The 56,894-nt window shown below is 66.1% G+C and carries 49 protein-coding genes and 1 other RNA gene (2 of these 50 cut by a window edge); 30 read left to right on the forward strand and 20 right to left on the reverse strand.

What is annotated here, in order from left to right:
* Both prfA and ptsP read right to left on the reverse strand, forming a co-directional pair.
* Positions 1–354, reverse strand: partial view of a peptide chain release factor 1 gene (gene prfA / locus VIF40_RS01735; RefSeq protein ID WP_331935795.1) — the 5' portion only. 717 nt of this gene lie to the left of the window's left edge; the window shows 354 of its 1,071 coding nt (coding positions 1–354); it begins with the start codon at positions 352–354; its stop codon lies beyond the left edge, outside the window.
* A 271-nt stretch (positions 355–625) separates the two neighbouring features.
* A complete protein-coding gene (ptsP, locus tag VIF40_RS01740; RefSeq protein ID WP_331935796.1) occupies positions 626–2,893 on the reverse strand; it encodes a phosphoenolpyruvate--protein phosphotransferase in 2,268 nt (755 codons plus the stop codon).
* 297 nt (positions 2,894–3,190) lie between these two features.
* Here ptsP and VIF40_RS01745 point away from each other — a divergent pair, with 297 nt between their 5' ends.
* The 3 genes from VIF40_RS01745 (at position 3,191) to VIF40_RS01755 (ending at position 9,711) form a co-directional block, all read left to right on the forward strand.
* Positions 3,191–6,064: a sensor domain-containing phosphodiesterase gene (locus VIF40_RS01745; RefSeq protein WP_331935797.1), complete on the forward strand. Its 2,874-nt coding sequence runs from the start codon at positions 3,191–3,193 to the stop codon at positions 6,062–6,064.
* A gap of 231 nt (positions 6,065–6,295) precedes the next feature.
* Positions 6,296–8,434 carry an NAD-dependent DNA ligase LigA gene (gene ligA / locus VIF40_RS01750; RefSeq protein ID WP_331935798.1) on the forward strand — a complete coding sequence of 713 codons (2,139 nt, stop codon included), beginning with the start codon at positions 6,296–6,298 and terminating at the stop codon, positions 8,432–8,434.
* A 269-nt stretch (positions 8,435–8,703) separates the two neighbouring features.
* Complete coding sequence (locus tag VIF40_RS01755; protein WP_331935799.1) at positions 8,704–9,711, forward strand: methyltransferase; 1,008 nt, start codon at positions 8,704–8,706, stop codon at positions 9,709–9,711.
* 61 nt (positions 9,712–9,772) lie between these two features.
* Here the strand turns inward: VIF40_RS01755 and VIF40_RS01760 are convergent, their stop codons facing one another.
* The gene (locus tag VIF40_RS01760) at positions 9,773–10,408 is read right to left on the reverse strand and encodes a hypothetical protein (RefSeq protein ID WP_331935800.1); all 636 of its coding nucleotides are present in this window, start codon (positions 10,406–10,408) and stop codon (positions 9,773–9,775) included.
* 152 nt (positions 10,409–10,560) lie between these two features.
* Positions 10,561–11,466, reverse strand: a complete 906-nt coding sequence (locus VIF40_RS01765; RefSeq protein ID WP_331935801.1) for an invasion associated locus B family protein — start codon at positions 11,464–11,466, stop codon at positions 10,561–10,563.
* A 126-nt stretch (positions 11,467–11,592) separates the two neighbouring features.
* Between VIF40_RS01765 and VIF40_RS01770 the strand changes: the two genes are divergently transcribed.
* A complete protein-coding gene (locus VIF40_RS01770; RefSeq protein WP_331935802.1) occupies positions 11,593–12,012 on the forward strand; it encodes a hypothetical protein in 420 nt (139 codons plus the stop codon).
* 2 nt (positions 12,013–12,014) lie between these two features.
* On the opposite strand, the gene VIF40_RS01775 is transcribed toward VIF40_RS01770, so the two are convergent.
* Positions 12,015–13,511: a methyltransferase domain-containing protein gene (locus tag VIF40_RS01775; RefSeq protein WP_331935803.1), complete on the reverse strand. Its 1,497-nt coding sequence runs from the start codon at positions 13,509–13,511 to the stop codon at positions 12,015–12,017.
* A gap of 62 nt (positions 13,512–13,573) precedes the next feature.
* Positions 13,574–14,347, reverse strand: coding sequence for a bifunctional 2-polyprenyl-6-hydroxyphenol methylase/3-demethylubiquinol 3-O-methyltransferase UbiG (ubiG, locus tag VIF40_RS01780; protein ID WP_331935804.1), 774 nt, complete (start codon positions 14,345–14,347; stop codon positions 13,574–13,576).
* A gap of 293 nt (positions 14,348–14,640) precedes the next feature.
* On the opposite strand from ubiG, the gene VIF40_RS01785 reads away from it, so the two are divergent.
* Positions 14,641–15,873 carry an aspartate kinase gene (locus VIF40_RS01785; RefSeq protein ID WP_331935805.1) on the forward strand — a complete coding sequence of 411 codons (1,233 nt, stop codon included), beginning with the start codon at positions 14,641–14,643 and terminating at the stop codon, positions 15,871–15,873.
* A gap of 168 nt (positions 15,874–16,041) precedes the next feature.
* Positions 16,042–16,452 (forward strand): DUF2267 domain-containing protein, encoded by a 411-nt coding sequence (locus VIF40_RS01790; protein WP_331935806.1) that lies wholly within the window; start codon positions 16,042–16,044, stop codon positions 16,450–16,452.
* A 52-nt stretch (positions 16,453–16,504) separates the two neighbouring features.
* Here the strand turns inward: VIF40_RS01790 and murJ are convergent, their stop codons facing one another.
* Both murJ and VIF40_RS01800 read right to left on the reverse strand, forming a co-directional pair.
* Positions 16,505–18,043, reverse strand: coding sequence for a murein biosynthesis integral membrane protein MurJ (murJ, locus tag VIF40_RS01795; protein WP_331935807.1), 1,539 nt, complete (start codon positions 18,041–18,043; stop codon positions 16,505–16,507).
* A 136-nt stretch (positions 18,044–18,179) separates the two neighbouring features.
* Positions 18,180–19,157, reverse strand: a complete 978-nt coding sequence (locus tag VIF40_RS01800; protein WP_331935808.1) for a glycosyltransferase family 2 protein — start codon at positions 19,155–19,157, stop codon at positions 18,180–18,182.
* 89 nt (positions 19,158–19,246) lie between these two features.
* Between VIF40_RS01800 and VIF40_RS01805 the strand changes: the two genes are divergently transcribed.
* Positions 19,247–20,101 carry a ChbG/HpnK family deacetylase gene (locus VIF40_RS01805; protein ID WP_331935809.1) on the forward strand — a complete coding sequence of 285 codons (855 nt, stop codon included), beginning with the start codon at positions 19,247–19,249 and terminating at the stop codon, positions 20,099–20,101.
* A 45-nt stretch (positions 20,102–20,146) separates the two neighbouring features.
* Here the strand turns inward: VIF40_RS01805 and nadC are convergent, their stop codons facing one another.
* From nadC to VIF40_RS01830, 5 genes are all read right to left on the reverse strand, one after another.
* Positions 20,147–21,004 (reverse strand): carboxylating nicotinate-nucleotide diphosphorylase, encoded by an 858-nt coding sequence (gene nadC / locus VIF40_RS01810; protein WP_331935810.1) that lies wholly within the window; start codon positions 21,002–21,004, stop codon positions 20,147–20,149.
* The gene (locus tag VIF40_RS01815; protein ID WP_331935811.1) at positions 21,001–22,527 is read right to left on the reverse strand and encodes an L-aspartate oxidase; all 1,527 of its coding nucleotides are present in this window, start codon (positions 22,525–22,527) and stop codon (positions 21,001–21,003) included. The genes nadC and VIF40_RS01815 overlap by 4 nt, the downstream gene beginning before the upstream one ends.
* Before the next feature lie 214 nt (positions 22,528–22,741).
* Positions 22,742–23,380: a DUF4202 domain-containing protein gene (locus tag VIF40_RS01820; protein ID WP_331935812.1), complete on the reverse strand. Its 639-nt coding sequence runs from the start codon at positions 23,378–23,380 to the stop codon at positions 22,742–22,744.
* A 53-nt stretch (positions 23,381–23,433) separates the two neighbouring features.
* Positions 23,434–24,525 carry a quinolinate synthase NadA gene (gene nadA, locus VIF40_RS01825; RefSeq protein ID WP_331935813.1) on the reverse strand — a complete coding sequence of 364 codons (1,092 nt, stop codon included), beginning with the start codon at positions 24,523–24,525 and terminating at the stop codon, positions 23,434–23,436.
* Between the two features lie 247 nt (positions 24,526–24,772).
* Positions 24,773–25,264 carry an SH3 domain-containing protein gene (locus tag VIF40_RS01830; protein ID WP_331935814.1) on the reverse strand — a complete coding sequence of 164 codons (492 nt, stop codon included), beginning with the start codon at positions 25,262–25,264 and terminating at the stop codon, positions 24,773–24,775.
* Positions 25,265–25,450: 186 nt separating this feature from the next.
* Here VIF40_RS01830 and VIF40_RS01835 point away from each other — a divergent pair, with 186 nt between their 5' ends.
* Together VIF40_RS01835 and VIF40_RS01840 are read left to right on the forward strand one after the other, a co-directional pair.
* The gene (locus tag VIF40_RS01835; RefSeq protein WP_331935815.1) at positions 25,451–26,398 is read left to right on the forward strand and encodes an aspartate carbamoyltransferase catalytic subunit; all 948 of its coding nucleotides are present in this window, start codon (positions 25,451–25,453) and stop codon (positions 26,396–26,398) included.
* Positions 26,399–26,434: 36 nt separating this feature from the next.
* Positions 26,435–26,779, forward strand: coding sequence for a hypothetical protein (locus VIF40_RS01840; protein ID WP_331935816.1), 345 nt, complete (start codon positions 26,435–26,437; stop codon positions 26,777–26,779).
* A 10-nt stretch (positions 26,780–26,789) separates the two neighbouring features.
* Here VIF40_RS01840 and VIF40_RS01845 read toward each other — a convergent pair whose 3' ends face one another.
* From VIF40_RS01845 to VIF40_RS01855, 3 genes are all read right to left on the reverse strand, one after another.
* Complete coding sequence (locus VIF40_RS01845) at positions 26,790–27,260, reverse strand: hypothetical protein (RefSeq protein WP_331935817.1); 471 nt, start codon at positions 27,258–27,260, stop codon at positions 26,790–26,792.
* 67 nt (positions 27,261–27,327) lie between these two features.
* On the reverse strand, positions 27,328–28,317 hold the full coding sequence (cysK, locus tag VIF40_RS01850) for a cysteine synthase A (RefSeq protein ID WP_331935818.1): 990 nt from the start codon (positions 28,315–28,317) through the stop codon (positions 27,328–27,330).
* A gap of 47 nt (positions 28,318–28,364) precedes the next feature.
* Positions 28,365–28,877 carry an Lrp/AsnC family transcriptional regulator gene (locus tag VIF40_RS01855; protein ID WP_331935819.1) on the reverse strand — a complete coding sequence of 171 codons (513 nt, stop codon included), beginning with the start codon at positions 28,875–28,877 and terminating at the stop codon, positions 28,365–28,367.
* 352 nt (positions 28,878–29,229) lie between these two features.
* On the opposite strand from VIF40_RS01855, the gene VIF40_RS01860 reads away from it, so the two are divergent.
* From VIF40_RS01860 to VIF40_RS01915, 12 genes are all read left to right on the forward strand, one after another.
* The gene (locus VIF40_RS01860) at positions 29,230–29,691 is read left to right on the forward strand and encodes an Rrf2 family transcriptional regulator (RefSeq protein WP_331935820.1); all 462 of its coding nucleotides are present in this window, start codon (positions 29,230–29,232) and stop codon (positions 29,689–29,691) included.
* Between the two features lie 250 nt (positions 29,692–29,941).
* Positions 29,942–30,664, forward strand: a complete 723-nt coding sequence (locus VIF40_RS01865; protein WP_331935821.1) for a protein-L-isoaspartate O-methyltransferase — start codon at positions 29,942–29,944, stop codon at positions 30,662–30,664.
* A 127-nt stretch (positions 30,665–30,791) separates the two neighbouring features.
* A complete protein-coding gene (locus VIF40_RS01870; protein ID WP_331935822.1) occupies positions 30,792–32,216 on the forward strand; it encodes a TolC family outer membrane protein in 1,425 nt (474 codons plus the stop codon).
* A 191-nt stretch (positions 32,217–32,407) separates the two neighbouring features.
* Positions 32,408–33,190 carry a DUF2497 domain-containing protein gene (locus VIF40_RS01875; protein ID WP_331935823.1) on the forward strand — a complete coding sequence of 261 codons (783 nt, stop codon included), beginning with the start codon at positions 32,408–32,410 and terminating at the stop codon, positions 33,188–33,190.
* Between the two features lie 82 nt (positions 33,191–33,272).
* Positions 33,273–33,605 (forward strand): FtsB family cell division protein, encoded by a 333-nt coding sequence (locus VIF40_RS01880; RefSeq protein ID WP_331935824.1) that lies wholly within the window; start codon positions 33,273–33,275, stop codon positions 33,603–33,605.
* 151 nt (positions 33,606–33,756) lie between these two features.
* On the forward strand, positions 33,757–34,794 hold the full coding sequence (gene pdhA / locus VIF40_RS01885; RefSeq protein WP_331935825.1) for a pyruvate dehydrogenase (acetyl-transferring) E1 component subunit alpha: 1,038 nt from the start codon (positions 33,757–33,759) through the stop codon (positions 34,792–34,794).
* Positions 34,795–35,020: 226 nt separating this feature from the next.
* Positions 35,021–36,448: a pyruvate dehydrogenase complex E1 component subunit beta gene (locus VIF40_RS01890; protein ID WP_331935826.1), complete on the forward strand. Its 1,428-nt coding sequence runs from the start codon at positions 35,021–35,023 to the stop codon at positions 36,446–36,448.
* A gap of 4 nt (positions 36,449–36,452) precedes the next feature.
* Positions 36,453–37,415: a 2-oxo acid dehydrogenase subunit E2 gene (locus VIF40_RS01895; protein ID WP_331935827.1), complete on the forward strand. Its 963-nt coding sequence runs from the start codon at positions 36,453–36,455 to the stop codon at positions 37,413–37,415.
* Positions 37,416–37,685: 270 nt separating this feature from the next.
* Complete coding sequence (locus tag VIF40_RS01900) at positions 37,686–38,066, forward strand: hypothetical protein (RefSeq protein ID WP_331935828.1); 381 nt, start codon at positions 37,686–37,688, stop codon at positions 38,064–38,066.
* A 117-nt stretch (positions 38,067–38,183) separates the two neighbouring features.
* A complete protein-coding gene (locus VIF40_RS01905; RefSeq protein WP_331935829.1) occupies positions 38,184–38,897 on the forward strand; it encodes a hypothetical protein in 714 nt (237 codons plus the stop codon).
* 120 nt (positions 38,898–39,017) lie between these two features.
* Positions 39,018–41,264 carry a primosomal protein N' gene (locus VIF40_RS01910; RefSeq protein WP_331935830.1) on the forward strand — a complete coding sequence of 749 codons (2,247 nt, stop codon included), beginning with the start codon at positions 39,018–39,020 and terminating at the stop codon, positions 41,262–41,264.
* Between the two features lie 587 nt (positions 41,265–41,851).
* A complete protein-coding gene (locus VIF40_RS01915; RefSeq protein WP_331935831.1) occupies positions 41,852–43,609 on the forward strand; it encodes a hypothetical protein in 1,758 nt (585 codons plus the stop codon).
* A gap of 169 nt (positions 43,610–43,778) precedes the next feature.
* On the opposite strand, the gene VIF40_RS01920 is transcribed toward VIF40_RS01915, so the two are convergent.
* On the reverse strand, positions 43,779–44,450 hold the full coding sequence (locus VIF40_RS01920; protein ID WP_422656639.1) for a hypothetical protein: 672 nt from the start codon (positions 44,448–44,450) through the stop codon (positions 43,779–43,781).
* A gap of 453 nt (positions 44,451–44,903) precedes the next feature.
* Here VIF40_RS01920 and VIF40_RS01925 point away from each other — a divergent pair, with 453 nt between their 5' ends.
* Positions 44,904–45,356 carry a hypothetical protein gene (locus tag VIF40_RS01925; protein WP_331935832.1) on the forward strand — a complete coding sequence of 151 codons (453 nt, stop codon included), beginning with the start codon at positions 44,904–44,906 and terminating at the stop codon, positions 45,354–45,356.
* Between the two features lie 90 nt (positions 45,357–45,446).
* On the opposite strand, the gene VIF40_RS01930 is transcribed toward VIF40_RS01925, so the two are convergent.
* Positions 45,447–45,845: a carboxymuconolactone decarboxylase family protein gene (locus VIF40_RS01930; protein ID WP_331935833.1), complete on the reverse strand. Its 399-nt coding sequence runs from the start codon at positions 45,843–45,845 to the stop codon at positions 45,447–45,449.
* A 130-nt stretch (positions 45,846–45,975) separates the two neighbouring features.
* A complete protein-coding gene (locus VIF40_RS01935; protein ID WP_331935834.1) occupies positions 45,976–46,875 on the reverse strand; it encodes a LysR family transcriptional regulator in 900 nt (299 codons plus the stop codon).
* A 101-nt stretch (positions 46,876–46,976) separates the two neighbouring features.
* On the opposite strand from VIF40_RS01935, the gene VIF40_RS01940 reads away from it, so the two are divergent.
* Positions 46,977–47,903 (forward strand): alpha/beta hydrolase, encoded by a 927-nt coding sequence (locus tag VIF40_RS01940; protein WP_331935835.1) that lies wholly within the window; start codon positions 46,977–46,979, stop codon positions 47,901–47,903.
* Between the two features lie 6 nt (positions 47,904–47,909).
* Here the strand turns inward: VIF40_RS01940 and VIF40_RS01945 are convergent, their stop codons facing one another.
* Positions 47,910–49,127, reverse strand: coding sequence for a beta-ketoacyl-[acyl-carrier-protein] synthase family protein (locus VIF40_RS01945; protein ID WP_331935836.1), 1,218 nt, complete (start codon positions 49,125–49,127; stop codon positions 47,910–47,912).
* A 275-nt stretch (positions 49,128–49,402) separates the two neighbouring features.
* On the opposite strand from VIF40_RS01945, the gene rnpB reads away from it, so the two are divergent.
* The 7 genes from rnpB to mraY form a co-directional block, all read left to right on the forward strand.
* Positions 49,403–49,795: RNase P RNA component class A (gene rnpB / locus VIF40_RS01950), an RNA gene on the forward strand.
* A 419-nt stretch (positions 49,796–50,214) separates the two neighbouring features.
* Complete coding sequence (gene rsmH / locus VIF40_RS01955; RefSeq protein WP_331935837.1) at positions 50,215–51,228, forward strand: 16S rRNA (cytosine(1402)-N(4))-methyltransferase RsmH; 1,014 nt, start codon at positions 50,215–50,217, stop codon at positions 51,226–51,228.
* Positions 51,228–51,614: a cell division protein FtsL gene (gene ftsL, locus VIF40_RS01960; protein WP_331935838.1), complete on the forward strand. Its 387-nt coding sequence runs from the start codon at positions 51,228–51,230 to the stop codon at positions 51,612–51,614. The genes rsmH and ftsL overlap by 1 nt, the downstream gene beginning before the upstream one ends.
* Entirely contained in the window at positions 51,611–53,362 is a 1,752-nt protein-coding gene (locus VIF40_RS01965; RefSeq protein WP_331935839.1) for a penicillin-binding protein 2, read from the forward strand. Before ftsL ends, VIF40_RS01965 begins: the two co-directional genes overlap by 4 nt.
* Complete coding sequence (locus VIF40_RS01970; protein ID WP_331935840.1) at positions 53,362–54,813, forward strand: UDP-N-acetylmuramoyl-L-alanyl-D-glutamate--2,6-diaminopimelate ligase; 1,452 nt, start codon at positions 53,362–53,364, stop codon at positions 54,811–54,813. The genes VIF40_RS01965 and VIF40_RS01970 overlap by 1 nt, the downstream gene beginning before the upstream one ends.
* Positions 54,810–56,228 carry a UDP-N-acetylmuramoylalanyl-D-glutamyl-2,6-diaminopimelate--D-alanyl-D-alanine ligase gene (locus tag VIF40_RS01975; RefSeq protein WP_331935841.1) on the forward strand — a complete coding sequence of 473 codons (1,419 nt, stop codon included), beginning with the start codon at positions 54,810–54,812 and terminating at the stop codon, positions 56,226–56,228. The genes VIF40_RS01970 and VIF40_RS01975 overlap by 4 nt, the downstream gene beginning before the upstream one ends.
* Positions 56,229–56,240: 12 nt before the next feature.
* Positions 56,241–56,894 carry the 5' portion of a phospho-N-acetylmuramoyl-pentapeptide-transferase gene (gene mraY / locus VIF40_RS01980; RefSeq protein ID WP_331935842.1) on the forward strand. Its footprint extends 429 nt past the window's final position, so only the first 654 of its 1,083 coding nucleotides appear in the window; it begins with the start codon at positions 56,241–56,243; its stop codon lies off the right edge, out of view.

Raw genomic sequence — 56,894 nt, forward strand, 5'->3', positions numbered from 1 at the left:
GGTGCCGGCGCGCACCTCGAGAATGACGCCCTTCTCGTCCGCCGCATCCTTGGGCAGCAGCGCGAGCTTCAATTCGCGCTCGGCGTTGGTCAGCGCATCCTGCGCGACATCGCGCTCGCCCTCGAGGAAGGCGCGCATATCGGGATCGAGCGCCGAATCGGCGAGCATCTCGCCGACGCCGGCGATCTCGGCCTGAGTCGCGCGATAGAGCTTGATTCTGGCGACCACATCGTCGAGCGAGGCGAGCTCGCGCGACAGCGCGACGAAGCTCGCGGCGTCCGGCCCGGAGCTGAGCCGGTCGGCGATCTCCTCGTGACGGCGCAGAATGAGGTCGAGCTTGTCTTGGGCGAACATGGGGCTTGCCGAGCGAGAGAGGAACGGAGACGGCGTGGAGCGAAGCGCGAGCTTCGCTAGCGGCCCCGGTCTTTCGTGGCGATTGCCGAAATCGACGCGCTCACCCTATTCCTAAAGGGCAGGGTCGGACCGCGAAGTGGCCCGGGGAGGGGCTCCACGAGGAAGACTCGGCGGAAACACCCGCTCCCGATCGCCTTCGGCGCTCGACCGCCCCCCTCGAGGGGATGGTGGAAGCGCCGTTCCCGGCGAGATTGTTCGAATCGACGCATCGTCAGACCGGAATTTCGCGCGCCGCGGCGAAATCGCGCAGCGGCTCGCGCAGGCTCGGAGCGCCGTCCTCCTTGGCGAGCAGCGCGGCGAGGAACACCTCGATCTCCTCGAGATTGACGGCGAGGATCATCGCCTTCACCGGTCCGACCGAGGAGGGCGACATAGAGAGCGAGCGATAGCCGAGCGCCAGCAGCGCCATCGCCTCGAGCGGGCGGCCGCCCATCTCGCCGCAGAGCGTCACCGTCTTGCCGGCGCGCTTGCCCGCCGCGGCGATGCGCTCCAGCGCGCGCAGGATCGGCGGCGAGAGCGTGTCGTAGCGCTTGGCGACGCGCGTGTTGTCGCGATCCGCCGCATACATGTATTGCATCAGATCATTGGAGCCGACCGACAGGAAGTCGGCGCGCGCGGCGATGGTGTCGAGCTCCCACAGCAGCGAGGGCACCTCCACCATGGCGCCCAGCTGCACATTGGTCGGCGGCGCATGGCCGTGGCGCTGGAGATGCGCGAGCTCGCGATGCGCGATCGCCTTGGCCGCCTCGAATTCCGCGACATTGGCGATCATCGGAAACATGATGCGCACGTCGCGTCCGCCGGCCGCTTTCAGCATGGCGCGGATCTGCATGCGCAGCAGGCCGGGCCGGTCGAGGCCGATACGGATGGCGCGCCAGCCGAGCGCCGGATTCTCCTCCTCGATCGTCGCCATGTAAGGCAGGATCTTGTCGCTGCCGATGTCGAGCGTGCGGAACGTCACCGGGCGGTCCTGCACCGCGTCGAACACCGCTTTGTAGAGCAGGAACTGCTCGTTCATGCGCGGAAAGCGCGGCGCCAGCATGAATTGCAGCTCGGTGCGGAACAGGCCGATCGAGCGCGCGCCGGTCTCGTGCAGATGCGGCACGTCGACGATGAGCCCGGCGTTCATATGCAGCGCGATCTCGACGCCGTCCTTGGTGACGGCGGGAATGTCGCGCAGCTTGGCGTATTGCTCCATGCGGCGGGCGCGCAGCCGCGCCTTCTCGCCATAGGCGGTCTGCACATCCGGCGGCGGACGAATTTGCACGTCGCCGGTCACGCCGTCGACGATGATGGCGTCGCCCGATTCGACGAGATCGGTCACATTGGCGGCGAGGCCGACCGTGGCGATGCCGAGCGCGCGGGCCACGATGCCGACATGGCTCGCCGGGCCGCCCTCCTCGAGCACGAGCCCGCGCAGCCGCGAGCGGTCGTAATCGAGCAGCGCCGCCGGGCCCATGTTGCGGGCGATGAGAATGGCGTTCTCGGGGATCGATTCGCGCTCGGCCACATAGCTCTGGCCGGTGAGCTGATGCAGCAGGCGATTGGCGAGATCGTCGAGATCGTGGAGACGGTCGCGAAGATAGGGGTCGGTCTGGCGTTGCAGCTTGGCGCGGGCGTCGTTCTGCACGCGCTCCACCGCGGCCTCGGCCGTGAGGCCGCTCAGCGCGGCCTCGTGCAGGCGGCGCACCCAGCCGCGATCATTGGCGAAGATGCGCACCGCCTCCAGCACCTCGCGATGCTCGCCGGCGCCCATGCGGTCGCCATGCGCGACCAATTCGTCGATGGAGAGGCGCATCGCCTCTATGGCGGCGTCGAGACGGTGGACCTCGGCGGCGATATCCTCGGCGATGAGCTGCTTCACGACGACGCGCGGCTCGTGCAGCACGGCGTAGCCGAGCCCGACGCCCTCGCACATGGGCGCGCCCTTGATCACCACCGGCCGGTCGAGCGCGAGGCTCTCCGGCGTCTTGGCGATCGAGCGCAGCTCGCCGGAGGCGATCATCTCGGCGACGAGCATCGCCGTCGTCTGCAGCGCCTCGATTTCCTCCTCGGAATAGATGCGCCGCACCCGGTTCTGCACCACCAGCACGCCGAGCGTGTTGCCGCCGCGCAGAATCGGCACGCCGAGGAAGGAGTGATAGATTTCCTCGCCCGTTTCCGGCCGGTAGGAGAAGGAGGGATGCTCCTGCGCCTCGGAGAGGTTGAGCGGCTCCGCGTTTCTGGCGATCAGGCCGACGAGGCCTTCGCCGGCGTGCATTGTGGTCAGATGCACGGCTTCGCGATTGAGGCCTTCCGTGGCGTAGAGCTCGAGCCTCTGGTCGGCGCGCAGCACATAGACCGAGCAGACTTCCGCCACCATATTGGACGCGATGAGCACGACGATCTTGTCGAGCCGCGCCTGCGCGCTGACCGGCTCCGCCATGACCTCGCGAAGCCGGCGGAGCAGCAAGCGGGGTCCGCCGAGAGCGCTACGCATCCAGTGTCCTTAGTTTCGACAGACTGTAGCCGCCAGACCTGGGCTCTGCGAAGCCGCATCTCCCAAATCTAGAGAACTTCTAAAATTCCGCCCTGTTCCTATTGAGCGTATATTGGCGCCGTCCGGCCTCCGCAAGCGCGGCCGCTCGGTCGGGCCCCCGACGCAAGGACCATACCGGCTTGCAGACCGACGACTTAGCCGGTACCAGTCAAAATTCAGACAAGAAGAAATCCGAAAGCCGATCGGTCCGCCCGCGACATTCGGACTTTTCGAGCCTGCGCGCCAGAGACGAGATTCGTGCCTCTATCCAGATATCTGATCGCTCTCCTGTTTCTCGTCCTTTGCGGGCAGCGGGCCCTCGCCATCGAATCCGTGCGCGTGCCGCAGGACGCGGCGGCGATCGACCTCACTCATGCGGTCGAGAAATATTCCTCCGAGGGCGACCGCCTGCAGGTTTCGACCGCCCCGGGCTCCGACGGCATCATCCGACGCATAGAAGTGGGCGCCAAAGAGGCGGGGACCCGCCCCAGCTGGATCGTCTTCGCGCTCACCAACGACACCGACGAGCAGCTGGAGCGGCTGATCGTCGCCCCGCATTTCCGGCTCCAGGGGTCGGGCGTGATCTGGCCCGATCTCGGCGCGACGCGCATTTCGGCGATCACCGCGAGCCAGGGATTTCCGCCGGAACATGAGGATAGCGGGGACGCCGACGTTTTTCGGCTCACCCTCGATCCCGGCACCACCATCACTTACGTGGCCGAGCTGCGCACGCCCAATCTGCCGCAGCTCTATCTGTGGGAGCCGGACTCCTACAAGGACAAGGTCACCAGCCTGACCCTCTATAAAGGCATAGTGATCGGCATCGCCGGCCTGCTGGCGCTGTTCTTGACCATCGTCTTCGTCGTCAAAGGGGCGGTGATCTTCCCGGCGGCGGCGGCGCTCGCCTGGTCGGTGCTGGCCTATGTCTGCATCGATTTTGGCTTTTGGGCCAAGATCTTCGGCGTCGATCCCAATGCCGACCGCATCTGGCGCGCCGGCGCCGAGACGGTTCTGTCGGCGACCCTGGTCGTTTTTCTCTTCGCCTATCTCAACCTCAACCGCTGGCATGTGCGCGCCTGGCACGTCGCGGCGCTGTGGCTGCTGATTCTCGCCGATCCCGTCGTCATCGCCATTTTCGACGCGCCGGTCGCCGCCGGCATAGCGCGCATCTCGCTGGCCACCGTCGCGGCGGTCGGCTTCGTGCTCATCCTCTATTTGGCGACGCATGGCTTCGATCGCGCCATCATGCTGATTCCGACGTGGTTTCTCCTGCTGCTCTGGGTCTGCGCGGCGGGCTTCACCGTTGCTGGCTGGCTGACCAATGATCTGGTCTCGCCGGCTCTGGTCGGCGGCCTGGTGCTCATCGTGATGCTGATCGGCTTCACCGTTATGCAAAATGCCTTCGCGAGCGGCGGCCTCGCCCATGGCGCGATCTCGGACATAGAGCGCAAGGCGCTGGCGATGACCGGCGCGAACGAGATCGTCTTCGATTGGGACGTGCCCGCCGATTACATCTATGTGAGCCCGGAGGTGGAGGAGCAATTGGGCCTCGATCGCGGCGGGCTCGAGGGGGCGGCCTCCTCCTGGCTCGCGCTTCTGCATCCTTTCGAGCACGATCGCTATCGCGCCTGCCTCGACGCGCTGCTCGAGCAGCGGCGGGGGCGCATCAATCAGGAATTCCGGCTGCGCGCCTCGGACGGCCATTATTTCTGCTACCGGCTGCGGGCGCGCCCGGTCATCGGGCAGGACGGCGAGGTGATCCGCGTCGTCGGCACGCTCACCGACATCACCGACGAGCGCAACGCTCGCGAGCGGCTGCTCCATGACGCCGTCCACGACAATCTGACCGGCCTGCCGAATCGGGAGCTGTTCTTCGATCGTCTCGAGGCGGCGCTGGTTTTCGCCGGGCTCGAGGCCGGCGTGCTGCGGCCGACCGTGCTCGCCGTCGACATCGATCGGTTTCGGCAGATCAACGAGCAGGTCGGCGTCGCCACCGGCGATTCGATCCTGCTCACCATCGCCCATCGGCTGACGCGGCTGCTGCAGCCGCAGGACACTCTGGCGCGGCTCGACGGCGACCGTTTCGCCATCATCCTGGTCTCCGAGACCCATGTCGATCATGTGATCACGCTCGCCGATTCGGTGCGCCGCACCCTGGCGACGCCGGTGCGCTTCACCGATCGCGAGATTTCGCTGTCGGTGTCGATCGGCGTGGCGCTGTTCGACAAGGAGCTGCATCCCGACCGCCACGAAATGCTCGAGGATTCCGAGATCGCGCTGCGCCACGCCAAAAAGCTCGGCGGCAATCGCATAGAGGTGTTCCGCCCGGCGATGCGCGCGCAGCGCTCCGACCGGCTGACGCTGGAGGCCGATCTCAGACGCGCGCTCGAGCGCGGGGAAATCAAAGTGTTCTTCCAGCCTGTGGTGCGGCTCGAGGATCGCACCATCGCCGGCTTCGAGGCGCTGCTGCGCTGGGAGCATCCGCGCCTCGGCCAGCTCGATCCGAGCGAATTCGGCCAGGTCGCCGAGCAGACCGGCCTCGTCGTCGACTTCGGCCTGCTGGCGCTGGAGCGCACGGCGCGCGAGCTCGCCGCCTGGCAGCGCGCGCTCGCGGTCGATCCGCCGATCTTCGCCTGCGTGGGCGTCGGCTCGCGCCAATTGCTGCGCCATGATCTGCTGCGCGACGTCAAAAGCGTGCTGATGCGCAACGACATCGTCAAAGGCAGCCTCAAGCTGGAGCTGAGCGAGGGGCTGGTGATGGAAAATCCCGAATACGCCACGCAAATGCTGGGGCGCGTCAAGGAGCTCGGCGCAGGCCTCGCGATGAGCGATTTCGGCTCCGGCTATTCCTCGCTCGCCTATCTGCAGAGCTTTCCGTTCGACACGATCAAGATCGGCCGCTCCTTCACGCGGCAGACCGGCAAGGGCTCGCGCGCGGTGATCTTGCGCTCGCTGATCTCGCTCGCCCATGATCTCGGCATGGATGTCGTCGCCGAGGGCGCGGAGACCGAGTCCGACGCGATCGAGCTCTATCAGCTCGGCTGCGCCTATGCGCAGGGCTACGCCTTCGGCCGGCCGATCAGCCCGGTCGAGGCGCGCCGCTTGGTGGGCGCGGCGCCCGAGGCGGCGTAGGGCAGGGGCGCTGCTCCCTTCTCCCGTTCCGGGAGAAGGTGGCCTCGCGAAGCGAGGTCGGATGAGGGCCGCTGCGAAAATCGAAATCTCGACGGCTTTGCGTCATCGCGCAAATGATCGTAAACGGCGGGAGCGGCGCGAGCCCTCATCCGACCCTCGCTGACGCGAGGGCCACCTTCTCCCGCAGGCGGGAGAAGGAGCGCGCGCTGGTTTTTAAGTTCGGAAGTCATCATGAGCGCTGATGATGGTCGCCCCTCGGGCAAACGCGCCGAGAGAAAGCCCACGCCGATCGACGATCTCTCGCCGCGGCGGGCGAAGCTCGAATATTCGCGGCTCGCGGAAGAGCTCGCCGAACATGACCGCCGCTATTATCAGGACGACTCCCCCGCGGTCAGCGACGCAGAATATGACGCGCTGCGCCAGCGCTACGAGGCTTTGGAAAAAGGCTTTCCCGACCTCGCTTCCGACGCCTCGCTGACGCGCAAGGTCGGCGCCGCGCCGACGGAGAAATTCGCGAAAATAAAGCATGTCGTGCCGATGCTCTCGCTCGGCAATGTTTTCGCCGACGAGGAGGTCCACGACTTCGTCGCGCGGGTGCGGCGCTTCCTGGGCTTCTCGGATGCGGCGCCGCTCTTCTTCACGGCGGAGCCGAAAATCGACGGCCTCTCCTGCTCGCTGCGCTATGAGAAAGGCGCGCTCGTCTATGCCGCGACGCGCGGCGACGGCTATGAGGGCGAGGACATCACCGCCAATATTCGCACGCTCGAGGAAATTCCGCAGCGCCTGCGCGGCGAGACCTGGCCGGATGTGCTGGAGGCGCGCGGCGAGGTCTATATGCGGCGCGAGGATTTCTTCGCGCTCAATGAGCGGCAGGCGGCGGCGAACAAGCCGCTGTTCGCCAATCCGCGCAATTCCGCCGCCGGCTCGCTGCGCCAGCTCGACCCGAATGTGACCGCGAGCCGGCCGCTGCGCTTCTTCGCCTACAGCTGGGGCGAGGTGAGCGTCATGCCCGCCGACACGCAATTTGCCATGGTGCAGGCGCTGGCGAGCTTTGGCCTGCCGACCAATCCGCTGACCAAAATTTGCGTCGGCGCCGATGAGATGCTGGCGCATTTCCGTGACATCGAAGCGCGCCGCGCCACGCTCGGCTATGACATAGACGGCGTCGTCTACAAGGTGGACGATATCGGCCTGCAAATTCGCTTAGGGTTCGTCTCGCGCGCGCCGCGCTGGGCGGTGGCGCATAAATTCCCCGCCGAGCAGGCCACGACGATCGTGCGCGGAATCGATGTGAATGTCGGCCGCACCGGCGCGCTGACGCCGATCGCGCGGCTGGAGCCGGTGACCGTCGGCGGCGTCGTCGTCTCCAACGCCACGCTGCACAATGAGGACGAGATCGCGCGCAAGGACATTCGCGTCGGCGACACGGTCGTCGTGCAGCGCGCCGGCGACGTCATTCCGCAGATCGTCGCTGTGGTCGCCGACAAGCCGCGGGGCGAGAGGCCTTACGCGTTTCCGCATGTTTGCCCGGCCTGCGGCTCGGCCGCCGTGCGCGAGATCGACGAGAAGACCGGCGAGGCCGATGTCGTGCGCCGTTGCACCGGCTCGCTCGTCTGCCCGGCGCAGGCGATCGAGCGGCTGAAGCATTTCGCCTCGCGCAACGCCATGGACATAGAGGGGCTCGGCGACAAGCAGATCGAGACTTTCTTCGAGGAAGGCCTCATTCGCACGGCCTCCGAAATTTTCACGCTCGCCGAACGAAACCGAAAGAGCCTGACCAAGCTCGAGAATCGCGAGGGCTATGGCGAGACTTCGGTGCGCAATCTCTTCGCGGCGATCGACGCGCGGCGCAGCGTGCCGATCAATCGTTTCCTCTTCGCGCTCGGCATGCGGCATGTCGGCGAGACCAACGCCAAGCGCCTCGCGCGGCATTTTAACGATTTCGCCAGCCTGCGCGAGACTTCGCGTCTCGCCGCGCCGGGGAGCGAGGAGCGTGAGCGCATCGAATCGATCGAAGGCATCGGCGGCGTCGTCGCCGAGGCGCTCTATGATTTCTTCGCCGAGACGCGCAATGAGGTCGAGATCGACGCGCTTTTGCAACATGTGACGCTGGAGCCGCTGCCGCAGGTCGAGAGCGCCTCGCCCGTCGCCGGCAAGACGGTGGTCTTCACCGGCGCGCTGGAACGGTTGACGCGCGAGGAGGCGAAGGCCCAGGCCGAGCGCTTCGGCGCGAAAATATCGGGCTCGGTGTCGAAGAAGACCGATCTCGTCGTGGCGGGGCCGGGGGCGGGCTCCAAGCTCGCCAAGGCCGAGGAGCTCGGCGTCGAGGTCATCAGCGAGGAGGAATGGTTTTCTCGAACGGGGCAATAGGGTCGAAGTCGACCAGCGCTGCGCGAAATGGTAAGACGAGTCCCTCATTTCGAATGTTGAGCGCTCCCTTCTCCCACTTGTGGGAGAAGGTGGCCTCGCGAAGCGAGGTCGGATGAGGGACCGGCCCGCCCCGCGCGATCTCAGAGAGATTTTTCGAAGCGCCGCGAATCGCCGCCGCCGCCCTCATCCGATCCGGCTTCGCCGGGCCACCTTCTCCCGCAAGCGGGAGAAGGAGAGGCGTGCGCAGATTGCTGTTTGAGAGGACAAAGATGAGCCAGCTCTCCCCGGAAAAAATCCTCGGTCTCGGATTCGCCTTTTGGAATTCGAAAGTCCTGCTCTCGGCCGTCGAGCTCGGCCTCTTCACCGCTCTGGCGGAAGGCCCGGCGGATGCGGAAACATTGCGCGGCCGCCTCGGCCTGCATGAGCGCTCGGCGCGCGACTTCTTCGACGCACTGGTCGCGCTCGGAATGCTCGAGCGCGACGATGGCCTCTATCGCAACACGGCCGAGACCGACCTCTTCCTCGACCGCGCCAAGCCGAGCTATGTCGGGCAAATATTGGAAATGTCCAATCTGCGCTTGTTCTCGAGCTGGAACCGTCTCACCGATGCGTTGCGCACGGGCGCAGCGCAGAGCGAGAACGCCGCCGACGGCGATTTTTTCGGCGCTCTCTATGCCGATCCGCAAAAGCTGCGCGGCTTCCTCACCGCGATGAGCAGCATCAGCGCCGGGCCGGCGCAAGCCATCGCCGCGAAATTCCCCTGGAAGGACTATGCGAGCTTCGTCGATGTCGGCTGCGCGCAGGGCATGGTCCCCGTCACAGTCGCGCGCGCGCATCCGCATCTTTCCGGCGGCGGTTTCGATCTGCCGCAGGTGCAGCCGGTGTTCGACGATTTCGTCGCGCAGAACGGCCTATCGGATCGTCTGCGCTTCTATCCGGGCGATTTCTTCAAGGATGCGTTGCCCAAGGTCGACGTCATCGTCATGGGGCATATTCTTCACGATTGGAATCTCGAGGAGAAGCGCCTGCTGCTCGCCAAGGCCTATGACGCGCTGCCGAAGGGTGGGGCGCTCATCGTCTATGAGGCGCTCATCGACGACGAGCGCAAGACCAACGCCTTCGGCCTGCTGATGAGCCTCAATATGCTGATCGAGACTCCCGGCGGCTTCGATTACACAGGCGCGGATTGCCAGGGCTGGATGCACGAGGCCGGGTTTTTCGAGACGCGCGTCGAGCATTTGCTCGGGCCGGATTCGATGGTCATCGGCGTGAAGTGAGCTTTGCGAAGTGTCGCGAAGCAATCCAGAGCCGCAAGACGGTCCTGGCGACGCCGCCTCGTCAATAAGCGAGATATTCTGGGTTGAAGATGTAGACAAGGCCAGAATATCGCTCATCGACCCAGGCGTAGGGTTGATGGACGCCAGCCTGTCCACGACACAGTATCTCGACGAGCCACCCATTCTGGCTCAGCAATCCAGAGCGTGAGTCGACGGTGTCGGACGTCGAAAACAGATCGAAAATATTTCTAATTTCATCGAGATCGCAGTGCATGAAAAAGAAGCTGCTTTGATCTAATAGCAGTCGCGGTATCGCATTCGAGGTTAGGTTATCGACCTCGATAAATCCGCTGAACAAAATTTCATGCGCTCGGCTACGCATAACCTCTTCAGAGCGAACGCCATTCGGTAGGGCAATGCCTGCATCCGCAAGACGTCTCCAAAGTTTTTTGGATCGGGTAATGCGGTTGTCCTCCAACCACCCACTATGCGCAAAAAGCACGTGACGCCCGTTGGGGTGTGTCGCCGCTACTCGTGGCGCCATGATGTCCAGTATCTCTGCAGTTACAATTTCTTTGTCCGACCAGCTGTTGTCGACGTATCCGACTGCGCTCAAGCAACAAGGAAGCTTGTCCGCTATAAAGAATCCGTTGTCCTTCCGAAGATCCGGAACGCTCACAAATCGCTTGGCGGCCATAACGACGACCTTGTAGAACTAAGTTGAATTTAGGTTTCGCGTCGAGCCTAAAGCCGCGACAACCCATTATCTATGGCGTTCGTCTCAATCGATCGATAGTGCCGCGTCGATCGTCGCGCCGGGATGCCGGGGCCCGCGCCCCGCGCCTGCCGCTACGGGCATTCCTTCTGCACGCGGCCGAGTGCGTCTGACAGGCCCTTCAGCGAATAGGTGTCGGTCGTCACATTGCCTTTGGCGGAGGGCGCCTTGATGACGAGCTTCGTGCCGCTCCTCAGCGCCTCGACGAATTCCTTCTCCTTCGCCGGATTCTTCACCCAGGCGTTGGCGCCTTTGGTGACGAGCTCGAAATTGTCGCCGTCGATATCCGCGCTGGCCGCGCCGCCGTCCTTGGCCGTGAAGCCGAGGATGATCGCCACCTCGTTGCGCACGCCCTCGGCCGGCCGCGTCGAGATGAAGACATAGGCTTTGTCGCGTTGCAGCTTCGCCGGCTGGCGGTCCTTCGGCTCGGCGAGCGTATAGCAGGTCTTGTCCTTGCCCTGGCCATGCGCGGTCATGGCGTTCCAATCGCCATAGGAGCCGACGGCGGTCGGCGTCTTGGCGACGGACTTCTCCTTCTCGGCGGACTTGTCCTTGCCGGTCGTATCCTTGCCGGTCTTGACGTCCTTGGCCCGGGCGTCCTTGGCAAGCTTGTCCTTGCCGCCTTTATCCTTGGACGCCTTGCCATTCGTGTCCTTGCCGTTCTTGTCCTTGGCGGCCTTTTGCTCCGGCTCGCCGGAATCCTCCGCATCCGCGGGCTTTTTGGCTTCGGCGGATTTCTTCGCCTCTGCGGTCTTTTTCGCATCCGCCGGCTTCTTCGAAGCCTCGGGCTTCTTCGCTTCGCCGGGCTTGGCGGCCTCTGTCTTCTTCGCCTCCGGCTTGGCGGGCTTCTTCTTGTCGACCTTGGCGTCGGCGGCCGTATCCTCGGCCGCCGGCTTTTCTTTCGCGAGCGCCGGCGGCGCTGCGACAGTGAGGCCGAGACCGGCGGCGAGAAGGAGGGGAAGGAAAGATGGGCGAATCATAAGGCCGAGTTTATCGTCCGAGCCTGTGGCGAACCAGTGGCGGAGACGCGTCCGATGGTCGCCGCGGTGGAATGTTTCCTGCTTGGCGCGGGCGCGCGACATTCGCGCGCGAGACGGAACGTTCCCATGGCCAGACGGCACATTCTCTATATCGAGCGCGGCAAATTGCCAGACCGCGCCGCGCATCAAAAGGCGATCGACGCGACCAAGATCGGCGTCGCGCTCGATCACGACTACGCTCCTTTCGCCGTCGAGGGCTATTTGCCCTGCACCTTCGACGGCGAGGACGCCGGCTTCGACATCCGCTTCTCGGAGCGCGACGCCTCCGCCGCTTTGTCGCCGGAGCTGGCCGCGGCGATCGGCGGCCGCGATGTGCAGCTCGCCGTCAAATGGTCGAGCGATCCCCGCGAGAAGATCGCGGCGCTGGCCTTCAGCGCCGCGCTCGCCACGGATTTCGACGCGATCGCCCATGATCCAGACAAGGACAAGATCATCGCCGCCGACGCGCTGGCGAAGCAGGCGAAGGCGGCGCTCGACGAACTATAGTTTCAACGCCGCCGCAGCAGGACCAGCCGGCCGTCGACCGGCCGGTTGGCCTCGATGCGGATCGTCGTCGCCTGCGAGACGAGCGGGACGAAGTCCTTTTCCCACAGTTTTTCGACATAGGCCGGGCTATGCGCGAAGCGCCCCGATGGAGCCAGCGCATAATCGACTCCGGCGCCGGTCTCGAAGCTGAAAGCGAACACGCCGCCAGGGACGAGGCGGGAGGCCGCGCCTTCGAACAGGGTCGAGAGGTCGCCGAGATAGATGAGCATGTCGAGCGCGACGATCAGATCGAAGGGCTCGCCGGAGCCCGCCAGGAAGTCCTCGGCGTCCTGCTCGACCAGCTGCGCATAGAGCTGACGCTCGCGCGCCTTGTCCAGCATGCGGGGGGAGAGATCGACTCCGACGACCGCCTCGCCGAAGGAGGCGAGCATTCTCGCCGCGAGCCCCGTGCCGCATCCGAGGTCGAGGATGCGCGGGAAGGCGCGTCCGGTCTCGGCCAGCAGCGGCTGCAATGTCTCGGGCAGGCGGTAGTCCAGCGTCCCGACCAGATGTCGGTCGAAGTCCGGCGCATATTTGTCGAAGCTGGCGGTGATGTAGGCGCGCGACGCGCGCTCATGCGGTAGTCCGCGCAGCGCGTCGAGATGGAAGGGGATGATCGCATCGCCCGGCGCCGCGAGCAGCAGCGCCTCGCCGAGGCGAATCGCCGCATCCTTGTGGCCGAAGCCGCAGAGCGCCAGGAAGACGGTGTTGCCGATGCGTTCGTCGCTCTCCGCATGAACGCCGGCGGCGCCTCGATAGGCGGCGAAGGCCTCGTCGGGCGTGGCGTCGATGCTGGTTTCGACGCAGAGGGCGAGCGCGAATTTGCGGATGATCGGCGCTTCCTCGGGCAATGCCGCGGCGGCGCGCTCGAAGGCGGCGCGCGCGGCTGCGAATTCGCCGATCAGATAGAGCGTCTGGCCGTAGCAGGCTTCGATCGCGGGCGTGCGGACGCCACGTTCCAGGGCGGCGCGCAACAATGCGACGGCCTCGTCATAGCGCCGGCTCTCGAGGCAGATGAGGCCGAGCCCGGTCGCCGCCTCGGCGGAGGCGGGGTCTAGGTCGAGCGCCGCGCGATAGGCGTGCTCGGCGGTGGCGATTTCGTCGATCTCGTTGCAGAGGCTGGCGACGGTGAGCCAGATTTGGATCCGATTCGGATCGCGTTCGATCGAGGCGATGAAGCAGGCGAGCGCGTCGGCCTTGCGGCCGTCGAGCCAGAGCACGGCGCCGAGATCGGCGAGAAGGGCGGCGTCATCCGGCGCCAGCGAGGAGGCCGTCGTCAGAGCGGCGACCGCGCCGGTCACATCGCCCTCCTGCCACAGACCCAATCCGAGATAGCGCAACGCTTTGACCGGGGATTCGCCTGCGTCGATCATTTCGGCGAAATGCGGAAAGCGCGCGCGCCAAACCGCGAGCGTGTCGACGAGGTCCGGCGGCGATGGAGGCGAAATGTGCAGACTCATGCGGCTATGCTCCCGAAACAAACGGGACATAATCTGCCGCGTGGAGCTGACGTCAGGCTTGCCTAGCCGTCTTTCTTCGCCGCCATCATATAATTCACATCGGTGTCGTGGCTCTTGCGCCAGCTGCGGGTGAGCGGCTGGAAGCTCATGCCGGCGCGGTCGATCTCGCGCAGCCCGGCGCGGCGCAGCCAGGCGGACAATTCCTCGGGACGCACGAATTTGTCATGGTCATGCGTGCCGCGCGGCACCCAGCCCAGCACATATTCGGCGCCGAGAATCGCCAGCGCATAGCTCTTCAGCGTGCGGTCGATGGTGGCGAGGAACAGCATTCCGCCAGGCTCGACGAGCGCGCCGAGCGTGGCGACGAAGGCGCTCTGTCCCTCGACATGCTCGATCACCTCCATGGCGACGACGATGTCGAAACGCGCGCCTTCCTCGGCGAGCGCCTCGGCTGTGCTGTTGCGATAGGCGATGTCGAGGCCGGAGCGCTCGGCATGGCGGCGGGCGACTTCTATATTATTGGGGGCGGGATCGACGGCCGTGACCTTTGCGCCCAGCTCGGCCAGCGATTCGCTCAAAATGCCGCCGCCGCAGCCAATGTCGACGAGCCGCAGCCCTTCGAGCGGCTGCGAATCATGGCGGTCGCGCGGCGCGCCGTCGCGGCGGAAATGCCGGCAGACGAGATCGCGGATGTAATGGACCCGGACCGGATTGATCTCGTGCAATATGCCCATCTTGCCCGAGGCGTCCCACCAGAGCTCGCCGAGCCGGTCGAAACGGTCGACATCCTGCGGGTCGACGCTGGCGGAATGGGGGCGGTCATGATGCTGCGGCACGCTTGTCCTCTTTTGTTCGGCCTCGGCGGCCGCTCTCGCGTTCTGGAACTCTCCCTCGTGCTTCGAGACGGCTCCTTGGGAGCCTCCTCGGCATGAGGGAGAGGATTGCTCCCTTCACCTGCGGCGCTCCTCATGCCGAGGAGTCCGCGTAGCGGGCGTCTCGAAGCACGCGGAAGCCCGCCGCGGCGTTGACACCGGCGGCGGGGGCGTCACATATACGCCCGCTTTTGGTCGGATGCGAGCGGCCATCCGGCTCGCCCGAGCCGGGCCCGTGTTTCCAATCTAGGTCGGTCATGGCTCGTCTGGTGATGAAATTCGGCGGCACCTCGGTCGCCAATGTGGAGCGCATCCGCAATGTCGCGCTCCATGTGAAGCGCGAGGTGGAGGCGGGCTACAAGGTCGCCGTCGTGGTCTCGGCCATGTCGGGCAAGACCAATGAGCTGGTCGCCTGGTGCAAGGACGCCTCCGCTCTGCACGACCAGCGCGAATATGATTCCGTCGTCGCCTCCGGCGAGCAGGTGACCGCCGGGCTGCTGGCCATAGCGCTGCAGAATATCGGCCTCGCGGCGCGCTCCTGGCTCGGCTGGCAAATTCCGATCCTGACCTCCGACGCCCATGGCTCGGCGCGCATACAGTCGATCGACGGCTCCGCTCTGCTGGCCGGCTTCGAGCGCGGCGAGGTCGCCGTCATCGCCGGCTTCCAGGGAATCCATCAGCCGAGCGGGCGCATCACCACGCTCGGCCGCGGCGGCTCCGACACCAGCGCCGTCGCCGTCGCCGCGGCGATAGAGGCGGATCGCTGCGACATTTATACGGATGTCGACGGCGTCTACACCACCGATCCCCGCGTCGTGCCCAGGGCGCGGCGCATGGAGCGCATCGCCTTCGAGGAGATGCTGGAGATGGCCTCGCTCGGCGCCAAGGTGCTGCAGGTGCGCTCGGTCGAGGTGGCCATGGTGCATGGCGTCCGCACCTTCGTCCGCTCGTCCTTCGACGATCCGGCCCGTCCCAACAGCGGCACGCTGATCTGCAAAGAGGAGGATATCGTGGAAGCCCAGGTCGTGACAGGCATCGCCTTCTCGCGCGACGAGGCGCAGATCACGCTTCGCCGCGTCGCCGACAAGCCGGGCGTCGCGGCGGCCGTCTTCGTGCCGCTGGCCGAGGCCGGCGTCAATGTCGACATGATCGTTCAGGTCGCCTCGGACGATGCTTCGACCGACATGACCTTTACCGTGCCTGCCGCCGAATATGAGCGCTGCGTGGCCATATTGGAGCAGGCCAGATCCTCGATCGGCTACGCCGGGCTGACGGGCGCCAAGGATGTCGCCAAGGTCTCGGCGATCGGCATCGGCATGCGCAGCCACGCCGGCGTCGCCGCCCGCGCCTTCAAGGCGCTCGCCGACAAGGGCGTGAATATTCGCGCCATCACGACGTCGGAGATCAAATTCTCGGTGCTGATCGACGCCGCCTATACGGAGCTCGCGGTGCGCACGCTGCACTCGCTCTACGGCCTGGACGCCGAGTGAGGCCGAGCGTCGATCGAACGGGATCGTTCGATCGGAATTCGCTTCAGAGAAGCAAAGCGAGAGCGCCATCCGCTCCACCTCGGAGCGGATGGCGCTCTCGCCAGCGCGAATTTGTCGCAATCGCCGCATAATTGTCGAGACAGAGCTGTTTTCGAGAGGAGCAGAGCCATGGAAGAATTGATCGCCCGCATCACCGCCGCGCTGGGCGTCGAGCCCGAGACGGCGCGCCTCGCCATCGGCCATGTGCTCGGCTTTTTTCGCAAGGAGTTCCCGGACGGCCCGGTCGCCGAGCTCGTCGCCAAGCTGCCCGGCGCCGATGAGGCGATCGCCGCCGCCGAGGCCGCTCCGGCCGCGGATGGCGGTCTGCTCGGCGGTCTTCTGGGTGGGCTCGGCGGCCTCGTCGGCGGCTCCAAGGGCGATCTGATGGCGCTCGCCGGACGTCTGTCCGGCGTCGGCCTCTCGATCGACCAGAGCCAGGCGCTGGCCAAGGAGTTCTTCGCCCATGCCGAAGGCGTCGTCGGCAAGGAGAAGCTGAAGGAAATCACCGACGCAGTGCCGGGCCTCTCGCAGTTTCTGTGAGACGGCATTCGTGACAGAAGCGAGCCTGAAGGCTCGCTTCTCGCCGTGCGGATCAGCGTCTTGCGCGCCGCAGCTCCGAGAGGCGCAGGCCGAAGGCGCGCAGACAGAGGGCGAGGACGCCTCCATAGACGAGCGCCCCCGCCGCGCCCAGCGCGAGCAGGGCGACGATGTCGCTGAAGCGCCCGAGCCGCGCGCCGAGCGCCATCGCTGGCCCATAGCCGTAGATCGCCGTCGCCAGCAGCGGAACGCTGGCGCAGAGGCTCGCGATGGAGACGCGCAGAAACGTCTCGTCGAAGCGCATCGCGCCGCGATGCAGCGCGAGGCCGATCAATGCCGCGAGATTGATCCAGAGGCCGACGGAGGTCGCGGTGGCGAGGCCCGGCGCGCCCATCGGCTCGTAGAGCGCGATCTTCAGACCGACATTCACGAGGACGGCGCCGAGCGCGACATACATGGGCGTCTTGGTGTCGCCATGCGCCTGGAAGCTCGCGCGCGCCGAGGCGATCAGCACCAGCGCCATCAGCCCGCCGCCATAGGCCGTGAGCACATCCGCCGCGGCGACGGCGTCGGCTCTCGTGAAAGCGCCGCGCTCGAAGACGCCGCTCATGATGAGCTCGGGGATCGTCACGAAGGCGATGAAGAAAGGCGCGGCCAGCGCGATCGTCAGCGCCATCACGCGATTTTGCGCCGCATGGGCGCCGTCCTCGTCGCCGGCGGCGATGCGGCGGCTCATTTCCGGCAGCAGCACAGTGCCGGCGGCGAGGCCGATGACGCCATTGGGCAGCTGATAGATGCGATCGGCGTAAGTGATCGAGGAGACGCCGCCATCGGGAAGCATGGAGGCGATGATCGTATCGGCGAAAATGGCGATCTGCCCGCTGGCCGAGCCGATCACCGCCGGCCCCAGCATCAGGAAGAATTCGCGCACGCGCGTCCAATGCGGCCGCGCCAGCCCTTCCATCACGCCGATCATGCGGGCGTTGGCCATCAGCAGGGCGAGCTGCAAGACGCCGGAGATGGTCACGCCCCAGGCGGCGGCATAGGCCGCGCTGGGAAAGAGGAATGCGACGGCGAGCGCCGCAATCATCGTGAGATTGAGCAGATTGGGCGCGAAGGCCGGCGCCGCAAATCGGCCATTGGCGTTCAGCGTGCCTTGATGAAGCGTCACCAGAGTCATGCAGAGCAGATAGGGAAAGGTGATGCGCGTCAGCGAAACGGTGAGCTCGAATTTCTCCGGCCGATCGTCGAACCCCGGCGCGAGCAACGCCACGAATTGCGGCATGAAGGCGTAGGCGAGAATGAGCAGCACGATCTGCGAGGCGAGCAGAAGCGTGAACACCTCGCTCGAGAATTCTTTCGCCGAGTCTTTTCCCTGCTGCTCGAGCGCCTTGGAATAGCAGGGGACGTAAGCGGCGTTGAAGGCGCCTTCGCCGAAAATGGCGCGGAAATGATTGGGCAGCTTGAAGGCGACGAAGAAAGCGTCCGCCGCGAGCCCGGCGCCGAGAATGCCGGACAGCATCACATCGCGCAGAAAGCCGGTGATGCGCGAGAGCAGCGTGAAGCCGCCGACGGAGAGGAGATTGCGAATCATGGAGCGACCACATCCCCCCTCAGGCCGCGTCTCGACGCACGAGGGGCTCCAGAAGGCGGAACCGTGAGACGCGGCGTGCTTCGAGACGCGCCTTTCAGGCGCTCCTCAGCATGAGGGGGGCTCTGGAATCGATTGGTCATTTGAGCGGCCTCGCCGCTTCATCCGCCACACCCACCCGCTCGGCGACGAGATAGAGCGGGCGTCCTTTCACCTCGCCGAAAATGAGCGCGATATACTCGCCGAGCACGCCCAGCGAAAATAATTGCATCCCGCCGAGAAAGGCGATGGAGACGATCAGCGAGGCGTAGCCCGGCACATCCACGCCATAGAACACCGTGCGCCAGAAATAATAGGCCGCCATGGCGAGAGCGAAGGTCGAGACGATGATCCCGATCACGGCCCACACCTTCAGCGGCACGGACGAAAAGGACATCAGCCCGTCGAGCGCGAAGCGGATGAGCTTGGCGTAGTTGAATTTGGAGCGGCCGGAGGCGCGCTCCTCCACCTCGAAGGGCACGCCGATCGACTTGAAGCCGATCCAGGCGAACAAGCCTTTGGAGAAGCGGGCCCGCTCGCGCATGCGCGACAGCGCGTCGATCGCCTGGCGGTCGAGCAGGCGGAAATCGCCGGCGCCGCGCGGCAGCGGCGTCTCGCCGAAGCGATCGAACAGGCCATAGAAGAGATTGGCGAAAAGCGTGCGCAGCGGGGGCTCGCCGGCGCGGTCGCGACGCACGCCATAGACGTTTTTGAAGCCCTCGCGCCATTTGGCGACGAATGCGGCGATCGTCTCTGGCGGATGCTGGAGATCGGCGTCCATCAGCACCACGGCCGCGCCGCGCGAATGGTCGAGCGCGGCGGCTATGGCGATCTCCTTGCCGAAATTGCGGCTGAAGGAGACGGCTTTCACCCGCGCATCCTCCGCATGCAATTCGCGCAGCCCTTGCAGGGTCGCGTCCGAGGAGCCGTCGTCGACGAAGACGATCTCGAAGGAGGCCGCGGCCTGCTCGAGCACCGGCTTCAGCCTGGCGACGAGGGGGCGAAGATTGGCCGCCTCATTGAAGACCGGAATGGCTACGGATATCTCCGGAGGCGGATTTTCGACTTTATCGTCCATCGCTCGCCTTATAGGTTCGAACCGGGCAAGACCTAGGCGGGCGCGCGAAAATGCGCAAGCGCGCCAGCGCGGCGGGGAGGTAGGAAGAAATGGCGGCGCAACGTTCGATCGCGCTCTGCGCGGACGATTATGGGCTCTCTATGGGCGTCAGTCTCGGCATTCTCGAGGCGCTGGACGCCGGGCGCCTCTCGGCGGTCTCGGCGCTGACCAATGCGGAGCGCTGGCCGGCGATGGGCAGGGAGCTGGCGCGCCGCGGCCACGACGCCGATATCGGCGTCCATTTCAATCTGACGCTCGGGCGGCCGCTCACCAACATGCCGAAATTCGCGCCGGGCGGCGTGTTTCCGGCGCTGCGCCAGGTGATTCGCGCCGCCATGCGCGGCAAGCTGCCGATGGACGAGATTCGCGCCGAGGTCGATCGTCAGATCGACCGTTTCTATGCGGTGATGGGCCGCGCGCCGGATCATCTCGACGGGCATCAGCATGTCCATGCGCTGCCCGGCGTGCGCACCGCTCTCTTCGACGCGCTGGAGAAGCGCGGGCTGCAGGGCGAGAAGCTGTGGCTGCGCGACGCCGGCGACAGAATGCATCGCATCATCATTCGCGGCTCGGACGTCCGCAAGGCCTTGGCCGTCCGCGCCATCGGCCGCGGCTATCGCAACGAGGCGACGGCGCGGGGCTTCCTCTTGAACGAGGGCTTCGCCGGTTTCTCCGCCTTCGATCCGGCGAGCGACTACGCGGCGCAATTCGAATCCTATCTGCGCGCGCCGGGGGAGCGCCATCTCGTAATGTGCCATCCCGGCCGCGTCGACGAGGATTTGCGCGCGCAGGACCCGGTGACGGTGACGCGCGAGCAGGAGCTCGCCTTTCTGCTGTCGCCGCGCTTCGAGGAGGTGATGGTCAACCGCAGCGCCGCGCTCGGCCGGCTGAGACGCGAGGCGTGATCCCTTCGTGTCTTCGTGGTTCGTTTCACGACGAAGACGCGAAGGTCAGCCGATCTCTATGTCGAGCCCGAGATCGAGCGTGCGCGCGGAATGCGTGAGCGCGCCGACCGAGATGAGGTCGACGCCCGTCTCCGCGACTGCGGCGATCGTCTCCAGCGTGACGCCGCCGGATGCTTCGGCGAGCATTTTTCCGCCGATCAGCGCGACCGCGGCGCGCAGCAGGTCGGGCGTCATATTGTCGAGCAGCACGATATCCGCGCCTTCCGCGAGCGCCTCCTCGAGCTGCTCCAGCGTATCGACCTCGATCTCGATCTTGGTCATATGGCTGGCGAAGGCTTTGGCGGCGCGCAGCGCCGGCGTGACGCCGCCGGCGACGGCGATGTGATTGTCCTTGATCAGCAGCGCATCGTCGAGGCCGAATCGGTGATTGGCGCCGCCGCCGCAGCGCACCGCATATTTCTCGAATGCGCGCAGCAGCGGCGTCGTCTTGCGCGTGTCGCAGACCTTGGCCTCGGTATGCGCGATTTTTTCCGCATAGCGCGCGGTGAGCGAGGCGACGCCACAGAGCCGGCCGAGAAAATTCAGAGCGACGCGCTCGGCCGAGAGAATCGCGCGCGCCGGGCCTTCGATATGGGCGAGGACATCGCCCTTGCCGATGCGCGCGCCATCCAGAATCGCGGGCGTGAAGACGACGGCGGGATCGACGAGGCGAAAGGCGCAGGCCGCCACGCCGAGGCCCGCGACGATTCCCTCTTCGCGCGCGGCGATGACGGCGCGGGCGCGGGCGGTCTCGGGGATCGTCGCCTGCGTGGTGATGTCGCCGGCGCGGCCGAAATCCTCGGCGAGCGCAGCGCGCACGATATCCTCGACGAGCGGGGCGGGAAGCGTCCAGGGGGCGGTCATGTCAGCGCCTCCTCGGCGATGGCGCGCGCTTGCGCCTCGGTCATATAGGAGCGATGCGCGAGAGCGTCCTCCACCTGCGGAAAATCGGAGCGGAAATGCGCGCCGCGGCTCTCGCGCCGCGCCAGCGCCGCGCTCGTCACCAGCAGCGCGGTCAGCGCCATATTGCGCAATTGCGCATGGGTCGTCGCCGCCTCTATGCGCAGGATCGCCCGCGCCGCGCGCGTGAGCCCGATCGCATCACGGATGACGCCGACATCGCGCGCCATCACATCGCGCAATTCGTCGACGAGGCCCTGGTCGGGCGCGCCCGCTTGATCGAGCGTCGGGGCGGGGGCGGGCGCTGTCTCGAGGCTCTGCGCGCCTATGTCGCTCGCGATGCGCGCCGCGAACACCACCGCCTCGAGCAGCGAGTTCGAGGCGAGGCGATTGGCGCCATGCACGCCGGTCGAGGCGACTTCCCCCGCGGCCCAGAGACCCGCGAGCGACGTCCGTCCGCGCATATCGGCAGCGACGCCGCCCATGTGATAATGCGCGGCGGGCGCGATCGGAATCGGCTCGGCGACGGGATCGACGCCGCCGGCCATGCAGCTCGCATAGACGGTCGGAAAGCGCGTCGGAAACTCGGCGCCGACCGCCGCGCGCGAATCGAGAAAAGCGCCGCCTCCCGCCGCGATGGAGGCGAAGACGCCGCGTGCGACGATATCGCGCGGCGCGAGCTCGGCGGCCGGGTCGATTTCCGCCATGAAACGATGGCCGGAACGATCGACGATGATCGCGCCTTCGCCGCGCAGCGATTCGGTCGCCAGCGGCGCCGGATCGACGCCTATGTCGATCGCCGTCGGGTGGAATTGCACGAATTCCGCGTCGGCGATGACGGCGCCGGCGCGCGCCGCCATTGCGAGGCCGATTCCGCGCGCCTCCTTCGGATTGGTGGTGACGCGATAGAGATGGCCGATCCCGCCCGTCGCCAGCACTGTGGCGGGCGAGAAAAAATCGCGCAGAAGGCCGTCGCGTCCCTTTGCGCGAAGGCCGATGACGCGGCCGTCGCGGGTCAGCAATTCCTGCGCGGAAAAGCCTTCGAAGAGCGTGATCGACGGCGTCGCGCGGACGGCGGCGACGAGCGTCTCCATGATCGCGCGGCCGGCCGTGTCGCCCTTCACGCGCACGATGCGCCGCTCGGAATGGGCGGCCTCGCGCGAGGGCGTCAGCTTCCCATTCGCGTGATCGAAGGGCACGCCATAGGAGAGCAGATCGTCTATGCGCGCGCGGGCTTCGCGCGCCATGCCGAGCGCGATCTCCGCATCGACGATGCCGGCGCCGGCTTTCAGCGTGTCCTCGGCGTGGCGCTCCGGCGAATCCGTGTCGAGCACGGCCGCGGCGACGCCGCCCTGCGCCCAGAAGGAGGCGGCGCCTTCGTCGATGGAGCCCGGCGTCAGCACGGCGACGCGCCGCGGCGCGAGCTTCAATGCGCAGAACAGGCCGGCGAGGCCGCCGCCGACGATGAGGATCGGAGCCTGTGTCACCGTGAAAGCTCCCGAGCGAGCGCTGCGCGCCTTCCCTCACTCTCCCCCGCGTCGCAAACCGGGTGTTCCCGGTTTGCGCAGAGAAGACCGAAGTCGGCGACAGCCGACTTCGGATAGGAGAGGGGGCGGCGGGTCCTTCGCGAAATGTCGATGACGCGCGAATTCTGCTCCCTCTCCCGCGTAGCGGGGGAGGGTCGGGGAGGGGGCGCGCCGGTCATTGATCGACCGCGACGGCGGCGAGCTTGGCGAGCGCCTCGCTCTCCTTGGCGATCGCCGCCGCCACTAGCGCAAGCGTGCGTTCCGGCAAGGGCAGGGCGAGCGCCGCGCCATGGCCCTTGGGCGACATTTTGCAGAACGTCTTGCCGAGGATGTCGACGATCTTGTCGTCGTCGTAGTCTTTGTATTTCTCGTGGAAGTCGTCGAAATAATGCTCGAGGAAGACGATCGCCGCGACATTCTCCAGCGCCTGGGAGTCGCGGTCCTTCTTCAGCTTTTCCTTGCGGATGATCGCGCCGACGTGCGCGATCGCCGCTTCGTCGTAGCCTTGCGCGCGCATCAGCTCGCCGACGAGGCGGGCGTGATGGATGCGGCATTCCTTGCGCCAGTCATTGTAGCCGTGGCGGCCGAGCGGGAAAGTCTCGCGCGGAATATCCCAGCGGCGCAAATGCTGCGCGCGCGTCGCGATCTTCAGCAACTCGGAGGCGTCTGGATAGAGGGCGGAAAGCCGCGCCGTCATATGTTCGGCATAGACGATCTCGAAAGCGCGCTCGGCGCCGTCGATCGTCACCTTGCGCGGATCGTCGGCATTGGCGGCGTCGATCGTCGCGATCAGAGCCTCGTATCGAGCCGTCATGGCCGCGCTCCTTGGAAAATTCCTTCTCCCGCAGGCGGGAGAAGGTGAGGCGTTCACCCCAGATCGATCATCCGCTGCACGGCGATGCGCGCTCGCGCGGCGATCAGCGGGTCGACCGTCACCTCCTCGCGGATATGCACCAGCGCGTCGAGGATCTTGGGCAGAGTGATGCGCTTCATATGCGGGCAGAAATTGCAGGGGCGGATGAACTCGGTGCCCGTCGTCTCCGCGGCGACATTGTCGGCCATGGAGCATTCGGTCACCAGCAGCACGCGCGCCGGCTTCTTCGTGCGCACATAGTCGATCATCGCCGCCGTCGAGCCGGCGAAATCGGACATTTCCACCACTTCGCGCGGACATTCGGGATGGGCGATGATCTTCACGCCCGGATGATCGGCGCGATAGGTCTCGAGCTCTTCCGCGGTGAAGCGCTCATGCACCTCGCAGGCGCCGCGCCAGGCGATGATCTTCACTTTGGTCTGCGCCGCGACATTCTCGGCGAGATAGCGATCCGGCAGCATGATGACGCGGTCGGAGCAAAGGCTCTCCACCACTTTCAGCGCATTGGAGGAAGTGCAGCAAATATCGACCTCCGCCTTCACCTCCGCCGAGGTGTTGACATAGGCGACGATCGGCACGCCCGGATATTCGGCGCGCAGCGCGCGAACGTCGGCCGCGGTGATGGAGGCGGCGAGCGAGCAGCCGGCCTCGAGATCGGGCGTCAGCACGACCTTCTCGGGGCTCAGAATCTTGGAGGTCTCGGCCATGAAATGCACGCCGCCCTGCACGATGATCTCGGCGTCGGAGGAGGCGGCGAGCTTGGCGAGCTGCAGGCTGTCGCCGACGAAATCGGCGACGCAATGATAGATTTCCGGCGTCTGGTAATTATGGGCGAGGATGACGGCGTTGCGTTCCCGCTTCAGCTCGTTGATCGCCTTCACATAAGGCGCATGGAACGCCCATTCGATCGCCGGCATGACCTTCGCCACGCGCTCATAGAGATGGGCGGTCGCGGTCTCGACCTCCTTGTTCCAGGCGAGATTGGGCATGGGCAGCACCGGAAAGAGCTGCGCGGCGCCGTCGAGCGCGCCCAAAGCCGGAGCGGGCGCTCGCTCTTTGTCGGCGGTCTGGAACGGGATGGCCATTTGGCTTGCTCCGAACTCACTTATGCTCAATTCGAGCATAAGAGGGCCAATCAACAACTCCACCGGGAGCCCCCGACAGAGAACGGTTTTCAGCTTAGAAGCGATGTGACGTTTCGGCAACCCTCGTCGAACCGTCGACCCGAGACATATGCTCTCGATGAGTATATGTCAAATGCGCCTATATGAAAAAAGAGCCCGAGCCGCTTCCCGCGGTCTCGGGCTCTTCGCTATCCACGAATGATTTCGGCTATCGAGCGAAGACGGCGCCCTTCCGCTTCAGATAATTGCGGTCCACATAGCCGGACTTGCCCTCGAAGGTGACCTTGCACCAGCTGGTCATCCAGCCCTTTTGGCAATCGGAGGACACGACCTTGCGGCCGGGCGGGATTTTGGCGACGACCTTCCAGCTCTCGCCGGGGCCGGATCGCACGGCGGTGGCGGCGCGCGTCACCAGCGGCGCGACGATGACATTCTTCATCGTCGGCTCCAGCGTGTTTGCGGCGACGAAGCCGCGTTTGCCCTTATAGTGGATCTGGCACCAATCGTGTTTCCAGCCCGGCCCGCAATTGTCGAGCTGGATTTTGGCGCCGGCGGGGATCTGGGCGATGACCGGCCAGCGCGCGCCGGGGCCGGACCGCATATTGGAGAAATCCGTGGCGACGGTGGAAGCCGCCATGGCCGAGGCGGCGCTGAGGGAGAGGGCCGCCGCGAGGAGCGGCGAGCCGAGCCGGAGGTGCATGGCGATCTCCTGTTTCGCGAAGAATAGCGGGAAAGGGCGTTCTCTATGTCGGGCAGATTCGAGAACTCTTTTTCATCCCCTTTGGTTCCGCCGTCGCTTTCGAGCATTCGTCTCGAGGATTTCTCAACCATGACGGCGGGCCTCGCCCACTGGCCAGCGCGCGAGAAACTGTTATAGACGGCGGCCATGCCGCCAAAATCGCATCCCGTCTTTCCGCATCGCCATCTGCTCGGCATAGAGGGGCTGTCGCGCATCGACATTGTCACTCTGCTCGACATGGCCGAGGAGGCGATCGAGGTCTCCCGCCAGGTGGAGAAGAAGCGCGCCACTCTGCGCGGCCGCACCCAGGTCAATCTCTTCTACGAATCCTCGACCCGCACCCAGGCCTCTTTCGAGATCGCCGGCAAAAGGCTCGGCGCCGATGTGATGAACATGTCGGTCGCCAATTCCTCGGAGAAGAAGGGCGAGACGCTGCTCGACACGGCGATGACGCTGAATGCGATGCGCCCGGATATCCTCGTCGTGCGCCACGCCCGCGCCGGGGCCGTTCATCTGCTGGCCCGTAAGGTCGATTGCGCCGTCGTCAACGCCGGCGACGGGGCCCATGAGCATCCGACGCAGGCGCTGCTCGACGCGCTGACGATCCGCCGCCACAAGGGCCGGATCGAGGGGCTCACCGTGGCGATTTGCGGCGATGTGCTGCATTCGCGCGTCGCGCGGTCCAACATTATTCTTCTGAGCGCGCTGGGCGCGCGGCTGCGCGCGGTCGGCCCCTCGACGCTCGCGCCCGATTCGCTCGCGCGGCTCGGCGTCGAAGTGTTCCACGACATGCGCTCGGGGCTCGCCGGCGCGGACATAGTGATGATGCTGCGGCTTCAGCGCGAGCGCATGAACGGCGCCTTCGTGCCCAGCTCCCGGGAATATTTCCATTTCTTCGGTCTCGACGAGGAAAAGCTCGCCTTTGCTGCGCCCGATGCGCTGGTCATGCATCCGGGCCCGATGAATCGCGGCGTCGAGATCGACTCGAGCGTGGCCGATGGAAGCCGCTCGCTCATTCGAGATCAGGTGGAAATGGGCGTCGCCGTGCGCATGGCGGTGCTGGAGGCGCTCGCGCAGCACCTGCCGAATGTGTAGAATGCGCTTCTTTCGTCGATCGCAGAGAGGCGCCGCATGGTCTTTGTCGTTCGTCTGATCACACTGTTTTCCGAAAGCCTCTTGCAGCAGTTCGTCAATGGCGTCGGCATAGTCGCTTTGATGGTCGCGCTCACTGTCGGCTTTTTTCGCCTGTCCTGGTGGAAGAGCGTGCTGATTCTCACCTTCATCTTCGGCTTCGGCGTCGAATATCTCTTCGAAGGGTGGATCAAATTCTCCGACAAGGCGCAGAGCGCCAGCGAGCGCTGGCCCTGGATGCTGCTGATCTATTTCTTTATCGTCTTCGTCGGCTATTGGAGCGGCCGCTTCGGCCGTCGCCATTTGGAGCGCCGCGGCAAGGCCGCTCCGCCGCATGTGAGGTGAAGGGCGCAGTTTACGGCTTTCGCACGCGAATTCGTAGCTCCGCCTTTCCTTCGATCAGCCTTTGCGGGTCGAAAGAGCCGGTGGCGACGGCCACGTATGCGTGGCGCTGCTCGACGATATTGCTCAAGCCCGCGAACGGGCTGAACAGGTCGGAGGCGACGACGATGTCGTCGATCGAAACATCGGTCCGGTGGAGCTTGTGGTCGATCGAAAACTTCTCGATCCGCGACAGCTCGTCGCGCGAAAAATAGAAGTCGACCATCGTCCGCGACGTGTCGATCGTCGGAGGAATTCCCGTTGTGTCGGGGTGCAACTGCTGGATATTTAAGAATTCGACTTTTTCATAACGCAGGAGGGTCGTGTCCTCGACCACGCCGGGCGCCGCGCCTTTCGGCTCGTCGAGCGCGGCGTGAAGAACGACCGGGATCGCGCATAAGGCGGCGAAGCATGTGATTGCGCGACGGCGAGCGGCGTTCGGCATGTTCGAAGCTCCTCGACCTCGAAGCGGCGCGCGACCCGGAGCGATGTCCGAATCGCGCGCGCCGGGATCAGACGCCTTCGAACAGCGCGGTCGAGAGATAGCGCTCGGCGAAATCGGGAATGATCAGCACGATATTCTTGCCGGCGGCCTCGGGACGCGCGGCGATCTCCAGCGCGGCAGCGACGGCGGCGCCCGACGAGATGCCGACCGGAATGCCCTCGAATTTGGCGAGCTGGCGCGCGGTGTCGAAGGCCGTCTGATTGCCGATGGTGATGATCTCGTCGATGATCGTGCGGTCGAGGATCGGCGGCACGAAGCCCGGGCCGATGCCTTGAATCTTGTGCGGTCCCGGCGGACGGCCGGAGAGCACCGCGGAATCCTCGGGCTCGACGGCGACGACCTTGAGGCCGGGGCGGCGCGGCTTCAGCGCCTGGCCGACGCCGGTGATGGTGCCGCCTGTGCCGACGCCGGAGACGAAATAATCGACCTCGCCATTGGTGTCGTTCCAGATCTCCTCGGCCGTGGTCAGCCGATGAATCTCCGGATTGGCCGGATTTTCGAACTGCTGCGGAATGACCGCGTCGGGATTTTCGGCCGCGAGCTCGACGGCCTTGGCCACGGCGCCCTTCATGCCCTGCGCGGCCGGCGTCAGCACCAGCTCGGCGCCGAGCACGGCGAGAATGCGCCGCCGCTCGATCGACATGGATTCGGGCATCACCAGCACGAGGCGATAGCCGCGCGCGGCGGCGACGAAGGCGAGCGCAATGCCCGTGTTGCCGGAGGTCGGCTCGATGAGCAGATTGCGGCCCGGCGCGATGCGGCCGCTCTTCTCGAGCGAATCGATGAGATTGACGCCGATGCGATCCTTGACGCTGGCCAGCGGATTGAAGAATTCGAGCTTGCCCAGCAGATTGCCTTTGACGCCCTTCTCCTTGGCGAGACGGTCGAAACGCACGATGGGCGTGTCGGCGATGGTCTGGGTGATCGAATCATAGATGCGGCCGCGTCCCGGCTTTTCCGATCGGACGAAAATCGGCGCTGCTACTGCCTCTGACATGGGTTGCTCCTCGAATAGTGTTTGTCGCTTACGCGCTTGCTCTGACTTTAGCCTGCCACGGCTTCTTCGGCCACCCGGCGCGCACGGGGAAAGGCGATCTGCGGCGCGGTTTCCAGCGGCAGCGCCGTGGTCGCCTTGATCCGCTCCATGGCGAAGCGCGACACGACATTGCGCAAAGGCGCGACCGCGATCAGCCGCTTGTAGAAATCGTCGAAGGCGACCATGTCGGACACGACCACCCGCAGCATGTAATCGACGTCGCCCGCCATGCGATAGAACTCCACCACCTCCGGCATGGCGGCGACGGCGCGGGTGAAACGGTCGAGCCAGGCGTCGGAGTGCTCGCCGGCGACAATGGAGACATAGACGCTCAAGCCCAGGCCGAGCTTCTCGGGGGAGAGCAGGGCGACCCGCCCCTGCAGCACGCCGCTCGCCTCGAGCCGCTGAATGCGTTTCCAGCAGGGCGTCTGCGACAGCCCGACCTGCGCCGCTATGTCGGCGATCGAGAGGGAGGCGTCCTCCTGGAGAATCGAAAGAATATGCCGATCGATGGCGTCCATTGGCTCGTCCGTGGCGTTCGAGAATGATTTTTCTATAGTCCACAAAAATACTATAACATGTCAAGGTAAGAAGCGCCGCCCGAGCCGGATCGCCGCGACCGTGAGCGCACAGTGTCGAATCCGTTGAAACACGACCGCTGCGTGGGGCGCGGATGGCGTTGCGCCCTCGCCTCTGTTTTTTCGATGGGTTTTATAGGCTGGAGAAGAAACTCACCTTTCGACTCGGCGCGGACGGACGACGTCGGCCGAGTGGACAATCGGCGCGAAATGGCGCCATTTTGCTGTAGAACCCGGTCGCTGGAGAAGAATTCACCACAGCGCCGGCGAGGCGGATTCGAGGAGACGCCGCTCCATGTTGACGAAAAAAGCGAAATACGGATTGAAGGCGATGGTCTATCTGGCGCGCTTCGAGCCGGGGCGGACAGCGCTCGTCACCGATATCGCCACGACGAATCAGATTCCTAAGAAATTTCTCGACGCGATCCTCGGCGAGCTGCGCAACGCCGGCTTCGTCCACTCCAAGAAGGGCAAGGGCGGCGGCTATACGCTCGCCCGCTCGCCGCAGGATATTCGCGTCGGCGCCGTCATAAGAACGCTCGACGGGCCGCTGGCGCCGATTCAATGCGCGAGCCGCACCGTCTATCGCCGCTGCGACGATTGCGAGGACGAGGCCCGCTGCACCGTGCGGCTGCTGATGCTCGAGGCGCGCGACGCCATCGCCAATGTGCTCGACAATCGCACGCTCGCCCAGATGCGCGCGCTCGGCGAGGACGATCCCACGGGGGCGCTGATTTCCGAGCTCGAGCGGAGTTGAGGGCCGGAGGGAATTGAGGAATTGAAGGGAGGACGCGCGCCCGCCATGGACATGGGCGCGGCGCGAACCTATAAAGCGCACGGCCGAGCTCCTGCAGCCCGGCGAAACGAAAGCGTTCGGCGAGAGGAGCCGGCCCGTCCGAACGCCTTCTTTGGAATTTTGGCGTCTTTCAAGAGGCGGGGCGCCCGCGGCGGACCGGCGGCCGTCGTCGAGACCCCCCACGAGAGGCCGGCGCGACGCCGGAAGGTCGATGGCCGAAGCTGCCCAGCTCAAAGCAGAGACGAGTTCGCAACCCGGTTCGGCGACCGCCGTGCTGCGCCAGACGATGGTCGAGCGGCAGTTGCGCACTTTCGATGTGACGGACCTGCCGCTGCTGCGGCGCTTCCTCACCGTGCCGCGCGAGATTTTCCTGCCGCAGGACATCGCCCCGCTCGCCTATTCCGATCTCGCCTTGACGCTCGATGACGAGCGCGGCCGCCCGGCGCGTTCGCTGCTGCCGCCGCTGGTTCTCGCCCGCCTGCTGCAGGAGGCCGGCATACGTGAGACTGATCGCGTGCTCGACATCGCCGGCGGCACTTTCTACTCCTCGGCGCTGCTCTCGCCGCTGGCGCAGGAGATCGTCGCGCTCGAGGACGATGCGCGTCTCGCGGCGACGGCCCGCTCTTATCTCCAATTCATCGGGGCGAAGAATGTCCGCATCGAGACGGGGCCGCTGGCGGCCGGCGTTCCCGGCGCGGCGCCGTTCGACGTCATCATCATCCAGGGCGCTGTCGAGGCTGGCCTCGACCGTCTCTTCGAGCAGCTCACCCCCGATGGCCGGCTGCTCGCCATCGCCAAGTCGGAGCCGGACGCCGGCTGGGCGGTCACCCGTTTCGATCGCTCCGGCGGAGCGCCGGCCGGCGCGCGGGCGCTGTTCGACGCCTCCGCTCCTGTCGTGAAGGGCTTTGAAAAAGCGCCGGGCTTCGTGTTCTGAAGCCTTCGACCCAAAGTCTTGGATTCGCCCGGTTTCGAGCGTCGTGTTCCGTGAGTAGGCCGAACGGCTCGCCCCGCGTTCCTGTCGAGCGTCGGGCGCGCTGTGTTCCAGAGCGGGTCTTTGTGGAATGCGTATCGTCGAATTGCGTCCGTCGTCCTGGCTCGGGCTATGGCTTTTGGCCATGGGTCTCGCCTATCCGCCGGCGGCCGGGGCGGAGACTCTGAAAGAGGCGCTGGCGCGCGCCTATCACGGCAATCCCGACATTAATCAGCAGCGCGCCAATGTGCGCGCCAAGGACGAGGATGCGCCCAAGGCCGCCGCCGGAATGCGTCCCAAGGCGAGCATTTCGGCGAGCGCCGGCCCGCAGAACTCCAACATCAAGATCCCGGCCGGCCGCAGTCAGCTGACCGGGCAGCGCACCTATATGTACGACGAATATGTCGGCCATCCGCGCGGCGCGACGCTGAGCCTCTCGCAAACGCTCTATGACGGCGGCCGCACCGGCAATTCGGTGCGGCAGGCCGAGGCGGGCGTCCACGCCGCGCGCGAGGGGATGCGGCTCACCGAGCAGGCGACGCTGCAGAATGGCGCGACCGCCTATATGAATGTGCTGCGCGACACGGCGGTGCTCGATCTGCGCAGGAACAATGTCGCCGTGCTCGAGCAGCAGCTCGAGCGCACGCGCGACCGTTTCGCCGTCGGCGAGGTGACGCGCACCGATGTCGCCCAGGCCGAATCGACTCTCGCCCAGGCGCACACCGAGCTCTATGGCGCTCAGGGCCAGCTGAGGACCAGCGTCGCCAATTATCGGCAGATCATCGGCGCCGAGGCGAAGAATCTGAAGCCGGCGCAATCGGTCGAGACGCTGCTGCCGAGGTCGCTCGATCAAGCGATCGCCGTCGCCATTGTCGAGCATCCCGGCGTCGTCGCCGCTCAGCATCAGGTCGATGTCGCCGCGCTCGCGGTGAAAGTGGCGGAAGGCGCGCTTCTGCCGACCGTGTCGGTCGCCGCGCAGCTCTCGCAGCAATATGATTCGTTTCTCGGCTCGCCCGCGACGCGGCAGTTTTCGGCCGGCGCGAGCGGACGCCTCGATGTGCCGCTCTATCAAGGCGGCGCCGAATACGCCTCCATCCGACAGGCCAAGGAGCAATTGGGCCAGGCGCGTTTCAACGCCGATCTGCAGCGCGACAGCGTGCGCGCCAGCGTGGTGTCGAGCTACGCCCAGCTCGACACGGCGCGCGCCTCGCTCGTCTCCGGCCAAGCCGCTGTCAAAGCGGCGGAAATCGCGCTGCGCGGCGTACGCGAGGAGGCGCAGGTCGGCCAGCGCACGACGCTCGATGTGCTGAATGCGCAATATGCGCTGCTCAACGCCCGCGTCGCGCTGATCATCGCGCAGCGCGACCGCGTCGTCGCTTCTTATGCGGCGCTCGGCTCGATCGGCCGCCTCTCGGCCGAGAGCTTGAGCCTCGACGTCGTCGCTTATGATCCGTCGGCGCATTTCGAGCAGGTGAGAGGCCTGTGGCTCGGCGTCGACACGCCCGCCCAGCGGTGAGCGGCGCGCCGCAAGGCGGGGTTGTGTAAAAAAATCGTGTGCAAACTCCCGTACGCGCAATCCCCATGGTTTTACCGAAAGGCGGAATCATCGGATGATGCGAATCGACGCTCGACCCGAGCGGAAGAGAAGAGCGAGCGGCGACGATATCGCGAGAAGGCGTCGCCGCGAGACGGGAAGCAGCACATCTCATGAGCGCAGTGAACGCTTCGATCAATGCGCCGGCGCTCGACGCCGAGCGCCGGTCGCACGAGCCGTCGATGGAGGAAATCCTCGCATCGATCCGCCGCATTATCGCCGACGATGACGCCTTGCCGGCCGCAAGGCGCGAGAAGGAGAAGCGCCCGGCCGAGCCGCCGCAGCGCGAGGAGGCGCCGCCTGCGCCCGTTGCGTCTGCGCCCGTTGCACGAGCGCCGATCGTCGCCCGGCCGGTCGCGCCTGCGCCGGTCGCGGCGGCTCCCGCTCCCATCCCTGCGGTCGAGCCGGCGAAACCCGCCGATTTCTGGCTGCGGCCGAGCGCGGCTCCCGAGCCGGCGGCGCGCGCGCCCGATTCGGCGGATCAGACCCGCTGGTCCGAGGACACCGCCGAGGAGGTCGTGGACGAAAAGCTCGACGAGCCGGTCGCCGCGTCGGAGGAGATCTACGTCCAGGACGTCGAGGACGAGGTCGTCGACGATGAGGAGTCGGCGATGGCGAGCCTCGCCGAGTCGAGCTCGATCGAGCCGCGCCCGATCGAGCCGGCCAATGACAGCGAGCCCACGCCGCTCGTCTCGACGGATGCGGCCATGTCGATCGGCGCGCATTTCCAGGCTCTGGCGGCCAGCATCGTTATCAGCGAGGCCGATCTCATCGAGCGCTACGCGCAGGACATGTTGCGGCCCATGCTCAAGCAATGGCTCGACGACAATCTCCCGCCGCTGGTCGAGCGGCTGGTGCGCGCAGAGATCGAGCGGGTGGCGCGCGGGCGGCGCTGACCGCTCCGTTCGGCCCCGCGCCGAAACGGCCAGACCGAGGCCGTTAACGGCGCTTATACTCTGTTCGGCGCAATGTGGCGGCATGTTCGCTCGTCACGTTTTGCGCTCCTTCGTGATCCCCCTGCTGCTCTACGGAGCGGCGGGGCTCGTGGCGGCTTATTTTGTCTGGCATGGCGTCAATGGCCAGCGCGGGCTCAAGGCCGGCGTCGAATATGAGCAGCGCATCGCCGAATTGCGCGCCGAGCTCGGCGGCCTGAAGGCCGAGCGCACGCAATGGGAACGCAAGCTGGCGCTGGTGCGTGGCGACGTCGTCGACGCCGATATTCTCGACGAGGAGGCGCGCATGGTGCTCGGCCGCGCCCATCGCAACGACATCGTCATCCTCACGCCGCCTCCGCCGCCAGCGCGCCGCTGAGGACGGCGTCGCGAGACCGCTCGTTTTCGTCGCGCTCTCGAGCTATTCTGCCGAAGGCGGAGCGCTCGTCGCGATGCGGGCAGGGGACGAGGGCTCGCTCATCGCCTCATACGCTCCCAGATAGAGTCAGAGACGACGAGGATGGGCGGCCATGCCGGCAGCGGACAAAAACGCGAAATTCGCCGATGTCGCCGGCGCGGCCGAAGGCGCGCAGGCCGAGGGCGGGATTCTGGCCTTCTCGCGTGAGCAGGAGCTCGCCGCTTATCGGGCGATGCTGCTGATCAGGCGTTTCGAGGAGAAGGCCGGCCAAATGTATGGCATGGGCCTCATCGGCGGCTTCTGCCATCTCTACATCGGCCAGGAGGCGGTCGTCGTCGGCGCGCGAATGTCGGCGAAATCCACAGATCAATTCATCACGGGCTATCGCGACCACGGCCATATGCTGGCCTGCGGCATGGAGCCCAGGCATGTGATGGCGGAGCTCACCGGGCGTCGGGGCGGCTATTCCAAAGGGAAGGGCGGCTCCATGCATATGTTCTCGCGCGAGAAAAACTTTTATGGCGGCCATGGCATCGTCGGCGCGCCCGTTCCGCTCGGCGTCGGCCTCGCTTTCGCCGATCTCTATCGCGGCGACGGCTCCGTCTCGCTGACCTTCTTCGGCGACGGCGCCGCCAATCAGGGCCAGGTCTACGAGAGCTTCAACATGGCGGAGCTCTGGAAGCTGCCCATCGTCTTCATCGTCGAGAACAATCGCTACGCCATGGGCACATCGGTCGCGCGCTCCTCGGCGCAGGCGAATTTTTCGATGCGCGGCACGGCTTTCAACATTCCCGGCCGGCAGATCGACGGCATGGACGTGCGCGCCGTCGCCGCCGCCGTTCACGAGGCGCTCGACTGGTGCCGCTCGGGCAAGGGACCGTTTCTGATCGAGGCGCAGACCTATCGCTATCGCGGGCATTCGATGTCCGATCCGGCCAAATATCGCTCCAAGGAAGAAGTGCAGCGCGTGCGCGAGGAGCATGATCCGATCGAGCAGGTGCGCGCCCGACTGCTGGCCGGCGGGACGACAGAGGACGAGCTGAAGCAGGTCGACGCCGCCGTTCGCCGCATCGTCTCCGAGGCCGCCGATTTCGCGACCAATGATCCAGAGCCCGATCCGAGCGAATTGTGGACGGATGTGGTTCTATGAGGGAAGGGCGGGCTCATCGCGCTCTTCCCCTTCTCCCGCGCGCGGGAGAAGGTGGCCAGGCGCAGCCGGGTCGGATGAGGGTCCGCGGTTTTTCGGCTTGTTCGAGACATACGTTTAGAGACGGTTGCAGCGGCAATAGCCCTCATCCGACCTCGCTTCGCGAGGCAACCTTCTCCCACGAGTGGGAGAAGGAAGAGCGCGCCCTTATCACCCGGCGGATAAATCCATGACCGTGAATGTCCTCATGCCCGCGCTATCGCCGACGATGGAGCAGGGCAAGCTCGCCAAATGGCTGAAGAACGAAGGCGACAAGGTCAAGGCCGGCGACATCATCGCCGAGATCGAGACCGATAAGGCGACGATGGAGGTGGAGGCGGTGGACGAGGGCGTGCTCGCGCGCATCCTCGTGCCGGGCGGCGCCGAGAATGTCGCCGTCAACACGCCGATCGCCATCATCGCGGAAGAGGGCGAGGAGGTCGGCCCCGTCGAGGCCGCCGCGCCGACTTCGGCTCCCGCCACAGCGCCGGATATTCCGGCTTCCGCTCCGCCAGAGGCGGCCGCGGCGGCGAGCGCGCCCGTTGCGCCGGAAAAGCCCACGGCGGTTCCCGCGGCTCCGGCGCCCAAAGCTCAGTCGGTGGCGGTCGCAGCGCCGGAAATTCCCGCCGACACGACGCTCATCCCGATGACCATGCGCGAGGCGTTGCGCGACGCCATGGCCGAGGAAATGCGCCGCGACCCGAATGTCTTCGTCATCGGCGAGGAGGTCGCCGAATATCAGGGCGCCTATAAGGTCACGCAGGGCCTGCTGCAGGAGTTCGGCCCGCGCCGCGTCGTCGACACGCCGATCACCGAATATGGCTTCGCCGGCCTCGCCGTCGGCGCCGCCTTCGCGGGGCTGCGGCCGATCTGCGAGTTCATGACCTTCAATTTCGCCATGCAGGCGATCGACCACATCGTCAATTCCGCGGCCAAGACGCTCTATATGTCCGGCGGCCAGATCAATTGCCCCATCGTCTTTCGCGGCCCGAATGGCGCCGCCGCCCGCGTCGCCGCGCAGCACAGCCAGGATTATGCGGCCTGGTTCTCGCAGGTTCCGGGGCTGAAAGTGGTCGCGCCCTCCAACGCCTCGGACGCCAAAGGGCTGCTCAAGAGCGCCATTCGCGATCCGAACCCCGTCGTGTTCCTCGAGAATGAGATTCTCTACGGCAAGCAATGGGACACGCCCATCCTCGAGGATTTCCTCATCCCGATCGGCAAGGCGCGCATCGCACGGGCCGGGACGCATGTGACGCTCGTCTCCTTCTCGATCGGCGTCTCGCATTGTCTCGCGGCGGCCGATGCGCTCGCCAAGGAAGGGATCGAGGCCGAGGTCGTCGATCTGCGCACGCTGCGGCCGATGGATGTTCCCGCGATCATCGAATCGGTGCGGAAGACCGGCCGCTGCGTGGCGGTGGAGGAAGGCTGGCCGCAATGCGGCATAGGCGCGGAGATCGCCGCGCGCGTGCAGGAGGAGGCCTTCGATTATCTCGACGCGCCTGTGCTGCGCGTCACCGGCAAGGACGTGCCCATGCCCTACGCCGCCAATCTCGAGAAGCTGGCTCTGCCTTCCGTCGCCGATGTGATCGCGGCGGCGAAGGCCGTTCTCTATAGGTGATGTCATGGCGCTCTCTGGAGAAGAACGGCTCGCGCCCGGCGGAGCCGACGGCCGCATCTTCGCTTCGCCGCTCGCGCGACGGCTCGCCAAGGAAGGCGGGCTCGATCTCGTCGCGATGAAGGGCTCCGGCCCGCATGGCCGAATCGTCGAGCGCGATGTGAAGGCGGCGCTGGCCGCCGGCCCTCGTCCCGTGGCGTCCGGGCCGCTGCTCGAAGCGCCGGCCGGCATGTCGGACGCGGTCGTGCGTCAACTGTTCGCGCCCGGCTCCTTCAGCGAAATCCCGCATGATTCGATGCGCAAGGCGATCGCGCGGCGCATGACCGAGGCGGTGCGCAGCATTCCGCATTTCACTCTGCAGACGGATTGCGAGATCGACGCGCTGCTGCGGCTGCGCGAGGATTACAACAGCGCGGCGCCGCTCGGCGCCGATGGAAAGCCCGAGTGGAAGGTCTCGGTCAACGACATCATCGTCAAGGCGATGGCGCTGGCGTTGCAGACGGTTCCGGACGCCAATGTCACCTTCACACAGACGGCGATGCTGAAGCACAAATCGTCGGATGTCGGGGTCGCCGTCTCCATTCCGGGCGGGCTGGTGACGCCCATCGTGCGCAACGCCGAGACCAAGAGCTTTCGCGCGATCGCCACAGAGCTGAAGGACCTCGCGCGGCGCGCCCGCGAGCGCAAGTTGAAGCCCAATGAATACGAGGGCGGCTCGACCGCCGTCTCCAATCTCGGAATGTTCGGCGTCAAGACTTTCGCCGCGGTGATCAATCCGCCGCATGCGACGATCCTCGCCGTCGGCGCCGGCGAGGAGCGCGTCGTCGCGAAGAATGGCGCGCCCGCCGTCGCGACGATCATGAGCGTGACGCTCTCCGTCGATCATCGCGCCGTCGATGGCGCGCTCGGCGCGACCCTGCTCGCGGAATTCAAACGGCTGATCGAGCACCCCGCCGTCATGCTGGCGTGAGAGGGCCGCTGGCGCATCGGCCGGCGGGATTGTCCGATTGTTCGACATAAATCACTATTACGTAACGTAAGCCTCACGCGAATCTTTCACGGAAGTTACGCGAGGGTCACATTACCTTGGCGTTACGTCGAAATTCATTCGAATTGCCAAAAAATCCCGGCAGATACGCGCGTCTGTCAGGATGGTGACAGGGTCTTTCCCTATGATTGCGAACGCTCGATCGGCGGCGATGGTCGGATCACGGCGATATTATTCAGAGGAGATTTCGAGATGGACAATGTCTCGCGCGGCGCCCAGGGCGGCTGGCGCGATCTGTCGCAATATCTTCCGGTCCGGGCGAGGATGCGTCCGCCTCTGCGCCGCAAGGCGCAATCGCTCGTTCATCGTGGCGATCTCGCGCCCGACTGCGTCGTGACCTCGATTTTCGAAATGGGCGAAGCGGTGATGTGCGTCACGCAATTCACCTTCGGCGGCGAGGCGCGCCAGACGCTGATCGCGCCGCTGACGCAGCTCGCTTTCGATCGTGGCGGACCGCTTTCGAAAGAGATCGATCTTCTGCGCGCGCGCAATGGGATGCGAGACCCTGCGGCGGCTCGGCGTCAAGCGCCGACGCCGCGCGCCTCCGGTCGCCGACCATCGGAGATTTCTTAACGAGCCGTTCATCGACTTGTGCGTCGACACACAGATCGTCGCCGCCCCGTCGCGCAATATCATGGCGTTCGAAACGAGCCATAGAACGCCGAGCGATATTGAGAACGGAGCATTGCGATGACCGAATTTGCCCAGAACGTTTTCGATTTCATCAAGAGCGTGGCCCTGGTGACGGCGCTCGGCGCGCCGAGCGCCGCCGCCGGGGTCTTCGCCTATGAGCGGCCCGACACGATCCTCCAGCTTCTCTCCAAGGTGCAGTCGGTCGAGATCGGCGATTTCAAGCTCGCGCTGGGACAGAAGGCTTTCGAGATCAACGCCGACCTCGGCGGGTCGAAGAGCGGCGACGCCAGGGTCGAGATTATCGAGCGCGCGAGAAACCTGGGGCCGCGGGAAGTCGAGCGATTGCTCCATCTCCTGCCGCTCGACACGGCGAATATGGACAAGCTCGGCGCCGAGGCGATCAAATGCGACTATGACAAAGCCGACGCCAGAACGCGTCTCTATGCCGTCATCGACAAATCGCTCGAAGAAAAGAAGCTGATCGCGATCGAGCTGCGCAATGAATTCAACGAGCAGAAATTGCACCCCGTCTACGGACGTCCGAGCGGCTGCTATCGAGCCGTCCTCACCGCGGCCGGCGCCGATGTGAAGTCGATGATCGTCTCCGAATTGACGCGCTATTTCTCCAGCGAGCTCGATGTGGGCGCGCCGCCGGCCGCCGGGAAGCCGGCGAGCCATAATCCCGCGAGCGACAAATCGGTCAGCGAGAAGCCGAAGACAAAGCTCGCCAGGACGCGCCGCGAGCCGGAGGAGCGGATCGCCGCCCGCTGAGCCGTCCCGGGCCCGTCGGACAGCGGAAACATCCGCCGTCCCGCGAAATCTTCGATCTCGCGCGATTTCCGGGCGCTCGACCGTTTTCGGTCGGGCGCGAAGCGCGCTAAGACAGCGCCTATGAGCGGCAATGCGGACACGAGGGAAGGCGCGCAGATCGTCGAGATCCTGCTGCCGGTGGCCGTCGACATCGCCTATTCCTATTTCGCGCCTCCAGCGCTGCGTCTTTCGCCCGGCGATTGCGTCGAGGTCCCGCTCTCGACGCGCAAATCCTTCGGCGTCGTCTGGTCGGTCGCGCCGGCGGGCGCCGCCGGGCCCGGCAATCTCAAGAGCGTGATCGCGAAATATGACCGGCCGCCGCTCGACGAGACGCTGCGCGGCTTCGTTGATTGGGTGGCGCGCTGGACGCTGGCGCCGCGCGGCATGGCGCTGCGCCTCGCCACCCGCGCCGTGGAGGAGGCCGCGCCCGAGACGCCCCGCGTCGGCTATCGGCTCCAGGGCCCGCCGCCCGAGCGCATGACGCCGGCGCGGGCGCGCGTCATCGCGGCGGCGGAGGGCGGGCTGACATTTTCCAAGGGCGAGCTCGCCCGCATCGCCGGCTGCTCCAATGGCGTCGTGGATGCGCTCGTCGACGCGGGCGCGCTCGAGGCCGTCGCTCTGCCGCCCGAGCCCGTCGCCGCAGCGCTCGATCCCGATCACGCGCCGGCCTCGCTCCATGCCGAGCAGCGCGTGGCGGCCGAGGCGCTGACCAGCGCGGTGGAGCAGGGCGGCTATCGTCCGTTTCTGCTCGAGGGCGTGACCGGCTCCGGCAAGACGGAGGTCTATTTCGAGGCCATCGCCGAGGCGTTGCGCGCCGGCGGCCAGGCGCTGGTGCTGATGCCGGAGATCGCGCTCACCGCGCAATTCCTCGAGCGCTTCGCCGCGCGCTTCGGCGCCAAGCCGGCCGAATGGCATTCCGGCGTCTCCGAGCGCAAGCGCGCGAGATTATGGCGCGGCGTCGCCCTGGGCGAGGTGAAAGTGGTGGCGGGCGCGCGCTCGGCGCTGTTCCTGCCGTTCGAAAATCTGCGGCTCATCGTCGTCGACGAGGAGCATGAGGCCGCCTACAAGCAGGAGGACGGCGTCGCATATCACGCTCGCGACATGGCGGTGGTGCGCGCGAGGCTCGAGGGCGCGACCGTCGTTCTCGCCTCGGCCACGCCCTCCATCGAGACGCGGGTCAATGCGCAGACCGGCCGCTATGCGCATTTGCGGCTCACCGCCCGCGCCAATGCGCGCCCGATGCCGCAGATCGATGCGATCGACATGCGCAACGAAGGGCCGGAGCGCGGACGCTGGATTGCGCCGCGACTGGCCAGAGAGGCGCAGGAGACGATCGCGCGCGGCGAGCAGGCGCTGTTCTTCCTCAATCGGCGCGGCTATGCGCCGCTGACGCTGTGCCGCAGCTGCGGCCATCGCTTTCGCTGCGAGAATTGCGACGCCTGGCTCGTCGAGCATCGCTTTCGCCGCGCGCTGGTCTGCCATCATTGCGGCCATGTCGAGCGCCGCCCGCACATCTGCCCGGAATGCGGGGAGGAGGACTCGCTCACCGCCTGCGGGCCGGGCGTCGAGCGGCTGGCCGAAGAGGCCGCGATCCTGTTTCCGGACGCCCGCGTGCTGGTGCTCTCCTCGGATTTTCCGGGCGGGCAGGAGCGGCTGCGGCGCGAGCTCGCCGAAATCGCGGCCGGCGGTTTCGATATCATCATCGGCACGCAATTGGTGGCCAAGGGCCATAATTTCCCTTTCCTCACGCTGGTCGGCGTGGTGGACGCCGATTCCGGCCTCGGCAGCGGCGACCCCCGCGCCGCCGAGCGCACCTTTCAGCTGCTCGCGCAAGTGACCGGCCGCGCCGGCCGCGGCGACAAGCCGGGTCGCGCGCTGATCCAGAGCTGGCAGGCCGATCATCCGGTCATTCGCGCCATCCTCTCCGGCGAGGCCGAGGCGTTCTACGCGCAAGAAACGCGGCTGCGCGAGCGCGCCGGCCTGCCGCCCTTCGGCCGTCTGGCGGCGCTGATCGTCTCCGCCAAGGACGCCGGCGCCGCCGAGACTCATGCGCGCGCTCTGGCGCGGGCGGCGCATTCGGTTCCCTCGACCGATCGCTATCGCGTCGCGCCGGCCGGCGGCCTGCCGGAGGAGGGCGAGATCACCGTGCTCGGCCCGGCCGAGGCGCCCATCTCGCTCATTCGCGGGCGCTATCGTTTCCGCCTGCTGGTGAAGGCGCCCAAAAGCGCCGATCTGCAGGCCTATCTGCGCGCCATGCTGGCGGCGGCGCCCAAGGAGCGCGGCGGCGTGCGCGTGGCGGTGGATGTCGATCCGCAGAGCTTCTGGTGATGATAGGAAGATAGTCAAGTCGCGCGAAAGCGTCCCGCCGGCTTGCGCGGCGGGCGGGGGGGAAGGGCGTTTCGGGACGCTCCGGCCCCTTTTGGCCGCAGCGCTATTTTTTGCATTGGTTCCGGAGCGTCCCGAAAGGCGGTTGACGTTCTCGTCGACATCCCGAGGCTTGGTCGGACCCGCGAATCCTGGGATTTCTCGATCAAGACGCGATCGAGCCCGACGGCCTGGGATCACGGAGCGGTTCTTGTTTCTCCCTATGGACGGGAGAAGAACGCCGCCCGGCGACGCGCTGCCTGTCCGAGGACGGGGGTCGCCATCCCGGATGGAGCCGCCTCCCGCCCGCGCCCCCTGACCCGAGGAACGCGCCCTTTGTGGGCGGGAGTGGGAGGGGTATAGGAATATTTTCAGGATGTGTCAAGGTGGGGAGAATTTCGGCTTGTGAGCCTGAAGCGGTCATTTGCGGAATCGGGCAATGGGACGAGTGGCGCTCCGCATCGCACTGGAAACGGTCGGTCCACGCTCAGGGCGCCGCCCCTCCTGACGATAATCGAAGTCGAGGCCGGCGTATCCGATTTAACAGATCCTTGTCATGGCGCGGCTATTCATCGCCGGGAGGTCGAAGAGCCGATTTCGAGGCGCGCATGATATTGCTAATTTACTTTGTCATTATTGCCATTCTAGGCGCTCTTGCGGCCCTCATGACAGTTCGCGACGTGGCGGTCATAGTAGCGTTTCTAACGCTCGGGCTCGGCTTTCCGATCATCTTGGCTGCGACCGCGTTCGTCTACGGCGTTTGCGCCTTGCCTGCCGTCGCCGGTCGGCGCTTCGGCTCGGGCTGGGAAGGCGTCGCGCTCTCCGCCGGGATCATGGCGACCGTCGCCATTGTCCCCGGATACGACGCTCAGAGGCGAGCGGAAGAGGCCTCGATACCCTTCAAGCGATTTGATTTTGCGCCCCCGGAGCTAATCGGCGTCACGTCCCTGGAGATTCGTCGCCGCGCCGCCGATTACGATCGGACGTTCATGGATACGGACGCCTGCGGTTACGAATGCCGCGCTCTGCTCACCTATGGTCGGGTCGAGTGGGTGCGGGTCGTCATGATCGATGGAGCCGCGGCCGGCTCGTTCTACAGGCTCGAACGCGGAAAAAGCTGCGCCGCGCCTGACGGCGCGACGTCGGAAACCGCGACTTGCGTCCTGCCGGCGCGAGACTCCGGAGAGGCGCCCGAGCTGACGATCCAATTCGACACCTTGTCGCTCCTTCCACATGATGAGCCGAGCCCGCTGCGACTGGTGGTTCCACGGACCACCAAAACCGTGACTGCGCATTGGCGGGAAGGCGGCGAAGCAACTGAAATCCTCCATCAAACGGAAGTCGGAGTCGATGTGGCCGTGGTCCCGGCGATCTGGGGGCCGATCATCGACGGAATGCACAGCGAAGGCCTCGACATCATGAGGCGTCGCATCGTCATCGATCGGATTTCGTTCAACGGGACCTTGGCGCGGCTCGGTCTTTCACTCGAGCGGCCTCCCGGCGCGGCGTCGGTCGAAACCAAGCCAACGAGCGGGCAGAGCATCAATGACTTGATGACCAGAGAGGCTCTCGCCGTGCTGAACCTGCCGCAGACCGAGACCTTCGATCCCCAACAGGCAAAGCCGATACACGATTGGCTCGAGCACGCGACCAATATGAAGGAGTGGACTCCACCCTCGATCGACGTCTTGCGCCGGATCGCGCATGACCGGCGCATCCGATCGCCCATGTCTTTCGATAGAATATTCGAGCACAACCCCGTCGTCACGGCGGCGCTGATGCCGGACATGCTTCAGATGATCGCGACTGATGGGATAGGGCCGGATCACACTGCCGCCCGCCGGGCTGCTTACACATTCCCTCGATTGGCCCCCGCGCTTCTCGAGCCCTACGCCGATCAGATCGTCGCGCTGCTCGATCGGGGACGGGCCGTGCAAGAAATATTGCTCCCTGCGGTCGGGCGTCTCGGCGTCGACCCCACGCCTTATCTTCTTCCCTTCGGCGCCGATCTCGATCCGCGGGCGATCGATCGGTTGGCGAGGATCAAAGGCGCATGCTACGCGGACAAGCGCTGGGCGTCGAAACTGGTCGGCCTGCTGAAGGAGGCGCTGAGTTCGAATCCACATAACGAGCGCAGGCGCCGTAAAGCATTCCTGTCGGCTATCGCCAATCTCGGCGATCGTGACTTCGTCGCGCAGGAACTTTCCCGTGAGAGCGACGAAGCTCGGCTGCTTTCTGAAATCAACCGATATCTCACGGACAAGCGTTATCCGCCGAACTCGGTCTGCTCCACGATCGGAGGGGATTGAGAGTGTATTTCGCTCTGTGTCGAGCGCTGCGATCAAGGTCTTCGAGATCGGCCGGCGTCGAATGGCCGGTCCTGGCGCCACTGGGCCGTTTCCGAGGGCGAACGGGGAACTGTGACCCGTTGCGGACGCTCCCGTTTCGAGCAATTATGCCGGTCTCATGCATGACATTTCAGACGAGCGTCGCGGCGCCATATCCCCGCACGTACAGTCGGCTGTGGCTGCGATCGAGGGGATCGACCAGTGCGACGGGTTTGTCTGTCGCCGAGCGAACATAATCTTCCAGCTCAGACCCAGTGCGGGAATCGATGCTATACTTTCTCCCTGGATGATTGGGCCCGTCGTCTCGCAGGCGGTAATCGAAAACAATCCAGTACGCGCCAATGAATGACCGCCGTCGAACGTTCGTAACGATTGCAGGAACCGCTTCGCCGTACCTCAGTAGCCGCGCCTCCTGCGAGTATTGACGTCGCCACAGCCAAACACCCACGCCGTAAACGGCAAGAACGCCGATGGCTATCGGAAGGGAGAATTCGAAAGAACGATAGGGGACGAAAATTTCTTCCATTCCCGGATAACGAATGGCCGAGCGCTCGGGCTTTTGCGGGTCGTAGATGATTTCGACGAGCGATCCAGTGGACAGTCGATCAAAATAATTCTGACCGACATTGTCCCAGCCTTGGACGGCTTCGCCCGATGCGATACGAAACTCATAAGACAGCGAAACGAACGCCGAACGTCGCTTGGTGTGATCTGACACGCCTGTCACATGCCCCTCGGCCGCAAGGCCGCGTGTTTGCAGAATATTCGCTTGCCACTTCGTATACGCAGTGGTCCCGGGCATTCCGATCGCTACCGCGAAACAGAGCAACGTCTGTATACGAAGCATAGCGACATAACACGGGCTCTTTTTCACCGCCCGTGGGATTGGCTGCTCGAACTCGACCGGCGGTCTCCAATCGGCTCCCAAGGAGAATTTCCTGCAATAGCTGACGATGGCGATTTGATCCTAGCAGGAAAATCGGTCGGCCCTCCACCCCTATCGCCCGCGCGATATCCGTGCCGAGCGAACGTCCATTCATGGCGCGACCTTCCCGCTCGGGAAAGCGCATGATGGATCCTCGACGTCATTCGCACGGGCGCTTTGTCTCTGGCTGAAAACCATAACGTTCGCATCGGTCTTCCGCACGCGATATGCTATGGAAAATGGCGGCGCGCGCGCATCCATATGCTCGGCACTCTTACGCTTCGGCTCTGGATGATTTGTGCGCTCGGCGATCTGCGCGATACTGGCCCCATGACCGATTGGATCGAACATTTTCGAGCAGCGACGCTTGGGATGACCGTCGCGCACGTCTGGCGCGGATACGGCTCGGCGCTGCTCCTCGAACTGGGCGATCTGACGCCGAGTTGCCGCCGTGACGGAAGTCCGGCCGCACCTCGAGGCGAAATCGGATTAATGATCGAATGGAGTTGGCGAATCGAGGACGAGCAGTCCGTTTTATGTGGCAGCTTTAGCGCCGAGGAGCTCTGGGCCCCGACGTTTGGTCGCCTGGTGGGTCGTGAGGTCGTCGGACTTTCGACGTTTGGCCGCCTGCCAGAGATTTTGCTATCGCTCTCTGGCGGTCTTCATGTCGAGTCCTTCATGACGGCCGAGGGCGATCCAGCGTGGACGATGTTCGACCGGCGTGCGCCGAAGTGTATCGCGCTCTACTGTCGAAGTGGTCTATTCTGTATTGAGCGAGATTGACCTTCGCGAACCAGCCTCACCGTGTCGGCATGCCAGCGCGAATTGAAGACGAATTGCGCAAAGCCGCCATCTGCACGAGATAATAAGGCTTCACCGCACCTCATATTCCGCGTCCACCTCCACGCCGAGCGCGGTGACGAGGCGGTTCGTCTCCGCGGCCATGCCGACGATCGCCAATAGCTCGTGGAGCTCGGCTTCCGTCATGCCCTTGGCGCGCGCGCTCGCCGTGTGCGAGTGAATGCAATAGGAGCAGCCATGCGCGATGGAGACCGCGATATAGAGCATCTCCTTCACCTTGGGGTCCAGGACGCCCGGGCCCATCACCGCCTTCAGGCTTTCCCATGTGCGCTTCAGCGTGACCGGATCATGCGCCAGAGCGCGCCAGAAATTATTGATGAAATCGCTTTTGCGCGTCGCGCGTATATCGTCGAACACGGCGCGGGCCTCTGAAGAGAGCGCATCGTCGGAGAGCAGGGTGACAGTGGCCATGTGGGGTCTCGCTTTCTCGTCTCGGATGTCGGCCGCGATCATAGCGCCCGCGGCGTCGTCGCGCATTTGGATTGTCGCGCATGTGGATCGGCTCGCGGCAGACCGGCTCGCTGCGATCCGACTTGCGGCGCTAGAAAATCCCCTCGATGCGGCGCAGCGCCGGCGCGGCGAAATCCACGAAGGCGCGCACCACGGGACGCAGGAATTTCGTCGACGCGTGGACAAGGAAAAACTCGCTCGGCTCGATCTCGTGGTCGGGAAGCACGCGGATCAGCGCGCCGCTGCGTAGCTCTTCGGCGACGAGCAGCAGTTGCGCGGTGGCGACGCCGCGTCCGGCCCGCAGCGCATCGACGAGAACCTGAGCGCTGTTGGTCGTGAGCTTCGGCCGCACGGCGATGTCTCGCGCGATCTCGCCTTTACGCAGGCGCAGCGCGCCATTGCGCAGCGACGCGTCGGTCACGAGCAGATCATGCGCGCAAAGATCGGCGACATCGCGCAAGGGCGCGGCGCGCGCCAGATAGGCGGGCGAGGCGACGAGAATGCGGCGGCTGAAGCCGATGCGTTTTTGTATGAGAGATTGCTCGCTCGGCCGGCCCATGCGCAGCGCGACGTCGATATTCTCGAAGACGAGATCGACCGCGCGATTGTCGAGCGCGAGAGACACGGCGACGGCAGGATGCGCATCCTGAAACGCCATCGCTATGCGGGACAAATGGCGCTCGCCGACGCAGCTCGGGCCGTGCAGGCGCAATTCGCCGCGGATGGCGGCGTTCTCGCCGCGCAGCGCTTCGAGCGCGGCGTCTATGGCCGCGAGCGGGCCGCCAGCGGCCTCATAGAGCGCGAGGCCCTGGGCCGTCGGGCGTAGCGCGCGCGGGCCACGCTCCAAGAGGCGCGCGCCGGCATGGGCCTCGAGATTGCGCATGAGCTTGCTGACGGCCGGCTGCGACACGCCGAGATCGGCGGCGGCCGCGGTCATCGAGCCGCGCTCGACGATGCGGAGGAAAGCGCGAAGGGCGGCGGCCGTGTCCATGCATAACCATTGGTTATGGTGATCTTGCAACCTCTGTCGATAGACGCATGACGGTCGATCGGCAATTCTCTTCGGCGACGATTTCAATCGGGAGAGAGGCGATGACGATCGACAGGCGCGCATTTCTGGCCGTCGCCGGAACGGTCGCGGCGCAGGGTTTCGCGCGCGCCGAAGGGTTGGAGGCGGGGCCGCCGCCGCAGGAGGCGCGGAGCCGCTTTCTCGAGGTCGGCGGCCTGCGGCTGCATCATGTCGTCATGGGGGCGGGGCCGCCGGTCGTGCTGCTCCATGGCTGGCCGCAGACATGGTTCGCCTGGCGGGCGACGATGGAGCGCCTCGCGCGCCGCTTCACCGTCATCGCGCCCGATCTGCGTGGCGTCGGATTGTCGGAGCGTCCGCCCTCTGGCTATGACAAGCGCGCCATCGCCGAGGATATCGCCGCGCTCATCGATCGCGCCGCGGGCGGACGCGCGCAGGTGATCGGTCATGACATGGGCGGCAAGGCGGGCTTCGTGCTCGCGCTGCTGCATCCGGAGATGGTGGAGCGGCTGGTTCTCGTCGACTGCCTGCTTCCGGGAACCGAGAATATGGACGCGCGGCGCGGCGGCGCCTGGCACTATGGATTTCACATGGCGCGCGAGATTCCCGAGCTGCTGACGCGTGGGCGGGAGCGCGATTATATCGCCGCGCAGATTCGGGCGTGGTCGTTTCGCAAAGACGCGGTGAGCGAGGCGGCTATATCGGAATTCGCGCGCCATTATGCGACGCCCGGCGGCATGACGGCCGGCTTCGACTATTATCGCGCGCTCCCGGAGGATGCGCTGCTCGTGCAGCGACTGGCGGACCGTAGGCTCGACATGCCGGTGTTGGCGATCGCCGGTCGCCATGGCGTCGGGACGCGGCTCGCCGAGGCGCTGCGCCCGCGGGGGAGGGCGCTCTCTTCGGTCATCGTCGAGGAGTGCGGGCATTTTGTCGCCGACGAAGCGCCCGGGGCTTTTTGGCGGGAGGTGGAGCGGTTTCTCGCCGGCTGAACGCCGTCAGGCCCGCCGCACCACCAGCACCGAATTGATGCCGCCGAAGGCGAAGGAATTCGACATGGCGGCGCGGACGGCCACGCGGCGCGCCTCGTTCGGGACCGGGTCGATCGGGCATTTGGGGTCCGCCGCCTTGAAATGGATCGTCGGCGGGACGAGCTGCGCGCGCAGCGCGAAAATCGTGATGGCGAGCTCCATCGCGCCGCTCGCGCCCAGCGCATGGCCGTGGATCGGCTTGGTCGAGGACACCGGGAGACGCGCGCCGCGCTCGCCGAAGACGCGCAATATCGCTTCCGATTCGGCGATGTCATTGGCGTGGGTGCCGGTGCCATGGGCGTTGAGATAGTCGATATCGTCCGGCCCGAGCCCGGCGTCCGCCAGCGCCTGCCGCATGGCGGAGGAGGGCCCTTCGACATTGGGTCGCAGCGGATCGAAGCCGTCGCTGGTCGTGCCGTAGCCGGCGAGCTCGCACAAAGGCTCGTGGCCCCGCGCGCGGGCGAGCGCTTCCGTCTCCAGCACGAAGATCGCCGCGCCCTCGCCGAGCACAATGCCGTTGCGTCCGATCGAGAAGGGCCGGCAGCAATCGGGCGTCAGCACGCGCAACGCCTCCCAGGAGCGCAGCGAGCCATTGATGACGGCCGCCTCCGCCCCGCCGACGATGGCGCGATCGACCGCGCCGGAGCGGATCATCTGCAGGCCGACGCCGATCGCCTGGCTCGCCGAGGAGCAGGCGCTGGCGATGGCGAAGGTCGGTCCGTTGCAGGAATAGCGCATGCCGAGCATCGTCGGCGCCGCGCTGGGGATGAGCCGCGGCACGGTCAGCGGATCGGCGCGCTCGCGGGTCTGATATTCCTTATGGGCCTCGTCGTCGATCGTCTTGACGCCGCCTATGCCGGAGCCGATGACGACGGCCGTGCGCGGCCCGCCGATGTCCTTGTGGCCGAAGCGCGCCTGCGCCATCGCCTCGTCGGCGGCGACGATGGCGTATTGGGTGAAGGGGTCGCAAAAGGGCAGGATCTCGGGCTCGAGATAGGCGAGCGGATCGAAATCGGGCGGTTGCGCGGCGATCTTGATGCGGCCGCCATAGGGGCGCTCGAGCTTCAGCGGGCGGACCTGGCACTGGCCGTCGCGGGCCGCCTCCCACAAGCGTAGCGCCCCGACTCCGGCGGCCGAGACGGCCCCCATGCCCGAGACGACCACGCGTCTGCCGTCTTGTTTCACCACTGTCGCCAACGTCGATATTCGCTCCGCTGCGGCCCCCTTCGGCCGATTGTCCGACTGGCCGGATGATAGACCTTTTTGCCGTGAGGGTGGTGTCGCATGCAAGCGGGCGACCCCTGTTTTCCCCGAAAAGCCGCGTGGCGCCGCGCCGCAGAGGCGCGCAGAAGGCGGATTTATAAGGGTTTTTACTGACATCGGCGGCGCTGCGGCGCATCGGCGCGCGCATTTTGGCGGCGTCTTGACCTTCCCCTCCGGGCTCCCTATTCCCTGTCCAGCCAGTCGGCCGGATGGCTGCTGTCCTTCGGGGCAGAGGAAAGTCCGGGCTCCACGGAGACACGGCGCCGGATAACGTCCGGCGGGGGCGACCCCAGGGAAAGCGCCACAGAAAGCAAACCGCCGCGACCCTCGGGCTCGCGGTAAGGGTGAAAGGGTGCGGTAAGAGCGCACCGCTCGGGCGGCGACGTCAGAGGCATGGCAAGCCCCGCCGGGAGCAAGACCGAATAGGGGCGACTGGAAATAGCGATATTTCCCGGCCCGTCTCCGGGTCGTCGCCCGGGTTGGTCGCTAGAGGCGGCGCGCAAGCGTCGTCCCAGAGGAATGGCCATCGCGCGTGGGCGGGGAAACCAAGCCGCGCCATACAGAACCCGGCTTACAGGCCGACTGGCGGTTCTGTCGGGCGAGAGGGCGATCGGCGAGAGGGCCATCGGCGAGGCCCGCGCCGAGCGCCGAAAGGCTCGCGCCGAGCGCCGAAAGGCCCGCGCTTCCTTCCCACAGGGCTAACGGCTTTCGCCGGACTCCGCCCGCGTCAACGCTCTCTTAACCCTGACGACGCCTAATAATCGCAAGCGCCGCGCCGCCCGCGCCGCTCCGTCGCCCGTGGTCTTTCATGATATGCGTTGTTGTTCAGAGCGATGACAGGTTTTTCGGGGATCAGGAGCGTCGGCGTCGCGCGCCCTTCGCCGCGCCTGCGCGCTCGCGCGGGCTCGGCGGGCGGCCGCGTCGACGCCAAATATCCGCCGTGGCGGGCGCGTCGGGCGGATACGGCCCGGCGCGGCGGCGAAATTTTCGGAGCGGACGGAGAGGCGAGATGACGGCGGCCGGCAATGCTGAGCGGCATGTTCCCGTGCTGCTTGAGGAGGCGGTCGCCGCCCTCGCTCCGCATGCGGGCGGCGTCTATCTCGACGCCACCTTCGGCGCCGGCGGCTACACGCGCGCCTTGCTGGCGCATGAGAGCACGCGCGTGCTGGCGCTCGACCGCGATCCCGCGGCCATCCGCGACGGCTATGCGCTGGTGGAGGCGGCGGGCGGCAGGCTGACGCTGGTCGAGGCGCGCTTCTCCGAGCTGGCGCAGGTCGCCGAGCGCTCCGGGATGGCGCCGCTCGACGGAATCGTCGCCGACATCGGCGTCTCCTCCATGCAATTCGACGAGGCGGCGCGGGGCTTCTCCATCCGCAACGACGGGCCGCTCGACATGCGCATGGAGGGACGCGGCCGCAGCGCCGCCGACATCGTCGCCGAGGCGGAGGAGGAGGCGCTCGCCGATATTTTGTATTATTACGGCGAGGAGCGCGCCTCGCGCCGCATCGCCCGCGCCATCGTCTGGGCGCGCGAGCAGGGCCGCATCGAGACGACGCGCGCGCTGGCGCAGATCATCGAGCGCGCCGCGCCGGGAAAGCCCGGCGACATTCACCCGGCGACCAAGAGCTTTCAGGCGCTGCGCATCGCCGTCAACGACGAGCTCGGCGAATTGGTCGCCGCGCTCGCCGGCGCCGAGCGCGCGCTGAAGCCGGGCGGGCGGCTCGCCGTGGTGACGTTTCATTCGCTCGAGGATCGCATCGTGAAACAGTTTCTGGCCGAGCGCTGCGGCCGCGGCGAGACGCGCTCGCGGCTCCTGCCGGGCGAGCCGGTTCCGCCGCCGCGGACCTTCACCAGCGAAGGGCGCCAGCCGGTGACGCCTTCGCACCGCGAGCTCGCCGCAAATCCGCGCGCGCGCTCCGCCAAGCTGCGCTTCGCGACGCGCAGCGAGGCGCCGCCGCGCGCGATCGGCGACGCGCTCGAGCGCCTCGCCCGCCTGCCGGAACGCGTGAAAGGGAGACGCTGATGCTGCGCTTTCTCAATGTCGTCGCCATTCTCGCGCTGGTCGGCTCGGGCTTCTACGCCTATTCGATCAAATATCAGACCATGCTGCGCGCCGAGCAGATCAACAAGATGAAGCGCGAGGCCAAGAGCGAGCGCGACGCCATCGCCGTGCTGCGCGCCGAATGGGCCTTCATGACGCGGCCCGAGCGCGTGCAGGATCTCGCCGACAAATATCTCGATCTCAAGCCGCTCGCCGTCACGCAGATCGCGACGGCGCAATCGCTGCCCGAAAAGCCCGAGCGCATCGATTCGATCGGCCGCAAGCTGGACGCTCTCGGGCTCGGCGGCGCGGCGACGACGCCGGCCGCGGTCGAGGCGCCGACGACGCCGAAAGGAAAGCCGCGATGACTGCCGCCGACCCTGTGAAACGCGCGAAGCCGGGGCTGCGCGGCCTGCTCGGCACCTCGCTCGGCAAGACCGCGCCGCGCATGCGCATCGTCGCCGCCGGATTCTTCTGCCTCTATGTCGGCATAGGCGCGCGTCTCGTCGTCATCGGCTTCAAGCCGGACCCGACGACGATGCGCCGCGCCTCCGGCGAATCCATCGCCGCCTCGCGGCCCGATGTGCTCGACCGCAACGGCGAGATTCTCGCGACCGATGTGAAGACCATGTCGGTCTTCGCCGAGCCGCGCCGTCTCATCGACAAGGACGAGGCGACCGAGCTGCTCACCGCGGTTCTGCCCAATGTCGACGCGCGCGAGCTGCGCGACCGTCTCGCCTCGCGCAAGGGCTTCGTCTGGGTGAAGCGCGAGGTGACGCCCAAGCAGCGCGACGAGGTGTTTCATCTCGGCCTGCCGGGCGTCGGCCTCGTGCCGGAGAATAAGCGCGTCTATCCCAATGGCCCGGCCGCCGCGCATGTGCTCGGCTATGTCAATATCGACAATGCCGGCATTGCCGGAATCGAGAAATATATCGACGGACAGGGCCTCGCCGATCTGCATGACGCGGGCTTCAGCCTGACGCCGGAGGAATTGAAGCCGATCTCTCTGTCGCTCGACATAAAGGCGACGCATGCGGTGCGCGACGAGCTGGAGAAGGGCGTCGCGCATTTCAAGGCCAAGGCCGGCGCCGCCGCGATCATGGACGTCAACACGGGCGAGGTGATCGCGCTCGCCTCGCTGCCGGATTACGATCCGAACAAGCCGCCGGACATGCGCGATCAGAACTTCATCAACCGCATGAATGTCGGCGTCTATGAGATGGGCTCCACCTTCAAGGCGCTGACCATCGCCATGGCGCTCGACTCCGGCAAGGTCAATCTCAACTCGCGTCTCGACGCGCGCGGCGCCTTGAGCTTCGGCCGTTTCCGCATCCATGATTATCACGCGCAAAATCGCGCGCTGACGGTGCCGGAAGTGTTCACCTATTCGTCGAACATCGGCACCGCGCGCATGGCGCTGGGCCAGGGCGTCGAGCGCCACAAGGCGTTCTTGCGCAAGATGGGCCAGCTCACGCGCATGCGCACCGAGCTGCCCGAGAGCGCCGAGCCGATCGTGCCGAAGAATTGGGGCGAGCTCAACACGATGACGATCGCCTTCGGCCATGGTCTCGCCGTGGCGCCGCTGCAGGCGATGATGGCGGTCTCCGCGCTGATGAACGGCGGCTATCTGATGGCGCCGACCTTTCTGAAGCGCAGCGAGGAGGAGGCGCGCAAGGACTCCGTGCAGGTGGTCAAGCCGGAGACGAGCGAGGCGATGCGCTATCTCATGCGGCTCAACGCCGAGATCGGCACCGCCAAGAAGGTCAACGTCAACGGCTATTATGTGGGCGGCAAGACCGGCACGGCGGAGAAGGTGATCGGCGGCCACTATTCCAAGACGCGCCTCTTCACCACTTTCATGGCGGTGGCGCCCTCCGACAAACCGAAGTATCTGTTCCTCACCATAATGGACGAGCCGCAGGGCCTGCCGGAGACGGGAGGCTACGCCACGGCCGCCTATAACTCGGGCCAGGTGACGGCGCAGATCATCGAGCGCGTCGGCCCGCTGCTCGGCCTGCCGCCGCGCTTCGACCCGCCGACGCAGCCCTTCCCGCTGCTCGCCCGGCTCGGCTATGGCATGGCCAATAGTCCCGCTCATGGCGGGGGAGGGCATTGATGCGATTTTCCGACCTTCTCGACGAAGCGCGAGCGGCGGGGTGCGGCGATCTCGACATCGCCGGCGTCACCGCCGACAGCCGCGACGTGCGCGAAGGCTTCGCGTTCTTCGCCGTGCCGGGCCATGCCGGCGACGGCCTCGCTTACGCTTCCGACGCCAAGGCGCGGGGCGCGCGCGTCATCGTCGCGCCGCGCGCGGCGGAAGTCGGATTGCCGCTCGTCGTCGTCGCGGATGTGCGCGCGGCGCTCGCGCATGCGGCGGCGCGGTTCTATCCGCGCCAGCCCGAGATCGTCGCCGCGGTGACGGGCACCAGCGGCAAGAGCTCGGTCGTCGATTTTCTGCGCCAGATCTGGATCGCGCTCGGACGCGACGCGGCCTCGCTCGGCACCATCGGAATCGTCGACAGGCATGGCGCGCATTACGGCTCGCTGACGACGCCGGGGCCGGTCGCGCTGCATCAGACTTTGGACGCGCTCGCCGCGCGCGGCGTGACGCGCCTCGCCATGGAGGCGTCGTCGCTCGGCGTCGACCAGCGGCGGCTCGACGGCGTGCGGCTCGCTATCGGCGCCTTCACCAATTTCTCGCGCGACCATCTCGATCATCACCGCGATCTCGAGGAGTATTTCGCCGCCAAGATGCGCCTCTTCGACACTCTGCTCGCGCCGGGACAGACGGCGGTGATCGACGCCGACAGCTCGGTCGCGGCGCGCGTGATCGACCTGTGCCAGAAGCGCGGCCTCGCGATCTTCGACGTCGGCGCGACGGGCCGCGCCATCGCTTTGCTCGATGTCGCGGCGAATGCGCTCGGCTCGAAATTGCGGCTGCGCTGCGGGGACGAGACTTTCGCTGTCGCTCTGCCGCTCGCCGGCGGTTTTCAAATCTCCAATGCGCTGGTCGCCGCCGGCATGGCGATCGCCTCCGGCGAGGAGCCGGCGCAGGTCTTCGCGGCGCTGGAAAATCTGCGCGGCGCGCCGGGGCGGCTGGAATTCATCGGCGCGCGCGACGGCGCGCCGGTGTTCGTCGATTATGCGCATAAGCCGGATGCGCTGGACAAGGTGCTCGCCGCGCTGCGGCCGCTCGCGACCGGGCGGCTCATCGTCGTCTTCGGCGCCGGCGGCGACCGCGACAGGGGCAAGCGTCCGCTGATGGGCGAGATCGCGGCGCGCGCCGCGGATGTCGTGGTCGTGACCGACGACAATCCGCGCAGCGAGGAGCCGGCGACGATCCGCGCCGCCATTCTCGCGGCCGCGCGCGGCGCCGGGCGGGCGGAGATTCATGAGATCGGCGATCGTGGCGCGGCCATCCGCGAGGCGGTCTCCTGGCTGCGTGAGGGCGATGCGCTGGTCGTCGCCGGAAAGGGCCATGAAACGGGCCAGATCGTCGGCGATCAGGTCCTGCCGTTTTCCGACCGGGCGGCGGTCGAGGCGGCCTTGCAGGGTGGGACCGAATGAAACAGCAAGCGCTTTGGACGGGGCTGGGGCTGATCGGCGCGTTGCGCGCGCGCATCAGCGGCGGCCTGCCGCGCGACGTGACCGGCGTCTCCATCGACACGCGCACGCTGGCGCCGGGCGATCTCTTCTTCGCCATAAGGGGCGAGGCGCGCGACGGTCACGATTTCGTGCGCGCCGCCTTCGAGCGCGGCGCGGCGGGCGCCGTGATCGACGACGCCCATGCGGGCGAATTTCGCGATCTGTCGCCGCTCTATGTCGTGCGCGATGTGCAGGAGTCGCTCGAATTTCTCGGCGCCCGCGCGCGCGATCGCTCCTCCGCCTATGTCGCGGCGATCACCGGCTCGGTCGGCAAGACCTCGACCAAGGATATGGCGAGGACGCTGTTCTCGCGCTTCGGCGAGACGCATGCTTCGGCCGCCTCCTACAATAATCAATGGGGCGTGCCGCTGTCGCTGTCGCGCATGCCGGCGTCGACGCGCTTCGGCCTGTTCGAGATCGGCATGAATCACGCGGGCGAGATCGCGTCGCTCGTGCGCTTCGTCGAGCCGCATGTCGCCGTGGTGACGCGCGTCGCGCCGGTGCATCTCGAGCATTTCGACTCGCTCGAGGCGATAGCCGCGGCCAAGGCGGAGATTTTTTCCGGGCTCGTCGAGGGCGGCGTCGCCATCATCAACCGCGACGACGAGACCTATGAGGCGCTGCTCGAAGGCGCCGCCGCCTCCAAGGCCGCGCATGTCTTCTCCTTCGGCCAGAGCGAGGGCGCGCAGGCGCGGCTGCTCGCCTATGACGCCGAGGAGCAGCTGGCCGAGGCGGAGATTTTCGGCCGCCGCCTGCGCTATCGCATCGGCGCGCCGGGGCGCCATTTCGCGGTCAATTCGCTCGCCGTGCTGACGATCGCCCATGTCTTCGACATGGATCTCGAGCAGGCGGCCGCGACGCTCGCCGATTTCGCGCCGCCAAAAGGGCGCGGCCGGCGCGAGACGTTGCCGATCGGCGGCGGGAGCCTCACGCTCATCGACGAGAGCTATAACGCCAATCCCACCTCCATGCGCGCGGCTTTCGAGCTGCTCGGCGCGGAGACGCGCGCGCGGCGGCGCGTCGCCGTGCTCGGCGACATGCTGGAGCTCGGGCCGAGTGCGGCGGAATTGCACGCCGGCCTCGCGGCGGACCTCGAGGCCGCCGGCGTCGATCTGCTCTTCACCGCCGGCCCGCTGATGGCGCGGCTCTACTACGCCGCGCCGGAATCCATGCGCGGGGCGCATCGCGCCAACGCGGCCGAGCTCGAGGAAGCGGCGCTCTGGGCGCTCGCGCCCGGCGACGCGATCATGGTCAAAGGCTCGAACGGCTCGCGCATGTCGCGCATCGTCGAGGCGATAAGAGCGAAATTCTCGGCCGAGACCGAAACGGCCCCGTGAAGGAATAGACGAATGCTGACGCTGCTCGCGGACTTCTCGCATCTGTTCGGTCCGCTGAATCTCTTCCGCTACATCACCTTCCGCGCCGCCGGCGCGGCGGGGACGGCGCTGTTCTTCGTCTTCTTCTTCGGCCCCTCGATCATCGACGCGCTGCGCCTGAAGCAGGGCAAGGGCCAGCCCATTCGCGAGGACGGCCCGGCCTCGCATCTGCTCACCAAAAAGGGCACGCCGACGATGGGCGGGCTGATGATTCTCTCGGGGCTTCTCGTCGCCACTCTGCTATGGGCGAATCTGAAGAATCCCTATGTGTGGATCGTCATATTGGTGACGGCCTGCTTCGGCGCCATCGGTTTCTACGACGATTATCTGAAGGTCACGAAGCAGTCGCACAAGGGCTTCTCCGGCCGCGCGCGGCTCGCGCTGGAGTTCGTCGTCGCGGGCCTCGCCTGCTATGCGCTCACCACGGTCGGCGGCGAGAATATGTCGAAGCTGGCGCTGCCGCTGCTGAAGGGCTACGCCTTCTCGCTCGGCTGGCTGTTCATTCCCTTCGGCGCCTTCGTCATCGTGGCGGCCGGCAATTGCGTCAATCTCACCGACGGTCTCGACGGCCTCGCCATCGTGCCCTCGATGATCGCGGCCGGGGCTTTCGCCATCATCGCCTATCTC

The sequence above is a fragment of the Methylosinus sp. genome (assembly GCF_036560965.1).
Lineage (GTDB): Bacteria > Pseudomonadota > Alphaproteobacteria > Rhizobiales > Beijerinckiaceae > Methylosinus.

Coding starts and splice junctions, on each gene's coding strand:
- VIF40_RS01940 (WP_331935835.1), top strand. CDS start 46,977: ATGACGATCGACAGGCGCGCATTTCTGGCCGTCGCCGGAACGGTCGCG.
- VIF40_RS01875 (WP_331935823.1), top strand. CDS start 32,408: ATGAGCGCAGTGAACGCTTCGATCAATGCGCCGGCGCTCGACGCCGAG.
- VIF40_RS01970 (WP_331935840.1), top strand. CDS start 53,362: ATGCGATTTTCCGACCTTCTCGACGAAGCGCGAGCGGCGGGGTGCGGC.
- VIF40_RS01790 (WP_331935806.1), top strand. CDS start 16,042: ATGGAAGAATTGATCGCCCGCATCACCGCCGCGCTGGGCGTCGAGCCC.
- VIF40_RS01835 (WP_331935815.1), top strand. CDS start 25,451: ATGCCGCCAAAATCGCATCCCGTCTTTCCGCATCGCCATCTGCTCGGC.
- VIF40_RS01965 (WP_331935839.1), top strand. CDS start 51,611: ATGACTGCCGCCGACCCTGTGAAACGCGCGAAGCCGGGGCTGCGCGGC.
- VIF40_RS01895 (WP_331935827.1), top strand. CDS start 36,453: ATGGCGCTCTCTGGAGAAGAACGGCTCGCGCCCGGCGGAGCCGACGGC.
- VIF40_RS01845 (WP_331935817.1), bottom strand. CDS start 27,260: ATGCCGAACGCCGCTCGCCGTCGCGCAATCACATGCTTCGCCGCCTTA.
- VIF40_RS01935 (WP_331935834.1), bottom strand. CDS start 46,875: ATGGACACGGCCGCCGCCCTTCGCGCTTTCCTCCGCATCGTCGAGCGC.
- VIF40_RS01855 (WP_331935819.1), bottom strand. CDS start 28,877: ATGGACGCCATCGATCGGCATATTCTTTCGATTCTCCAGGAGGACGCC.
- pdhA (WP_331935825.1), top strand. CDS start 33,757: ATGCCGGCAGCGGACAAAAACGCGAAATTCGCCGATGTCGCCGGCGCG.
- VIF40_RS01910 (WP_331935830.1), top strand. CDS start 39,018: ATGAGCGGCAATGCGGACACGAGGGAAGGCGCGCAGATCGTCGAGATC.
- VIF40_RS01820 (WP_331935812.1), bottom strand. CDS start 23,380: ATGACGGCTCGATACGAGGCTCTGATCGCGACGATCGACGCCGCCAAT.
- murJ (WP_331935807.1), bottom strand. CDS start 18,043: ATGATTCGCAATCTCCTCTCCGTCGGCGGCTTCACGCTGCTCTCGCGC.
- VIF40_RS01860 (WP_331935820.1), top strand. CDS start 29,230: ATGTTGACGAAAAAAGCGAAATACGGATTGAAGGCGATGGTCTATCTG.
- VIF40_RS01830 (WP_331935814.1), bottom strand. CDS start 25,264: ATGCACCTCCGGCTCGGCTCGCCGCTCCTCGCGGCGGCCCTCTCCCTC.
- VIF40_RS01775 (WP_331935803.1), bottom strand. CDS start 13,511: ATGAGTCTGCACATTTCGCCTCCATCGCCGCCGGACCTCGTCGACACG.
- VIF40_RS01805 (WP_331935809.1), top strand. CDS start 19,247: ATGGCGGCGCAACGTTCGATCGCGCTCTGCGCGGACGATTATGGGCTC.
- VIF40_RS01880 (WP_331935824.1), top strand. CDS start 33,273: ATGTTCGCTCGTCACGTTTTGCGCTCCTTCGTGATCCCCCTGCTGCTC.
- VIF40_RS01920 (WP_422656639.1), bottom strand. CDS start 44,450: ATGCCCGGGACCACTGCGTATACGAAGTGGCAAGCGAATATTCTGCAA.
- VIF40_RS01800 (WP_331935808.1), bottom strand. CDS start 19,157: ATGGACGATAAAGTCGAAAATCCGCCTCCGGAGATATCCGTAGCCATT.
- nadA (WP_331935813.1), bottom strand. CDS start 24,525: ATGGCCATCCCGTTCCAGACCGCCGACAAAGAGCGAGCGCCCGCTCCG.
- VIF40_RS01755 (WP_331935799.1), top strand. CDS start 8,704: ATGAGCCAGCTCTCCCCGGAAAAAATCCTCGGTCTCGGATTCGCCTTT.
- ligA (WP_331935798.1), top strand. CDS start 6,296: ATGAGCGCTGATGATGGTCGCCCCTCGGGCAAACGCGCCGAGAGAAAG.
- VIF40_RS01765 (WP_331935801.1), bottom strand. CDS start 11,466: ATGATTCGCCCATCTTTCCTTCCCCTCCTTCTCGCCGCCGGTCTCGGC.
- VIF40_RS01890 (WP_331935826.1), top strand. CDS start 35,021: ATGACCGTGAATGTCCTCATGCCCGCGCTATCGCCGACGATGGAGCAG.
- VIF40_RS01870 (WP_331935822.1), top strand. CDS start 30,792: ATGCGTATCGTCGAATTGCGTCCGTCGTCCTGGCTCGGGCTATGGCTT.
- cysK (WP_331935818.1), bottom strand. CDS start 28,317: ATGTCAGAGGCAGTAGCAGCGCCGATTTTCGTCCGATCGGAAAAGCCG.
- VIF40_RS01760 (WP_331935800.1), bottom strand. CDS start 10,408: ATGGCCGCCAAGCGATTTGTGAGCGTTCCGGATCTTCGGAAGGACAAC.
- ftsL (WP_331935838.1), top strand. CDS start 51,228: ATGCTGCGCTTTCTCAATGTCGTCGCCATTCTCGCGCTGGTCGGCTCG.
- rsmH (WP_331935837.1), top strand. CDS start 50,215: ATGACGGCGGCCGGCAATGCTGAGCGGCATGTTCCCGTGCTGCTTGAG.
- VIF40_RS01840 (WP_331935816.1), top strand. CDS start 26,435: ATGGTCTTTGTCGTTCGTCTGATCACACTGTTTTCCGAAAGCCTCTTG.
- VIF40_RS01925 (WP_331935832.1), top strand. CDS start 44,904: ATGACCGATTGGATCGAACATTTTCGAGCAGCGACGCTTGGGATGACC.
- VIF40_RS01905 (WP_331935829.1), top strand. CDS start 38,184: ATGACCGAATTTGCCCAGAACGTTTTCGATTTCATCAAGAGCGTGGCC.
- VIF40_RS01865 (WP_331935821.1), top strand. CDS start 29,942: ATGGCCGAAGCTGCCCAGCTCAAAGCAGAGACGAGTTCGCAACCCGGT.
- ptsP (WP_331935796.1), bottom strand. CDS start 2,893: ATGCGTAGCGCTCTCGGCGGACCCCGCTTGCTGCTCCGCCGGCTTCGC.
- VIF40_RS01975 (WP_331935841.1), top strand. CDS start 54,810: ATGAAACAGCAAGCGCTTTGGACGGGGCTGGGGCTGATCGGCGCGTTG.
- VIF40_RS01930 (WP_331935833.1), bottom strand. CDS start 45,845: ATGGCCACTGTCACCCTGCTCTCCGACGATGCGCTCTCTTCAGAGGCC.
- VIF40_RS01785 (WP_331935805.1), top strand. CDS start 14,641: ATGGCTCGTCTGGTGATGAAATTCGGCGGCACCTCGGTCGCCAATGTG.
- VIF40_RS01770 (WP_331935802.1), top strand. CDS start 11,593: ATGGCCAGACGGCACATTCTCTATATCGAGCGCGGCAAATTGCCAGAC.
- VIF40_RS01900 (WP_331935828.1), top strand. CDS start 37,686: ATGGACAATGTCTCGCGCGGCGCCCAGGGCGGCTGGCGCGATCTGTCG.
- nadC (WP_331935810.1), bottom strand. CDS start 21,004: ATGACCGCCCCCTGGACGCTTCCCGCCCCGCTCGTCGAGGATATCGTG.